Raw genomic sequence first — 57,671 nt, 5'->3', positions numbered from 1 at the left:
TGCGGCGGAGCAGGTCTCGCCCGTGTAGCGTGCGCGGAGGGCCGCGGCGCGGAGACCGCCGCGGCCCCCCGATCAGGACTGGGAGACGGCGGGCAACCGGCCCACCATGTCGGCCACGGCGCGGTAGGCCATGACCATGCCCGAGCCGAGCGGCGTGCCCGGACCCGGGTACACCGGCCCGGCCACCGAGGCCGCGGAGTTGCCCGCGGCGTAGAACCCGGGAATCACGGTTCCGTCCGGACGTTCGACGGCGCCGTCACGGTTGATCACCGCGCCGCCCTTGGTGCCCAGGTCGCCGAGGACCAGCCGCACCGCGTGGAAGCGGGACCCGGTCAGCGGCTGCAGGCACGCCTCCGGCGAGGTCGCCCCCACGAAGAAGCGGCCGAAGGGATCCTCGCCGCGGCCGAAGTCCTCGTCGCGGCCGCGCTCGGCGAAGCCGTTGAACCGCCGCACGCTCGCGGACAGCTCCGCGGCGTCGACGCCGATGGCGGCGGCCAGCGCGGCTACGTCGCCCGCCGTGTGCCACAGCCCGGCGGCCGACAGCTCGGCGCGGTCCGGCATCGGGACGCAGATGGCGGGCAGGTCGTCGCCGAACCGGTCGTCGAAGATGTACCAGAACGCAGCGCCGTGGCCGAGCCGCATCCGCTCCCGCATGGCCCGGCCCATCCGGTCGTAGGGCAGCATCTCGTTCGCGAAGCGCTGCCCGGTGCCGTCGACGACGATCCCCGCGCGCAGGCCGAGGGTGAACGCGGCGTGCCCGTTCGGGAACAGGGTGGCCGGGCACCACCACGACTGGTCGAGCAGGTCGGTGGCGGCCCCGGCCGATTCGGCCAGCGCGAGCGCGTCGCCGGAGCCGGTGTCGGGGTGCGAGGAGGTCCAGTCGGCGCTCGGCATGTCCTGCCACTTCGCGCGCAGCTCCGGCGAGCGCTCGAAGCCGCCGGCGGCGAGCAGCACCCCGGCCCTGGCCGCGATGCGGGTCTCGGTGCCGTCCGCATCGGTGGCGACGACCCCGGTGACCCGCCCCTCGGTGTCCTGCACCAGCCCGGTGACCCCGGTGCGCAGCCGCAGCGTGGCGTGGCCGGACGCGTCGAGCGCGAGCAGCATCCTGGCGATCCATGCCTGGCCACCGTCGAGCACCGAGCGGTCGACATCGATCCCGAACTGGTCGGCCGCCACCATCGGCCGGATGTCGTCCAGGCGGGAGCCGACCTCGTCGGCCGGGATCGCGCGGGCGAAGATGCTGCGGCCGTTCGCGCTGCGGCCGGGGGCGTCGAAGTAGTCCGGGAACGGCCGGTGCTCCAGCGGAATCCCGATCGTGTTCTCCAGGAAATCGGCCACGGCCGGGCCGGTCTCCAGGTAGGCGCGCTGCACCTCGGGCCGGGTGCGGTCGCCGACGAGCGCGGTGAAGTAGGTGAGTCCCCGCTGCACGGAGTCCTCGACGCCCTGTCGGGCCAGCACGTGGTTGCCGGGCAGCCACACGCTGCCCCCGGAGTAGGCGGAGGTCCCGCCGAATCGGCCGGTCTTCTCCAGCACGCAGACCGACAGCCCGCGGTGCACCGCGGCCAGCGCACCGGCCAGCGCGGCGCCCCCCGAGCCGATCACTACAACGTCACAGGTATTGCCCCAGGTCATCGTCGACTGCACCCATCTCTGTATCCGTGTGAACGGCGTCACGCTAAACCCCGCGCGACGCCGTCACGCCCGGCCGTCCCGCTCAGCGGTCGGGTTTACCGCGCGGGCGGGCCGACGAACTCGAGCAGATAGCCGTCCGGATCGCGGACCATGCCGAGGGTGCGCCCGCCGAACCGGTCCAGTATGGTCGCGGGCAGCTCCTCGGTGCCGCCGTGCGCGCAGCCGGAGGCCATGACCGCGGCCACCTCGGCGGTGTTGCACACCAGCTTGGTGAACATGGAGCCGTGTTCGATCGGGGCGGGCTCGCCGTGCGGCGCGATGAGCTCGACCCCGGCCGCTCCGGCGCGCAGGATCACCGCGTCGAAGGTGTCGGTGGAGAACGCGCTCTCCCGGACGAAGCCGCACGCGGCGTAGAACTCGGCGGAGCGGGCCAGGTCGGTGACCCGGATCGCGGTGAGCGAGAGCAGCACCGGCGCCGCGGACGGCTCGCTCATCGGGTCTGCGACCCGCCGTTGAAGTCGAGCGTCTGCCCGGTGAGCCCGCCCGCTTCGTTCGAGGCCAGGTACGCGCAGAACGCCCCGGCCTCGATCGGATCGCCGAGCCGCTTGATCGGAATCCCCGCGACCAGCCGTTCGATCTGCTCCGGCGGCATCTTGTGCACGAGATTGGCCTGCAGGCCGAGCGCGACGATGTTCGCGGTGACGCCGAACTTGCCGGTCTCGGCGGCGAGATGCCGGATGAACCCTTCGATCCCGCTCTTGCCCGTCGCGTACATCGAGACGTTGATGTCCTGCCCGGTGCGCGCGGAGCCCGACGAGATCTGCACGACGCGGCCCCAGCCGTTGTCGCACATCCCGTCGATGACCGCCTTGATGCAGTTCATCGCGCCGTAGATATTGAGGTCGATCGAGGGCGCCCACTGCTCGGGGGTCAGCTCCCGGAAGGGCTTGGTCACGCGGTCCTCGGCGACACCGGCATTGTTCACCAGGATGTCGACGTGGCCGCCGAGCTCGGCCTCGGCGGAGCGGACAGCGTCCACCGTGGCCGGGTAGTCGGTGACGTCGAAGGCCCGCGCGATGGCCCGGTTGCCCTCGGCGACGATCGCCTCGGCCACCCGCTCCGCGCGATCGGCGAACAGATCGTTCACCACGACCGCGGCGCCCTGGCGCGCGAGCACCAGTGCGATGCCCTCCCCCACGCTCTGGCCCGCGCCCGTGACCAGGGCAATTCGTCCATCCAGCTCGAACACGAGTTCACCTTCCGATTGATTCGCCACCGGATTGCGAGGGTGGCTGCCCGCCCCACCACCTTCCATCGCTTCCCGCCATATTGTCAATCACTATTGGATCCAATCTGCTACCGTGCCCTCATGACGCCAGAGAATCCGGCCGACACCCCGACCGATCCGCCGGTCCGCACCGACTTCGGCGAGGGTGTCGCGCGACTGACGCTGAACAATCCCCGCCGCAAGAACGCGATCAGCCTGGAGATGGCGGCGCTGATCGACGACTTCTGCGTCCGGGTGGAAACCGACCCCGGAATCGGCGCGGTCGTGGTGGCCGCGGCAGGCGCGTACTTCTGCAGCGGTGCCGACACCCGGGATCTGGCGAGCTCATCGGCCGATCCCGCCTCGCCGGAGGCGGTCCGCCGCACCTCCGCAGTGTACGGCGCCTTCGTCCGGGTCGGCATGCTGCCGGTTCCGACCATCTCGCGCGTGGTCGGCGGCGCGGTCGGCGCCGGACTCAATCTCGCCCTGGCCACCGACCTCATGGCGATCACCCCCGAGACCCGGCTGGAGAGCGGCTTCCTCGCCCGCGGGATCCACCCCGGCGGCGGGCACCTGTCCCTACTCGGGCGGGCGGTCGGCTGGTCGAACACCATCGCGATGGCCGCCTGCGGGCTGGCGCTGACCGGCACCGAGGCGGTCACCCGCGGGCTGGCCCACCTCGCCGTCCCGGAGTCCGAGCTGGACGCGAGAATCGCCGAGCTCACCGCCCCGGCCGCCGCCGACCCGGAGCTGACCCGCCGCGTCATGACCAGCGCCCGGCTCGAGCTCGGCCCGCCCGCGGTGAGCTGGTCGTCGGCGCTGGAGATCGAGCGCGGCGTGCAGATGTGGTCGATGTCGCGCAAGGGGGAGGGCTCGTGGTCGTCGCGGGGGCCGGGCCGGTGACCGCCGTCAACACCGCCCCCGCTACGGACGAGGCCGGCCTGGCACGGCTGCGCGCCGAGGTCCGTGCCTTCCTGCGCGCGGAGCTCGACGCCGGCTCCTTCACCCCCGCGCCGGACAACTGGATGAGCGGCTTCGACCCGGCCTTCAGCGCCCGGCTCGGCGCCAGCGGCTGGCTCGGCATGACGCTGCCCCGGCGCTACGGCGGGCACGAGCGTTCGCTGCCGGAGCGGTTCGTGGTCACCGAGGAGCTGCTCGCGCACGGCGCGCCGGTGGCGGCGCACTGGATCGCCGACCGGCAGATGGCCCCCGGCATCCTGGCCAACGGCACCGAGGAGCAGAAGCGGCGCTACCTTCCCGGCATCGCCGCCGGTGAGCTGTACTTCGCCATCGGGATGAGCGAGCCCGACGCGGGCTCCGACCTCGCCGCGGTGCGCACCAGGGCGGTCGAGCGCCCCGACGGGTCGTGGACGATCAGCGGCACCAAGGTCTGGACCACGGGTGCGCATGTGGCGCATGCCATGGTGCTGCTCGCCCGCACCGACGGCACCGCTGCGGACCGGCAGACCGGGCTCTCCCAATTCCTCGTCGACCTCGACAACCCCGCCATCGAGGTGCGCCCGCTGCGCAGCATCGACGGCGCCGCGCACTTCAACGAGGTCGTCTTCCACGACGCGCAGGTCGGCGCGGACGCCCTGCTCGGCGACCGCGGCGCCGGCTGGGCGCAGGTGATGAGCGAGCTCGCGTTCGAGCGCTCCGGGCCGGAGCGCTACCTCTCCACCATGCCGCTGCTGCGCGCCTGGGCGGCCGAGCTGCGCCGCACCGGCGCCACCGAGCAGCAGCGGACCACCCTCGGCGCGCTCACCGCCCGCGCCTGGGGGCTGCGCCGGATGTCGCTCGCGGTCACCATCGAGCTCGCCGCGGGCCGCAAGCCCGACGTGCTCGCGGCGATGGTCAAGGACCTCGGCTCCACCTTCGAGGGCGACGTGGTCGAGGCGATCCGCGCCTGCGCGGACAGCACCCCGTACCGCGCCGGCGGCGATCCGTTCGCCCGCATGCTGGCCACCGGCATCCTGCACACTCCGGCATTCACCCTGCGCGGCGGCACGAACGAGATCCTGCGCGGCATCGTCGCGCGCGGAATGGGGCTGCGATGACGACCTGGAACACCGACCTGCTCGAGGCGGTCGCCGCGATGGCCGAGCGCACCGGCATCGACACCACCACCCCGGCCGAGGGGCCCGACCGCGCGCTCTGGGCCGCGCTCACCGAGGCGGGCTTCACCGGCATCGGGATCCCCGAGGAGCGGGGCGGCAGCGGCGGCGACGAGACCGACGCCCTGTCGGTGGTGCACGCCGTCACCGCCCGCGCCGCGCTCACCATGCTGGTCGAGCACACCGCGCTGGCGAGCCGCCTGATCGCCGAGTGCACCGGCGGCCCCGCCGCCGGGCCCGCCACCCTCGCCGTCGCCGACCACTGCACCCTGCGCGAGACCGCGGACGGCATCGTACTCGACGGGACCGCGACCGGCGTGGTGCACGGCTCCGACGCCCAGCTGCTGGTGCTGGTGCTGCCCGCCGCCGAGCCGGGCGAGCGGCCGTCGGTCGCGATCGTCGCGGCGGGCGCGCCCGGCATCACCGTCGACCGCGGCACCGACCTGCTCGGCGCCGCGCTGGACGACTACCGATTCGCAGGCACCCCGGCCGAACTGCACGAATCGCCCATCAGCGGCGACGGACTGACCGAACGCGGCGCGCTCGCGTACGCGGTGGCGCTCACCGCCGCCGCGGGCACGGTGCGAGACCTGACCCTGCGCTACGCGGCCGAGCGGACCCAGTTCGGCCGCCCGCTCGCCAAGTTCCAGGCCGTCCAGCAGCGCCTCGCCGGGCTCGCCGCGCTCACCGCGCTCATGGAGACCGCGGTCGCCGCCGCCGCGGGCGACGCCATCTCCCGGCGCACCGCGGTCGCCGCCGCGAAGGTGATCACCTCCGGCGCCGCCCGCGAGATCGCCGCCGCCGGGCACCAGCTGCACGGCGCCATCGGCTTCACCGCCGAGCACAGCCTCGGCCGCTCCACCACCGCGCTGTGGAGCTGGCGGGACCGCTACGGCTCGGAGCGGTACTGGTCCGAGGTGCTGGCCGGGCAGATCCTCGACGGCGGGGCCGACCCGTGGGACCTGATCACCGGAAGCATTGCCGCAGAGGAGACACCGCGATGAGTATCACCACCGACGAGACCGGGGTCGACGGCGCCGCCGCCTGGCGTGCCGCCGCCACCGCGACCGGGAACGGTGTGCTGAGCGGAGTGCGCGTACTCGACCTGAGCCGGGTGCTCGCCGGCCCGTACACCGCGCAGATGCTGGCCGACCAGGGCGCCGAGGTGCTCAAGGTGGAGGGGCCCGGTGGCGACGAGACCCGCGGCTGGGGCCCGCCGTTCGTGGACGAGGGCGCAAGCAGCGCCTACTACGCCAGCCTGAACCACAGCAAGGACAACATCGGGCTCGACCTGCGCACCGACGAGGGCCGCGCGATCCTGGCGCAGCTGCTCGCCGGCGCCGACGTGGTGGTCGAGAACTTCAAGGCCGGCACCATGGCCCGCTGGGGCTTCGACTTCGAGACCGTGCTCGCCGAGCGGCACCCGCGGCTGATCTACTGCCGCATCACCGGTTTCGGCGTGGACGGGCCGCTGGGCGGGCTGCCCGGGTACGACGCGGTCCTGCAGTCCTTCGGCGGCCTGATGAGCATCAACGGCTACCCGGACGGCACCCCGCTGCGGGTCGGGGTGCCGATCGTCGACATCGTCACCGCCAACCTCGCGGTCAACGGCATCCTGCTGGCGCTGCTGGAGCGCGAGCGCAGCGGCCGCGGCCAGCTGGTCGACCTGGCGCTGCTGGACTCGGTGATCTCGATCCTGCATCCGCACGCCGCCAACTGGGTCGCCAGCGGACGGGTGCCGCAGCGCACCGGCGACTTCCACCCGACGGTCGTGCCCTACCAGGTGTTCCGCGCCGCCGACGGCGACTTCTTCGTCAGCGCGGCCAACAACCGCCAGTTCCGCTCGCTGGTCACCACGCTCGGCGTGCCCGAGCTCGCGGATGATCCGCGCTTCGTCGACAACGGACAGCGCTACATCCACCGCGAGGAACTCATCGCGATCCTGGCCGGGCGCATCGCGCCGTGGCCACGCGACGAGCTGTCGATCCGCCTCGAGCAGGCCGGGGTGGCCGCCTCATCGGTGCACACCGTCGACGAGGCACTGCGGGCCGAGCAGACCCGGCACCGCGGCCTGTTCCTGGAGACCGAGGAGTACCGGGGTGTCGGGGTTCCGCTGAAACTGAGCCGGTCGCCGCACCGCACCCCGCGCCCGGCGGTGCCCCGCGGCGCCGACACCGCGGACGTCCTGACCGCGATGGGCTACTCCGCCGAGCGGATCGAAGCGCTGCGAGCGGCTGGTATCTTCGGGGATTCGTGAGCAGACGAACCAGCGATGCAGCGGCGGACGACGGGCCCGAGGTCGGCCGGGCCGCGGGCCGGGTGGTCGACGAGATCGAGCGGTTGATCGTCAGCGGCGAGCTGCTGCCCGGCCAGCCGATCCGGCAGGTGCTGATGGCCGAGCGGCTCGGCGTCAGCAGGCTGCCGATCCGGGAGGCGCTGCGGCACCTCACCGCCGAGGGGCTGGTCGAGCACGAGCACAATGTCGGCTACACCGTGGCCAGGTTGCGGCAGAGCGATTTCGACCAGATCTACCTCATGCGGGCCGCGCTGGAGCCGGCGGTGCTGCGCTCGCTGCCGCCGTTCCCGCCCGCCGCCGTCGCCGCGGTCACCCGCCTCGGCGACCTGGTGACGGCGGCCGCCGAGCAGGGCGATGTGCTCGGCATGCGGCTGCACAACCACACCTTCCATTTCGCGATCTTCGAGCGGTCACCGCTGAACCTGGTGGTGGCCGAGGTGCGCAGGCTGTGGACGCTGGCCATGCCCTACCACGCCGCCTACCTCTACGACCCGGCCGCCCGCGCGCGCGTGGTGGCCGAGCACGACCAGATGATCGACGCGCTCACCCGCAACGACAATGAGCGGCTCGTCACCCTGATGGACGAGCACCGCCGCGGCGGAGAGCGCAGCGCCGGGATCATGCTGCGCACCGCCCGCGAGAGCGGCCCCGCCGATCCCCCCGTTCCCGAGGAGTAACACGATGACCGTTCCGACCGGCCGCGCGCCGTACCGCTTCGCCTGGGATCCCGATGTCGCCGCGCTCGTCGCCCGGATCGAGAGCAGCGGCGCGGGCTCGCTGCGGGCGGGCGGCGTCGAGGCCGCGCGCCGCGTGCTGGAAGCCATCCCGCGCCCGACCGGCCCCGCGATGGCGAGCGTGCGCGAGGCGGCCGCCGACGGGCCGCACGGCAGGATCCCGCTGCGCGTCTACCGCCCGCACGCCGCCCCGGCCGCAGGCGCGCCCGCGCTGGTGTGGTTCCACGGCGGCGGGATGATCATGGGCTCGCTGCAGTCCTTCGACCGGCTCGCCCGCGATGTCGCCGAGGCCACCGGCGCGGTCATCGTCAATGTCGAGTACCGGCTCGCGCCCGAGCACCGCTACCCCGTCGCCAACGACGAGGCGTACGCGGCGCTGTGCTGGACGCACGAGAACGCCGCGGAGCACGGTGTGGACAGCGCCAGGATCGGCGTCGGCGGCGACAGCGCGGGCGGCAGCCTCGCCGCCGCGACGACGCTGCGCGCCCGCGACACCGGCGGGCCGGGGATCGCCCAGCAGGTGCTGTTCTACCCGGGGATCGAACGCCGCAGCGACCGCCCGTCGATGCGCGAGTTCGGCGAGTCCCCGTTCCTCACGGCCGCCGACATCGACTGGATGAAAGGCCTCTACCTCGGCGGCGACCCGGGCACCGACGACTGTTACGGCGTCCCCGCGCTGGCGGATTCGTTCGCCGGGTTGCCCCCGGCGATCATTGCCGTCGGTTACGGCGACCCGCTGCGCGACGCGGTCGAGGCCTACAGCGACCGGTTGCGCGACGCCGGTGTGCCCACCGCGCAGCTGCGCTACCCCGGTGTCGGCCACGGCTTCGCCATGCAGACCGCGAACATCGCGCGGGCCCGCGCGGCGATGGCCGAGGTCGGCGCGCTGGTCGCGGCGCGGTTCGCCACGATGTGATCCGGTGCCGGTGCTCCCGGCGCAACGACCGACGGGCCCCGGAGCGATCGCTCCGGGGCCCGTCGTGACGGTGCGCTCAGCCGCGCGCGGGCGCCAGCAGCTTCTTGAGCGGGACGCGGGTGTCCGACAGCGCCTCCGGCCCCGGGCGCTGGCCGCGGCCCAGGGCCGAGCGCAGTGCGACGAAGTCGGCGGGCGAGTTCAGGCACTCGGCGGCGATCAGCGCGTCGTCGGCGAAGTACAGCGCGACCCGGCGCCGCGGCCGCTCCGGGTCCATCCGGACCAGCATCGAGGTGTGGCCCCCGATCAGCCCGGTGATCTGCAGCTTCTGGTCGCCCTGGTCGGACCAGAACCAGGGCGCGCCCCGGTCCGGGAGCGGGAGGCCGAGCAGCACCGCGGCGGCGGTGTTCGCCTGCTCGACCGCGTTGTCCACCGACTCCAGCCGGAAGCGGCCGCCGGAGCCGGAGACGTGTGTGGTGCAGTCGCCGACCGCGAGGGTCCAACCGTCCGAGGCCAGGCACCGCTCGTCGACGACGATGCCGCCGTCGCACTCCAGCCCGAGCTGCCCAGCGAGTTCGATCCGCGCCTGCGCCCCGATGCCGACCAGCACCGTCGCCGCCGGGATCTCCCGGCCGTCGGCGAGCCGGACGGCCAGAATCCCGCTGTCGCCGTGCACGATCTCGGCCGGCGCCACACCGAGCACGACCTCGGTCGCCATCGCCCGGTGCGCGGCGAGCAGGGTCTCGGCGGTGTCCGGGCCGACGGCACGGGCGAGCAGCCGCTCCCCCGCCTCGACCACGGTCACCTCGGCCCCGAGGGCGCGCGCGGTGGCGGCGACCTCGAGCCCGACGAATCCGCCACCCACCACGACCATCGGCCCCGCCTCGACCCGGCCGGCCAGCGACCTGGCGTGGTCGAGGTCGCGCAGGACCAGCACGTCGGGGTGGTCCGCGCCGGGCAGCGCCAGCCGCCTGGCCCTGGCCCCGGTCGCCAGCACCAGCCGGTCGAACCGGCGGGTCCGGACCGCACCCGCCAGGGTGAACCGGACCTCGACTCCGTCCGGCGTGCGCTCGAGTTCCTCGACCCTGGCGCCGGTCATCAGCTCGATCTTCTGGTCGGCGTAGTGCGCGGGCTCGCGCAGTAGTACCGACTCACCGGTTGCCTCGCCCTTCAACCACGCCTTGGACAGCGGGGGCCGCTGGTAGGGCAGGTGCGTTTCGTGCGAGATCAGGGTGATCTCGCCGGTGTACCCCGTGGCGCGGAGGCGGTCGGCGAGCTGCACCCCGGCGTGCGAGGCCCCGACGACCACCACGCTGTGCGGCACCCGCGCCTCCGCGCCGGGGATGTCCTGCGCTGCGGACATCGATCAGACCTGCTCGTCCGGGATCGTCACGTGCAGATCGATCCCCTCCCGCAGGGCGAGCTGGCAGGACAGGCGTGAGTTGTCCTCCCGGTCCGAGGCGGTGCAGTCGAGCATGTCGTCCTCGTCCTCACCGGGCTCCGGGAAGAGCGCCGCCTCGGCGCTGTCGAGGTAGACGTGGCAGGTGGCGCACGACAGCGTGCCGCCGCACTGGCCGACGATGCCGTGCACGCCGTTCTTCACAGCGGTCGACATGACCGAGTCGCCTGCGGCGCCGTCGACGACCTTCACCACGCCGTCGGGCTGGGTGTAGAACACTTTCGGCATCGTTGCTCCTACCAGCTGACCGGCAGCTCGACGATCGCCTGGGTCAGGTTGTCCATGTCCACGACGGCCTCGCCCTCCAGCTGCAGCCCGGGCAGCCGCTTGAACAGCTCGGCCAGCCCGACCTGCATCTCCATCCTCGCCAGCGGCGCGCCCAGGCAGTGGTGCAGGCCGTAGCTCAGTGTCAGGTGCGGATTGGTGGAGCGCTTGATGTCGAAGACCTCGTCGTGCTCGAACGCGACGCCGTCGTGGTTCACCGAACCCGGGTCGACCATCACGGCCTCGCCGCGGGCGACCAGCTGTCCGTCCAGCTCGATGTCCTCGGTGGCGACGAAGGGAACCAGCCCGCCGCCGCCGGCGATCTTGTCGCCCTGCGCCATCCGGCCGTGCCGCAGGATCTCCTCCACCGCCAGGGGCGCGGCCTCGTCCGGATCGCGCAGGAAGATCTCCAGCTGATCGGTATTGCGCAGCAGCGACAGCACCCCGGCGCACAGGAAGTTCGCGGTGTTGTCGAAGCCGCCGATGATCAGCACCATCGCGATCGGCAGGATCTCGGCGTCGGTGAGGCTGTCGTCCTTGTCCCTGGCATTGGCCAGGTCGCTGAGCAGGTCCTCGCGCGGGTTCTTCCTGCGCTCGTCGATCAGGGCCATCATGTACACGACCAGCTCGGTCATGTTCGCGACGACCTCGTCCTCCGGCATGTTCGCCACGGCGAGCGTGGAGGAGCTCCACTTCTGGAACTTCTCCCGGTCCTCCGGCGGCACGCCGAGCAGGTTGGCCAGCATCTGGATCGGCAGCGCCACCGCGTAGTCGTTCACCAGGTTGGTGGGCGAGCCCTTGGCGACCATCTCGTCGATCAGGTGGTTGGCGAACTCGACCGCCGAGTCGCGCATGGCCTTCACCCGCTTCGGCGAGATCGAGCGCTGCACCAGCTTGCGCAGCTTGGTGTGGTGCGGCGGGTCCTCGAACTGCAGGGTGGTGCGCAGGAATTCGGGGAACTCCACGAAGTACGGGGTGACGCGCTCGCCGGTGCGGAACGGCTCGCGCACGAAGCGCGGGTCGCTCAACATCTCGCGCGCGGCGGCATTGCGGTGGATGATCCACGCGTCGCCGCCGAACGGCATCGTCATCTTCGTCATCGGGCGGTCCGCCGCGATGGCGTGGTACCGGGCGGAGGCTTCCGCGGGGGTGACCGGGGCGAACGGGTATTCGGTGGTCGCCGTCTCTGTTGTGCTCATGTGGTGCTCTCCGGGGGACGTCGGGATCAGGAGACCGGCAGCTGGGCCGGGGCGACGACCTGCGGCACGGCCTGCGGCGTGATCGCCATGATCTGCTCGAACTGCTCGGCCACGGTCTCCACGGTCAGCGCGGGGTCGTGGATGCCGACGGTGTTGACCAGGGCGAGCCGGTTCACGATGCCGCCCGCCACGTTGAAGACCTCACCGGTGACCTCGCAGGCAGGGTGGACCAGGTAGGCCACGACCGGCGCGATGTGCTCAGGCAGCATCGCCGTGCGCATGTATTCCACGATCTCGGGGGTCAGCGTGTCGGCGGCGGCCTCGAACATCCTGGTGCTGGCGCCGGGGGCGATGGCGTTGACCTTGACTCCGGCCTCCAGGCCCTCCAGCGCGAGGTTGCGGGTCAGCCCGAACAGCGCGCCCTTCGAGCCGCCGTAGTGCGCCATCCCCGGGTTGCCGAGCATGGCCTGCGAGATGGTGTTCACCACACGGGGCGCGTCGGACTCCAGCAGGTGCGGCCAGGCCGCGCGGCACAGCCGCATGGCTCCGAAGTAGTGCACGTCCAGGTGGCGCTGGTACTCCTCGTCCGGCACCTCGCGGAACGGCGCGGCACGGACGATCCCGGCATTGTTGACGACGGCGTCGAGCTTGCCGAACGTGGAAATGGCGGCGTCGACGAGGGCGCTCGCACCCTCGTCGGTGGTGACGTCGGCGGTGCAGGCGACGGCCTTGCCGCCGGCCTCGGTGATCTCGGCGACCACGGCCGCGGCGGGGTTCTCCGCCTCGAGCCCGGAGCCGTCGGTGCGGGCGCCGAGGTCACCCACGACCACGGCGGCGCCGCGGGCGGCGAGCAGCAGCGCGTTGGCCCGGCCGATGCCGCGGCCCGCGCCCGTCACGATCACGACGCGATCGCTGAAATCCAGTGTTGCCATTGTCTTTCCTCGTATTCCTGGCTGATTCGGTCGGGTCAGGGACGGGTGTCTCCGCCACGGTGCGCGACATCGGCGACCCAGATGCCGCCGAGGGCCTCGCGCGCCGACTTCTCGAAGTCGAAGACCTCGTAGCCGGCCGTGATGTAGAGCGTGCTGCGGTCCGGGCCGCCCAGCAGGCAGGCCGAGCCGATGCCGTTCTCCAGGGGCAGCGGGACGGCGTCGGTGAGGCCCTCCTCGGTGAACCGCGCGACGTAGCCGCCGCCCGGCATGGCGGCCCACACGCCGCCCTCGGCGTCGAGCCCGATGCCGTCCGGCATGAACGGGCAGGAGGCGAACTCCCGCGGGTTGGCCAGGCTGCCGTCCGCGGCGCGGTCGATCACGGTGATTTTCATGGCCATGACCTCGGCGGTGTACACCTTGGTGCCGTCGGCGCTGACGGCGATCCCGTTGGCGCACAGCAGCGGGCCGACCTTCTCCGGGGTGCCGACGGTGCCGTCCGGCTCTACCACGATCAGCGGCGACGGCTTCGGCTCGTCGCCCTTGAAGATGTCGAAGCCGAGCTGGGTGATGTAGGCGCGGCCGTCGGCGTCGACCACCATGTCGTTGGCCGCGGCCGAACAGTACGCGGAGATGTCGGCGTACACCGACAGGTCCGCGGGGCCACCGCCACCGTGCACCAGCACCAGCTTCTCGTGCATGGACACCACGATCAGGCGGCCGTCGGGCAGCCAGCCGAACCCACCCAGCACGATCGGGACGTCGGTGTCCGCGCCGCGGCCGGTCGCATCGATCACCACGGCGGCGTTGCCGTCGGCGTCGAGCGTCTTGAGGGTTCCGGTGTACATGTCCGAGAACCAGAAGGTGTCCTCGTGCCACCGCGGGCACTCCGGCCAGGAGTAGCCGCTCGAGACCTTGCGGGCCTCGAAGGTCGTGGCGCCGGCGGCGGTGACGGCGGCAGCGACGGTGTCGACGGGATTGGTCATGGTCTGGACCTTCCGGGAACGGTGACCTGTGTCGCCGGTTCCGCGCCGGGGCGGGAACCGGTCTGCGCGAGCGGGATGCTCACACGTGAACTGGGTCACAAGGACTTGGCATGTCAGGACGATAGGGCCCACGTCATTCCCCAGACGGCGCGCTCCCATTCAGCGGGAGCACCCGTTCGGTCGCACGGACGCGGGCGGCCCCGCGCTCCGGCGCGGGACGTTCCGTCGCAGGTGAGCCGGGCGGACCAGGCGGACGAAGGGGCCTGCCCGGTCGGGAGCGGCAGCCCCTCGGGAGGGTCCGATCCGTGGGGTTGGTGTCGCCACTCTCATCGGTGGTACCGGAGCGGGCGGTACCCGTTGGCGGCTGCGAGAGTGCGGACGTGGCGGTTACTGCCGAGTGTGTCGTGCGCGGAACACCGATCCTGTTGGCGGCGGCCTACGTCCCACTGGCCGGAACAGCAGGGTCTCGGCCAGGGCACCGTCTGTTCCCCTGAGCTCGTACGGCGACGTGCGCCGTGGAGAAAGGATGTCGATGCCTTCCGTCGAGCAGATCACGGCCGCGGTCACCGAGTACGCCGCCCGGATCAGTACCGGCACAGCCGTCGAGGTCGCCGCCCTGTACGCCGAGGACGCCACCCTGGAGGATCCGGCCGGCTCGGAGGTGCGGGTGGGCCGCGAGGCCATCGCCGCCTTCTACAGCGGCCTCGATGGCGTCGAGACCACGATGGAACTGCTGACGCTGCGGGTCGCCGGTGACACGGCGGCTTTCCACTTCCGGGTCACCTCGACTCTGCCGACCGGTCCGATCGTCGTGGAGCCGATCGACGTCATGGTCTTCGACGAGCGAGGACTGATCACCAGCATGCGCGCCATCTGGAATCCCACCGACATGACCACCGGCTGACTCCGGGCGTTCGGCGGCGCGAGCGGTTCGTCCTCGTCATGGCGTCCGGCGGACCCGCGAAAGGCTCGATAGCGATCATCCCCGATGGGCGCTCAGCGTCGGCTGCGGGTCGGGTTCCCGACCCAGCCGATCAGTGCGCCGCCGAGTTCGCGCGGGTTGAAGTTCGCACAGGCGATCACTGCATCGATGACGCGCCATGACATCCGCCCACCGGAGAATTGAACCAACGCGCGCAGCGGCAACTCGTCGGTGGCGCGGACAACCATCGCCATCGCGATCGGATCCCGCTTTGTCGACTCATCCAGATCGGCCGCCATTCCCAACCCCCAGCGCAGCAACCGACCGACGACCGTGACACCGATATCGCCCACGGTGGAATCGCGGGTGAAGGGTCGCGCCGGCCGCTCCACCGGCACCGGTCGCCCCAGCCGGTACGCGAAGTCCGAGTCGCACGCCGCGATCGCGGGCACCGGCGCGCTGTCCACCGGATCGCTCACCTCACCCTCGACGTACACCTCCACAGCATCCACGATCCGCTCACTCGAGCGACCGACCTCGAGCGTGAAAAGGCCGGCGGGCACCCGCCAAGCGTTCGCACGGACATCCCAGAAGGCCAGATCGCGTACGTGTACCGGCACCTCGGCCACTCGCGTCTCCCCCTCGTCCAGCTCCACCCGCGCGAAAGCCACGAGTTCCCGCCGCGGCCGCAGCACGACCCCCGTCCGGTCGTGAGCGTAGATCTGAACCACCTCGCTGGTCGGCCGATTCCCGCGGTTGGCGACCGTGACCGAGACCCGAAGCATCGCTCCCGCGTCGACACGGTGCCGGTCCACACGCACATCGCTCCACTCGGTGCGCCCGTAGCCGAGACCATGACCGAACGGGAACAGCGGCGCGATCCCCGCGGTGACCGCGTGCCGATATCCGACGAAGACTCCCTCGCGATACTCCACCTGCCGGGCCCCACCCGGAAACCATCGGTCGGATCCGATGTCCTGGCGGCGGGCGGGGAAGGTCTCGGCGAGCCGCCCCGCCGGCTCGACCGCTCCGGTCACAGCATCGACCAGCGCCCCGCCCGCCGCCTGCCCACCCAGGTATCCCTCCAGCACCGCCGCCACCCGAGGAAGCCAGGGCATCGACACCGGCGCCCCATTGCTCAACACCACCACAGTCCGCGGGTTGGCCGCGGCGACCGCTGCGATCAGCGCGTCGTGCTGCGCCGGAAGCCCGAGGCCGGTGCGGTCGAACCCCTCGCTCTCGTAGATTCCGGGGAGCCCGGCCAGCACGATGGCGACATCAGCCTGCCCCGCCACCCGCGCCGCCTGCTCGATCTTCTGTTCGTCGCGGGCCGAGGTATGAGCGTCGTAGCCCGGCGCGTAGGTGACGTCCATGCCCGCCGCGGCGAAAGCCTGCAAGGCTGTTGTCAGCCGCGTGGGCGCCACCACGGAGCTCCCGCTGCCCTGGAAGCGAGGATGCTCGGCGAACGCACCGATCAGCGCGATCCGTTCGGTGCCGGTCAACGGAAGCACGCCATCGTTGCGCAGGACCACCGACGCAGCCGCGGCAGCGCGCCGGGCCAGCGCGTCGTGCTCGGCAACCATCTGTGGGGGGAGTCGGTCGGCGGGTTCGTCGAACGCCAGATCACCGAGCGCGACAACGCGTTGCGCTCCGGCGGCGACCGCGGCCTCGGTCAGGATGCCCGCGGCGATCGCGGCTTCGAGTTCCGGGCGGCGGTCGAGCCCGCCGGGCATGTCGAGATCCGTACCCGCCGCGACTGCGGCGCCGGCATCGGACACGGCGCCCCAGTCGCTGACCACCGCTCCAGCGAACCCCCACTCCGTGCGAAGGATGTCGGTGAGCAACATCGTGTGCTCGGTGGCATGCACACCGTTGACGAGGTTGTACGCCGCCATCACCATTCGGGGCGCTGCGGAGCGCACCGCGATCTCGAACCCACGCAGATACAGCTCACGGAGCGTGCGCTGGTCCACCACGGCGTCGATGACGAATCGCCGATGCTCCTGGTTGTTCACCGCGAAATGCTTGAGGCAGGCGCCCACCCCCTGCCCCTGCATGCCTCGGACCGCCGCTGCCGCGAGCTGTCCGGACAGCAAGGGATCCTCCGAGTAGTACTCGAAATTGCGGCCACACAGCGGGTGCCGCTTGATGTTCAGCCCCGGACCGAGGACCACACCGACACCGAGCACTCGGGCCTCGCGCCCCACCGCCGCCGCCACCTCGCCGACCAGCGCGGTATCCCAGCTCGAGGCCAGCGTCACCGCAGGCGGAAAGCAGGTCGCCGGGATGCTGGGCGCCAAGCCCAGATGGTCGTTCACCGGCCCCTGCACCCGCAGCCCGTGCGGACCGTCGGCCAGCCGCACCGAGCGGATTCCGAACGCCGGGACGTCCCGGGTCTGCCAGAAATTCTTGCCCGACAGCAGCGTCAGACGCTGCGCCTCCGACAGACCAGCTGCCCGAGCTGCGGGCTCGGGCTCGGGCTCGGGCTCGGGCTCGGGCTCGGAATAGGTCATCGATCGCCTCCAAACTGTCCGAACATCGAGCACATCGTAACTATCACGTGCAAGTGTTCTGCGGCCCACCCAGCGGGACGTACACCGAGCGAGTGCCGCGAACTACCGCAGAATCGGAAGGACGGAGTTCAACGACAGGAGCGGTCGGCCAACGATGCGAATCGGGATCAACACCCCCGTGGTCACCCGCCTTCCCGGCGCGTTCAGCGCGTGGGAGGCCGACGCCGGGATCGACGACATCGCCCGCATCGCCGCCACGGCCGACCGATTGGGCTTCCATCATCTGACCTGCAGCGAACACGTCGCGGTGCCCGCCGAGGTCGCCGCCGTGCGCGGCGGTACCTACTGGGACCCGCTGGCCACACTCGGCTACCTGGCGGCCCGGACCGCACACATCCGGCTCGCCACCCAGGTGCTGGTGCTCGGCTATCACCATCCCCTCGAGATCGCCAAGCGATACGGCACGCTCGACGTCGTCAGCGGTGGACGGCTGATCCTCGGCCTGGGCGTCGGCTCCCTGCGCGAAGAGTTCGACCTGCTCGGCGCGGCGTTCGAAAACCGCGGGGCACGCGCAGACGAGGCTCTGCGCGCACTTCGGGCAGCATTGTCGCAGCGACAGCCGCACCACCACAGCGCGCACTACCAGTTCTCGAACATGATCGTCGACCCGCACGCCGCCCAGGCGCACGTACCCTTTTGGATCGGCGGTCGGTCGGCCCGATCCCTCCGAAGGGCGATTGCCCTGGCCGAGGGGTGGGTTCCGTTCGGGCTGGATTTCGACAGTCTGCGCTCGATGCTCGCCGCGCAGCCGCTGCCGGCCGGTTTCGAGGTGGTGCTGTCCGCGGGACGCCTGGACCCGCTCAGCGATCCGGCGGGGACACGGAATGCGGTCACGGCGGTCTCCGAGGCCGGTGCCACCGTGGTCGGTGCCGCCATCCACGCCACTTCGGCGACGCACTACTGCGAACAGCTCGCCACGCTCGCAGATCTCAACGCGCGTCATTTCCCCGAGTAGACCCCGAACCACACCACCGACTTGTTCCTGGGCGAACACAGGAACAAGTCGACCGACTTACTTCCCTCGGAGAACGCCTTTCATCTGCTTTCCGATGAAGTCCGTGGTCTTACGCGGAGCGAGCCGCACCAGCCGGTCGAGCAGATTCGCATCCTGGCCGACGAGCACCCGGAACGAACCGTTCTCCATGCCTTCCACCATCAGTTCCGCGGTGCGCTCGGGCGTGGTGGCACGGACCTTCTTACCGCCCGGGTCGACCATCTCGACTCCGGAGTTTCCGGTCAGATTGGTGCTGATGTTTCCCGGGAACACCGTCGTCACGGTGACATTGGTGTCCGCGAGTTCCTGATAGAGACCTTCGCTGAACTGCTTGACCGCTCCCTTGGTGGCGCTGTAGACCGTCTGACCGGCGAACGGAAGCAAGCCGGACAGGCTGGCCACGTTCACCAGCCAGGCGTGTGGCCGCTGCCGCAGCTCCGGCAGAAAGGCCAGGCACATGTTCACCGTGCCCCAGAAGTTCACCTGTACGACGCGCTCGATCTCGCGGCGCTCGAGTTCGGCGACCGGTACGAATCGGTGGATGATTCCGGCGACGTTGACCAGCCCGTCGAGCTGCCCGTGCGCGGCGGTGATCGCCGCGGGCAGGGCGTCGACCGCGGCGACATCGGTGACATCGGCGATATGTGACGAGGTCCGATCGGCCGTCGAGCCGGCGAGGGTCCGGGTCTCGGCGAGTGCATCCTCCTTCAGGTCGATCAGCGCCACGCGCGCCCCTCGCTCGAGCAACCGCAACGCGGTCTGCCGCCCGATACCGTTGCCCGCGCCGGTGACGGCGACGACTTTGCCCTGCAATTGCATTTTTCCTCGTTTCTCCGACGTGGAGGTGCTCCACGCGGCCCTACTCACCTGTACCTGTTCGACGGCGTGCCGTGACCGAGCGCGACCGCTCAATGGGATGCGCGAGGAGCTCGCTTCGCTGCCACGGTCGCGATGACCGCAGTGGCCTGTGGATAGCTCGGTGACCGTGCGGTGACGCGCACAGTGCCGGCGGCGCCGATCGAACGGAGAACCGCCAGCGCCCGGCCCCGGTAGGTCCGAGCCGTCGCCCCTACGTAGCTGCCGATCGGGGCCGGGTCGGCGCTGCCGAAGCCCACCAACTCGGCCGGGCCCTCGATTTCGAGGGTCACCTCCGTATCGGCCAGCATTTCCACGACTCCGTCGGCGTCGGCGATCTGGATGCCGATGAATGCCAGGTCGGCGCCGTCGGCGGACATCTGCGGAGCCTCGGGCACCACCGTCAACTCGAGTTCCCCGGTGCTCGAACGCAGTGCGGAGCGGCCGGTTTCCCGACCGCCGCGATAGCCGACCGCGACGACGACACCGTATTCGTAGGGCAGCGCGAATCGTGCGAGGTGATGTCGTGGCTTCCGGCGGCCGACGGAGCGCCCGTTCACGATCAACTCGACCTCGTCGTCGGCGGAATAGACCTCGACCTGCGCGAGGCGGCCGACGCAGCCCTGCCAGGACCAGCTCTGTACCGCGTCGGTGCTGCGCCATGCGACCTTCGCGACGGTCACGCCGGCGAGGTCGAGGGGACGGACCGCGATCGCGGGGGCTGCGAGCCCGCCCCACGCGGCCTGGGCAAGGCGCAGCGAAGTGTCGGGACGACCGGTGATGTCGAACATGCCCGACCCGGCGACAAGGTACGGATAGGGCTTCGCGAGCGGCGCGAAGCGCCGTCCCGGCATCCATACGCCGATACCGGCCTCACCCAGATAGTCCCAGCCCGTCCAGACGAAGTCCCCGATGACCGAGGGCAGCTCACGGACCAGCTGCCACGCGCGGGCGACATCTCCGGGCAATGTCTCCGTTCCGAGGATGACCCGATCGGGTCGGCGGCGAGCATCGCGTCGATAGCGTCCGAGCGCGTAGTTGTAGCCCGCGACGTCGAGGTGGGCGAAAGAATCGCGCGTCACCCGATCTGCGCGTCGAGTCCGCGCGACCAGATCGAACATCCCGGCAAGCTTGTTCATCAGCATGTTCGCCATCGTCGAGCCGAGCGCGGCACCGGTGTCCCCTCGCTCACTCGCCGGAGACGGCCCCCGGGATGGACCCGCCTTGATCGAGGTGAGCACACTGAGGAACAGGTTGACTGCGGCGGTAACGTGACGATCGGGGTCGCGTTCGCGCACGAAGCGGGCGATCTCGGCGGTGAGCGCTGTTCCGCTTTCACTGCCGTGCTCGGGGATCTCGTTGCCGATCGAGAGCAGGATCACCGAGGGGCGATTACGGTTCTTGGCGATCGCTCGTTCCGCGTCCGTGCGCCAAGTCTCGGTGAACCGATCGGCACGGTCGTACGGCGTCTTGCTGACGCTCCAGTGGTCGCTCAACTCATCGAGGACGTACATGCCGAGCTCGTCACACGCGTCGAGCAACTCGCGAGACGCCGGATTGTGCGAGCTGCGCAACGCATTGAAGCCTGCCTCCTTGAGCAGGCGCACCCGCCGGAACTCCGCCGCACGGTGCCCGGCAGCGCCGAGAACACCGTGATCGTGGTGCACGCAAGCACCCCGAAGTAACACCACCCTGCCGTTGATCCGTAGCCCCTGGCGCGAATCGACACTGACCGTGCGCAGCCCGGTCCGCTCGACCCGGCGGTCCAGCAACTCACCGCCGCGACGAACCTCCACCTCGCAGTGGTACAGCATCGGGTCCTCGACCGACCATGGCCGAGCCGCCGGCACGGTGAGGTGGACGGTTCCCGCGGTGCTGGTCTCGATCCACCCCTCGGCGACAACCGCGTCTCCGTCGAGCAGCCGCACAGTGACAGTCAGGGCATCGGCGCCCGGATTGTGCAGCTCGACGCCGACCTCTACGGCTGCCACGCCATCGGCGAACGAACGGGTGCGCACCCGGACTCCGTCGGCGGTCACGTGTATCGGCGGAATCAGCAGCAGCCGGACCGGCCGGAAGAGACCGGAGCCGGGGTACCAGCGGCTGCGCGGATGCTGACGGTCGTCCACCTCGACCCGGATATCCAGGTCATCGCCCACGTGACCGAGTGCGGTGAGGTCGAAGTCGGAATCATGGTAGCCGCTACGGATCTCGCCGATTGGTCGGCCATCGACGAACAGTTCGCCTGCGCCCTGGACACCCTCGAATCGCAGAATTACCCACCGGTTCCCCACCGGCTCGCCGGAAGTCCAGGTCGTCCGATAGCTATAGGCGCCCCCTTCGAACCAACCACTGTCCGAGCCTCCGGCGGCGTCGGCCGATCGTGACGCTCCGATCATGGCGTCGTGCGGTAGCCGCACCGAGGTCTCGGTCATGCCACCGTCCCGGGAGAACTGCCAGTCGACCAGTTCGACGGCACTGGACGAGCAGGCAGTCACGTGTTCGGTCATCGCTTCCTACATCCGGGTCGGAGGTCACCGCCATCACGGCGGGCACCCAGGCGGCGCCACACTAAGCTAGCACGTGATAGTTCCGGTGCTCCGGACAGTTCTCGGCTCAGCTGAGCCGCTCGATGATGAGCGCCATGCCCTGGCCGCCGCCGACGCACATGGTCTCCAGACCGAACTGCTTGTCGTGGGTCTGCAGGTTGTTGATGAGCGTGGTGGTGATCCGGGCGCCGGTCGAGCCGAACGGGTGACCGAGGGCGATGGCGCCGCCGGAGACGTTGAGCTTGTCCTCGTCGATCTTCAGCTCACGGGCCGAGCCGAGGACCTGGACGGCGAAGGCCTCGTTGATCTCGACCAGGTCGATGTCGTCGATGGTCTTGCCCGCGATCGCGAGCGCGCGCTTGACGGCCTCGATCGGGCCCAGGCCCATGATCTCCGGGGACAGCCCGGACACGCCGGTGGAGACGATCCGGGCGAGGGGGGTGAGGCCGAGTTCCTTGGCCTTGGTGTCGCTCATGATGACCAGGGCGGCGGCGCCGTCGTTGAGCGGGCAGCAGTTGCCCGCGGTCACGGTCCCATCAGGGCGGAAAACCGGCTTGAGCCCGGAGACCGCCTCGTAGGTGACCCCCGCGCGCGGGCCGTCGTCCTTCGAAATCACGGTGCCGTCGGGCAGGGTGACCGGGGTGATCTCGCGTTCGAAGAACCCGGCGGCGATCGCTTGCTCGGCGCGGTTCTGCGAACGCACACCCCACCGGTCCTGCTCCTCGCGGGTGATCCCGGTGGAGGTGGCCACGTTCTCCGCGGTCTGGCCCATCGCGATGTAGACATCGGGCAGCAGCCCGTCCTCACGCGGGTCGTGCCAGATCCCCGCCCCGCCCTCGGCGGTCTTGGCGGTGCGGGCCTGGGCCTCGGCGAACAGCCCGTTCTGGGTGTTGGGCCAGGAATCGGCCGAGCCGTTGACATACCGGGACACGGTCTCCACACCGGCGGAGATGAACACGTCCCCTTCGCCTGCCTTGATGGCGTGGAAGGCCATGCGGGTCGACTGCAGCGAAGAGGCGCAGTAGCGGTGCACGGTGGTGCCGGGCAGGGTGTCGTAGCCCAGCTGGACCGCGACCACGCGGCCGATGTTGAAACCCTGCTCACCGCCCGGCGAGCCGCACCCGAGGATCAGGTCGTCGATGGTGGCGGGGTCCAGGGCGGGGACCTTCTCGAGTGCGGCGCGCACGACCTGGGTCGTGAGGTCGTCCGGGCGCAGCTCCGCCAGCGAGCCCTTGCGGGCCCGGCCGATCGGGGAGCGCGCGGTCGAAACGATGACGGCCTCTGGCATGGAAACTCCTTTGTCACAGTGGAAGACGATCGAGGTCGGTCCGGTGTCCCGGCGCTCGGGATGCCCGCGGCGGCCGGGCCTCGGGCCGATCCGGCACTTGTTCTCGGTCGGCGCACGGCCAGACGACGGCGACGATCAGCACCACGAGCGGCAGCCCGATCGCTATCCCAAAGCCCGCGGCGAGTTGCGCCTCGTTCAGCATGTCGTCTCCGTTCGGCCCGGGCCGGGGGAAGGGTGGACCGCGCCGGTCAGGATCTCGCCGCGGCGCGGCCCGCCCGGCGGCCGTAGAAGCTGCCGTCGCCGAGCGACGCTCCGCTGACGTAACCGCCCGCGCAGATCCCCGAGGTGCAACGACCCGCGGCGAAGAGCCCGGGTATGGGCTCGCCGGAGGTGTGGATGACCCGGGAATCCAGGTCCGTCCGCAGCCCGCCGAGGGTGAAGCCGCCGGTGCGGTTGCGCAGGTCGTACGCGGCGAGCGGCGTGCCGATCGGCTTGACCCACTGCGGCTTCTTGCCGAGCAGCGGGTCGGCGCCCACCGCGGCGTGCCGGTTGTACACCTCGACGGTGGCCTGCAGCACCCCCGCCGGGAACCCGATCTCCGACTCCAGCTCCTCGACCGATTCCGCGACCCAGGCCGGCGGCTGGGCGCGCATGGCCGCGCTGGAGGAGACAGTGCCGTTGGCCTCCTCCAGCGCGGCCTCGTCGATGATCAGGAACGCCTCGTTCTGCTGGCGGATCAGCGTCGACTGCCCGATGTGGCTGGGGTAGGAATCCTCGGGGATGTAGCGCTGCCCCCGGCCGTTGACCAGGATGCCGCGCGCCAGGACCTGCGGATCGGCGAAGATGGCGACCTCGATCGCGTCCATGTGCGCGAGCTGGGCGCCGAGGGCCTGCGCGACCCGGATGCCGATGCCGTCGTGCTCCTCGATCGCGGCCGCGGGCCGATCGATCAGCAGCGGCGTGAACGCCTCGACCATCTGCTGGTCGTAGGCGAAACTGCCGGTGGCCAGCACGACCCCGCGCCGGGCACGGACGGTGACCCGCTTGCCGTAGCGTTTGGCGACCACCCCGGCGACGCGGCCGGATTCGTCGACGACGAGGCGCTGCATCCGCAGGTCGTACTCGGCCCGCACACCGAGCGACTCCGCGACGTCGGTGAGCGGCTTCATCAGCATGTAGCCGCCGCCCTTCGCACCGGTGTGCTTGTCGGCCATCTGCGCCAGGTGCCCGCGCGGCGCCGGGGTGGCGATGGTGTTGTAGGGGGCGGCGTTCTCGCCTCCGGAGAACATCAGGCCCTGATCGGCGGGCGGCTCCCAGCCCGGCTCACCCCAGAACTCCTCCTTGAACGGCACTCCCTGGGCGACGAGCCAGTCGAAGTGCTCCACGCTGCCCTGGCAGTAATCGTGGATCTTGGCGGCGTCGACGCCGGGACCGAGGGCCGCGGTCAGGAACGTCTCCATGTTCTCGGGGCTGTCCTCGAATCCGAGAGCTTTCTGCAGCGCGGTGCCACCGCCGAGGTAGATGAAGCCGCCGGACAGCGTGGCGGCCCCGCCCCACCCGCCGGTGCGTTCGAGTACCAGGACATCCGCGCCCGCCTCGGCCGCCTCGATGGCGGCGGCCGCGCCCGCGGCACCGTAGCCGACGACTACCACATCGGCCTCGTGATCCCACTCGCTGATCGCGGCTACCCGCTCGGGCTGGACCGTGGCGGTATTCGACATGAAACTCTCCTGTCCGAGGCACCGCGGGCTGTCGTTGTCAGCGGGCGAAAAAGGGCGGCTCGATCGGCCCAGCATCGTCGCCGCGTACCCCCGATGTGCCGCAACATCCCACTGAGCGAGAGCCGAACCGCCCGGGCTCGCACGTCCCCGCTGCGTAGGACACCCCGCCGAGGTGCGGCCGCCGCCTTTCAGGCAACGGAGTGACGCTGCAACGTTCTCGGCGTCTCCGCCCAGCCGCAGGGCAGCCCGCACGCCAGGAACAGGATGCGTTCGACCGTGCCGGAGGAGAAGATCCTGGTGATCTCCGACGCCTGGACGTGATACCCGCACCGCGGACAGGCGTCGAAGTAGTTCAGCAGTTCCCGGTTGCTCCCGGCGATCACGTGATCGGCGCCCGGGTCGGCGGTCTCCTGCCGCACCCACACGGAGCGTGGCGCCCCCGCGCCCGGGCGGGCGCGGACATCGAGCCGGAACGGCGTGGGCACGGCGCGCCTCCTCCTCTGTCCCGCCGGCTCTCAGGGGGCGGGCTCGAGCACGAGCACCGGAATCTCGCGCGTCGTGGCAGCCTGGTAGTCCTGGTACGCGGGCCACACGCGGACCGCGCGATCCCACCACTGCGCCTTCTCCGCGCCGGTCACCTCACGGGCGACCATGGCGTGGACGACGTCCCGGTCCCGCAGCTCCACGTGCGGGTGCGCCAGGATGTTGAAGTACCAGACCGGATGCTTCGGCAAGCCTCCCTGCGAGGCCACCACCGCGTAGCGGCCCTCGTGCTCCACCCGCATGAGCGGGGTCTTGCGCAGCTTCCCGGTCTTGTTTCCCACGGTCGTCAGGATGACAACGGGCTTACCCTCCAGGTCGCCGAGTTCGGTGCCGCCACTCTCCTCGTAGCGCGCGACCTGGGTGCTCACCCATTCGCTGGCACTGGGGGCATACTCACCGGAAAGGGGCATAGCCGTCCTCCTCGATCTGCCGATACTCGTACCTGCCGGACGCTAGCGCCCCCGCGCCGCACCCGGTCCTCGCCTTCCCACTGTGCGGGAGCGGGAAGGACCCGCCGGCGGGTCCATCCTGTTGAACGGGATACGCGATGCCGGGACCGGATCCCTGCCCTACCGTCAACGGCCACCACCAGATCGAGGGAAGGTACTCCGATGCCGGCAACCAGCACGCGCGGGAACACCGGCACCGCACGTGCCCGGCGCTGCCGCCGATGACCCGCACCGGCTACCGGGCGGGCAGCGCACCCTACCGGCGCGCCACCTTCGCGCTGTTCACCGCCGGGATGGCGACGTTCATGACGCTGTGGTGCGTCCAAGGTCTGCTGCCCGTCTTCTCCGCGGAGTTCGGCGCGACGCCGGCTCGCGCGGCCCTGGCCGTCTCCGCCACCACCGCGCTCCTCGCGGTCGCGATCGTGCCCGTCAGTGTGGCGTCCGAGCGCTTCGGGCGGACTCCCGTCATGGCCTTCTCCGCGTTGTCGAGCACGCTGGTGGGATTGCTGCTCCCCTGGAGTCCGACGTTCGAGATCCTCGTCGCCGGCCGGGCCATGCAGGGGTTGCTGTGCGCGGGAATTCCCGCGGTCGCCATGACCTATCTCGTGGAGGAACTCGACGCCCGCGATCTCGGCGCGGCGATGGGCATCTATGTCGCGGGGACGTCGGTGGGCGGGCTCACCGGCCGCCTCGTGCCCGCCATCGGCCTCGACATCCTGCCGTGGCAGTGGGCTTTCCAAGCGGGCACGGTGCTGGCCGCGCTCTTCGCGGCGGTATTCGTCTGGCGGGTGCCTGCCTCCCGGAACTTCACACCGCGGCGAATCGCGGTGCGGCAGCAGGCCGGCGAACTCGTCGCACACCTGCGCGATCGGACGCTGTTCTGCCTCTTCGGTCTGGGATTCCTGCTGCTCGGCGCCTTCATGGCGCTGTACAACTTTCTCGCCTACCGCCTGTTGAGTCCGCCGTTCTCCCTGCCCGAGTCGGTCGTCGGGCTGGTCTTCGTCCTGTACCTGGTGGGAACGGCCTCCGCCGCGATCGCGGGCCGGCTCGGTACTCGATTCCACCGGGGCCGGGTCCTGCTCACCGCCATCGCGGTCATGGCCGCCGGGGTCGCGCTCACCCTGTCCGATGTCCTTGCCGTCCTGCTCGCCGGCGTGGCGGTCACGACCGCCGGATTCTTCGCCGCCCACTCCATCGCGAGCGGGTGGGTTCCGCTGCACGCGAGCGTGAACCGCTCCGGCGCGTCCTCGCTCTACCTGCTCTCCTACTACCTCGGCAGCGCCGTCCTCGGCGCGCTCGCCGGGGCGCCGTTCGCCCGATTCGGCTGGCCCGGCCTGGTCGTCTACCTGGCGGTGATCCTGGCCATCAGCGCGATCGCGGCGCTCTATCTGTCGGCGAAGCGATCCACTCCACGGGATGGCAAGCCGATCGGCCGCCGAGCGCGCGCCTCCCGCCCCACGCCGGCCGGAGCGCGCGGCACCGGTTGAGGTCCGGTCTCCCGCTCACCGGACGGCGGACACCTCAGCACCGCCGGGGCCGCCCTACGGTGCGGGAATTCGATCCCGGGTGCTCGGCCGGGACCGAGATTTTCCGCGCCAGGAGGACGTCACATGATCGATCCACCCGAAACCGTCCGATCCACGGGGGGACCGAAAACGGCTCGTTCCACCGCCGCGATCGTGACCGCGCTGATCCTGGCCGAGTGCGTCAGCGCGTTCGAAGCCGGAATGATCTTCATCGCGCTGCCGCGGTTCGGCGAGATCTTCGGTGCGCCCGCCGCCACCACCGGGTGGGCGGTGACCGCCTACATGCTCGTGGCGGCGACCGCGGCCCTGGTAGGCGGCCGCCTGGGGGATCTGCACGGCCGCAAGAGGGTCCTCATCGCGGTCATGTTGCTCTCCGCGGCCGGATCGCTGCTCAGCGTCGCCGGCGATTCGATGGGCGCGATCATCGCGGGCCGCGGTGTGCAGGGCGTGGCCGGGGCGATCCTGCCGCTGTGCTACGGCCTTGCCCGCGAGGCCCTGCCGCCGGGTGCCGTGTCGCTCGCGGTCGGTTTCATCAGCGGCGCCGCGCTGCTCGCCGGGGCCGGCGGCTCCCTGATCGCGGGCGTGCTGCTCGATGTCGCCGATTGGCACATGATCTTCGTTTTCGCGGCCGTGCTCGCGGTTGTCGCGTCGACCGGCGCCGCGGCCGCGCTGCCACCCTCCCCGCCGTCGGGGCGCCTACACCGCTTCGACTACCTGGGCGCGGCGCTGCTCACGCCGGGATCGACCGCGCTCCTCTACGGCATGACCCAGGGACCGCGATGGGGCTGGACCAGTCCCGGCGTGCTCGCGTTCATCGCCGCCGGTCTCGCGATCCTGACGGGATGGGCGGTATGGGAGCTGCGCTGCCCGGACCCGCTGGTCGATCTGCGTGTGCTGGCCGACCGGCGGATGGCGCTGAACCTGATCGCGCTGTCGGTGCTCGCCCTCGGACCGGTGGGTGCGGTGCAGATCGTGACGCCGATGATCCTGCAGAGCCCGGAATCGCTGCCGGTCGGACTCGGCATGTCGGCCACGGTCACCGGCCTGGTCGCCGGGTTCGGCGCGCTCGTCGGTTTCGCGGCCTCGCCGGTCGCCGGGCTGGTGGCCGGGCGGTGGGGCGGACGCACCGCGTTCCTGGCCGGGGCGGCGCTCTTCGCTCTCGCCAATCTGCTGATGCTGCTCGGGCACCGGTCCCTCCCGGTGATGATCGCGGTGTTCGCGGTGGGCGCGGTCGCCACCGCGTTCGCCTACACCGGCTACCCGAAGATCGTGATCGAGTCCGTGCCCGAGGAGGTCACCAGCGTCACCACCGGCGTGCTGTCCACGGCGCGGCAGGCGTTCTCGGCGGTCGGGGTGGCGATCGTGTCGGTGCTGCTGTCGCTGTCGACCGTCCCGGGAACGACCTCGCCCACGCTGCCGTCGTTCACCCTTGCCGTCGGTTGGTTCATCGGCTGCTCGCTGGTCGTGGCCGTGCTCTGCGTGTTCATCGGGCGCCCTCCGGCGACCGCGAGCGGAAGCGCCGCCGGCGCCCCGGCCGCCCTCGCATGAGCGCAGCGGCCCGCCGCGATCCGTCCGCTCAGTGGCATCCCACGAACCACACCACCACCGCGCAGCCGATGCTGTGACCATGATCGACGACCGCACCCCCTGCGCCGGCGGAGTTCGGTGACGACTGCGGCGAACCCCGCCCTCGACACCACGGCCCCGCGGCACGACCCCGGCTCGGGAACCCGGATCGTGGCGGTCCTCGCCGCCTGCGGAATTCTGATGGCGTTGCAGCAGACCATGATGCTGCCGCTGCTCCCCGCCCTCCCCGCCCTGCTGAACACCTCGGCGGCCACCGCATCCTGGTTGGTCACCGCGACTCTGGTGAGCGGCGCGGCGATCACTCCGCTGATCGGGCGGCTGGCCGACATGTACGGCAAGCGGCACCTGATCCTGGCAACACTGCTCGTCGTCGTGGCCGCGTCCGCGCTCGGCGCGGTGAGTGATTCGCTGCCGGCGCTCGTGGTGTCCCGCGCCGTGCAGGGCTGCGGGCTGTCGCTCATCCCGGTCGCCATGGCGACCATGCGCGATGTGCTGCCCGCGCATCGCGTCCCCGGCGCGGTCGCGACGATGAGCGCGTCGATGGCGATCGGGGCGGCGACCGGCCTGCCGCTGTCCGGGGTGGTCGTGACCTACCTGGACTGGCACTGGATCTTCTGGGTGATGGTGATCAGCGGCGGCATTCTGGCGGTGGCCGTGGCCGCGGTCGTTCCGGCGTCCCGGCCCGCGCGCGGCACCCGCGCCGGCTTCGACCATCTGGGCGCGCTACTGCTCGCCGTCGCTCTCACCGCGCTGCTGCTGCCGTTGTCCAAGGGCGCGCAGTGGGGATGGACGAGCTCTGCGACCCTCGCGTGCGCCGGGGCCGGCCTGCTCGTCCTGGCGATATGGGTGCCGCAGCAACTGCGCCGCGCTACGCCGCTGGTGAACCTGCGCGTCGCTGCCCGGCCCCCGGTGATCCTGGTCAACGGCTGCGCGCTGCTCGTCGGTTTCGCCCTGTTCAGCAATATCCTGATCACCACCCAGATGTTGCAGCTGCCCGCGGCGACCGGCTTCGGCGCGGGGATGAGCGTGCTGCAAGCGGGCTGGTGGCTCATGCCGATCGCGCTCGTCGGGATTCTGGTGGCGCCGCTGGCCGGGCGTGCCATCGCCCGCTTCGGCGCGCCGCTGGTCCTGCTCGCGGCCGCGACCGAACTCGCGATGGCGTTCGCGCTGCGGGTGCCGTTCAGCGGCGAACCCTGGCAGCTGCTCACCGGCGCCGTTGTGGTCGGCGCCGGCCTGTCGCTGACGATCGCCGCGATCCCGACGTCGATCATGGCGATGGTCCCGATCACCGAATCCGCCTCCGCCACCACCATCGGCGCGCTGCTGCAGTCGGTGGGCACCTCGTCCGCCAGCGCCACCATGGCCGCCGCCGCGACCACCTGGACCGTCACCATCGGCGCCGGCACCTACCCGGCTCTGACCGCGTTCACCGCGATGTTCTGGATCTCGGCGGCCACCACCGCGTCCGCTGCTGTCCTCGCCCTCACGCTCCTCGCCCGGGAACGCCGCGCGCGGGCCGCGACCGCCACGGCCCGGTGACCCGAGACCGGCCGGGCGACAGCCGTCCGCCGGCTACGCCGTGCCGGAGAGCTCGGCGGGGCCGTCCGCTCGGCGAGCAGCGATGTTTGGCCGCCAGCCCTTCTCGACGTCGAGCACCGGCAACAGCGCGATCATGATGATCCCGGTCACGACGCTGAGGCCGAGGAACAGGTAGGAGATCATGTGCTGCACCCTGGGCGACTGACCAGCGCGACGAAGATCCCGGTAACCATGATCGTCGACACCTGAACGAAGACCGACAGCCGGGCCACGCTGTTCCATATTCCGGGTGGACAACGGCACCATGAGCCCGTTGCGGGTCTTGCCCTGGGCGCTTCGGGTCCGGTCGATCAGGTAACCGAGCCCGAGATCGGTCAGCACACCGCACCCGGGTGTCGAGGACCGGATTGTGTAGCCTTCGCCTCCCGGCGTGCGTCACCGGTGCGGGAAGGGACGACATCGAGGCGCTCACCCTCGCCCGCCACGCAGCAGCGACCACAGCCCGTGCAATGTCCGGCCGTTCGCGCTGTCGACCAAGAACTGGGCGAGCTGCGGCGACATCACACCGTCGCTCATCCGGACCATCGCACGCATGGGCAATCCAGCCGCGGAGTACATGAGCATCTTGAACTGGACATCGGTGTAGTCGATGGGACGGCCGCACCGCTTGGCGACAGTGCGTTCGATGAACCTGTGCATGACGCGGCACGCCAGGCTGGAGTCCTTCATATCCGAAATCGAGCTGTCCAGGTCGAAAGCCCCCCGCCGAGCGGGCGACACCAGCGGGAACGGTTCGTGGACCGTACCGAAATCAGCCACGGTTGGTGTCCCCTGCGGTCGGTGATACCACTCGGCCACCTGCGATCTCCGCGGTTCGGCACCCTCGACGTGCACGACTTCGACCAGCCGCAGATCGCGGGAGCCGGCGGCGACCCGCAGCTCGTACCGGCCCGACTCGACAACCCAGTCCTGCGCCGCGGGATCGAAGTGCGCGAAAGCACGCCGATCGAGCTCGAGGGTGACCTTCCGTGTCCCACCGGTGGGAATACGCACCTTCGCGAAGGCGCGCAGCTCCTGCAACGGCCGGTGCACTCCGCCGGTCCGGGGCGCCACATACAGCTGAACCACCTCGGCGCCGTCGCGGTCTCCGGTGTTGGTGACCGCCACGGTCACCTCGAAGCCATCGCCGCTCGCGGCGACGACCAGGTCGGAGTAGCGGAAGCTGGTGTAGGACAGACCGAAGCCGAACGGATATCGGACCGCGCTCCCGGCGGAGTCGAAATACCGGTAGCCGCAGTACATGCTCTCGAGGTATGGCGTCTGCTCCGGGGCAGTGCCGAAGTACCCGCTGCTGACGACGTCCTCGTAGCGGTAGGGGTAGCTCTCGGAGAGTTTGCCCGAGGGGTTGGCCGCGCCGAAGAGCAGATCGGCCGCGGCCGGCCCGCCCGCCTGCCCGGCCAGGTGCATGTGCAGCACGGCTGCGCAGTTGTCCTCCCACGCCATCTCCACGGCACTGCCGCCGGCGAGCACGACCACAATTCGCTCGCGCAGGTGCCCGAGCGCGTCCAGCAGGGCGACCTGGTTGGCGGGCAGCCGCATGTGGTCGCGGTCGAAGCCTTCGCTTTCGTAGATCTCGGTGAGCCCGACGCAGACGATCGTGACCTCGGCGGCCTCGGCCACCCGGACCGCCTCGACCAGCAGGGCATCGTCACCCTCGTCGCTCTTGCGATAGCCGGGCGCGAAGCTCACCTCGGCGTACTCGGCCACACCCTCGCGCAGCCCGCGAACGCGCGTCGGGTTGACCCGAGACGAGCCGGCACCCTGGTAGCGGGGCTGATCGGCAAGCAAACCGACGAGGGCCACCTTTCCGCCGGGGGCGAGCGGCAGCCGCTGATCGTCGTTCTTCAGCAGGACCGCGCATTCGGCGGCGACCCGGCGGGCGAGCGCATCGTGACCTTCGTAGAGATCCGCCGGACTCGCGGGGCGAGCTCGCGGCACTCGGCGGGCCAGTTCTCGCATGCGCTCAACCGACTCGTCGATCACCCGCTCATCCAATCTGCCCGCGGTGACCGCGGCACGGACCTCGGCATCGGAGGCGCCGCCGTTGCCGGGCATCTCCAGGTCCACCCCTGCGTAGTAGGCTGCGGGCCGGTCGTTCATCGCCCCCCAGTCGGTGACGACGACTCCGCGGAACCCCCAGCGTTCGCGCAAGGTTTCGGTGATCAGCTGACGGTTCTCGCTGCAGTAGACACCCTCCACACGGTTGTAGGCGCTCATGACGGTAGTCGGGTCGCCCTCCTTGACCGCGATCTCGAACGCGGGCAGGTAGTACTCGTGCAAGGCACGGTCGTCGACCCGGACATCGGTGGTCATCCGGCGCAGTTCCTGATTGTTGAGCGCGAAGTGCTTGAGCGAGGAGCCGACCCCGGTTGCCTGGATCCCGCGGATCCAGGACGCCGCGAGCTTGCCCGACAGCAGCGGATCCTCACTGAAGTACTCGAAGTTTCTGCCGCACAGCGGGTTGCGCTTCATGTTGACACCGGGCCCGAGCACTACGTCGACGCCCTGATCGTTCGACTCGTGGCCGATGGCTTCGCCGACCGCGCGGACGAGCTCGACGTCCCAGGAGGATGCGAGCGCACTCGCGGTCGGGAAGCAGGTCGCGGGGCTGCTGCGCCCGATCCCGAGATGGTCGCCCGCCAACCCTTGGTCACGCAAGCCGTGCGGGCCGTCGGTGAGCACCAGGGATCGGATGCCGGGTACATCGTGTGTGGTCCAGAACGAGGCTCCGGTCCCGACGGCGATCTTCTGATCGAGCGTCAGCGATGTCGTCTCGGCCCGGTTCGCGCTGACGTCCACACCCAACTCCTTCGTTTCCATACTATCTCGTGCTAGTTCACGGTAGCAGCGCCCCGGCCTTCTGTTCGAAGGCCCATTGGTCGACGCCGGAGCGGCGGACGAGGTGGCGGCCCTGTGGGTCGAGGACGGCGTCTACGACGTCGACAGCGGATACCTGGCCGGGCACGGCGAACTTGCGGCCATGGTCGGCTCGGACCAGCACCAGGCATTCATCGCCCGAGGTTGCGGGCATTTCCTCACTCCCGCCCACATCACGGTCGAGCACGATCACGCGATCGCGGCGGGTCATTCGCTACTGGTCCTCCGCGAGCGCGACGCGTTTCTCATCCACCGCGTCACCGCGCACCACTGGCCGCTGACCCGCACCCCCGATGGATGGCGAGTACGACGCAGAACGAGCCGGATTCTCGACGGCGACGTCTTCGCGCATCGCCTGCTCGCGGCCGGCGTCCGCGGCGAGCAGCCGCACCGCCCGGCCGGTGCCGACGACCGGGCCGCTCGGACCGCCGCTGCGGGACGCCCCGGACGAGCGTCATGATCTCAGCCGACGCGCTGCCGCTCGACCAGGTCCCGCGGGGGCCCGTCACGATACCGGTGCGGGGCGCGGGATTCGTGGATCGACTTCAACGACCACATGAACGCCATGTACTACGGCATCGTCGTCTACCAGGGCCAGGAGCGCTTCAGCACGCTCATCGGCCTGGCGCGGACTACACCGCACGGACGGGACGAGGAAAGGTCATCATCCAGTCGACCCTCGGTTACGAGCACGAGGTGCTCCGGGGCTCCGAAATCGAGATCCGCTCGTGGCTGCTCGGCGTCGACGACAGACGCTTCCATGTCCTGCACGAGGTCTTCAGCGTGACCGACGGCCGACGGGCAGCCGTGGGTGAACAGCTGGACCTGCACTTCGACCTCGGCACGCGGCGGACCGTTCCGATGCCCGCGGTGCAGCGGGAGTACCTGACCCGATTCTCCCGCGCCCAGATCGCCGGCGGGCTTCCCCAGGGGATCGGCCGTCGGGTTCGCGGTCCCGAGACGCAGGTCTTCGACGAATGACTCGGCGCGCCGTGGCCACCCGCCCTGCCGGTGGCGCCTCCCGGCGCTGTGGAGTCGCGGTGCCAGGTTCGAAAGGGGGCGGGTGCACGAACAGAGACGGGGCGAGTACGGCTCGCGTCAGCTCGCACAGTCGTCGCGTGCGGGCAGGCCGGCGAAACGCTCGGCCAGGTACTGCACGGCACCGGCATGGTCCAGCTGGTAGCTCGAAATGTGCTCGGTTATCGAGCGATGTACCAGCACCTGCGCGCCGGTTGCGCACCACGCCTCGACCACGGCGTCGGCCTGTGCGAGCGGCACCACCTCGTCGAATGCGGCGTGGTAGTCATAGACCGGCATCGGGGGCGCGGTACGGCCGAGCACGTTCGCGGCCAGTACCGCGGCCGGGCCGGGCTCCGCGATCGGATCGGGAACCACCGAGTGCTCGGCGAGCCTGCGGAAGGCGTAGCCGGGGACGATGTCCGCGCAACCCGCCCGCATGGCGTCGAGGACTCGCCTGCCCTCGTCGTTCAGCAACTCGGCGATGCCCGCCTCCGGGTACTCCGCGGACATACCGGCCAGCGCGGCGAACATCAGCCCGCTGAAGGCGGTGCCGTCCAGCTGCCTGGCCACCGCGGCCGGATCAGCGGGTAGCCCGCCGAAGGCGGCGCCGGTGAACGTCAGTTCCGGCGCGTACGAGGACTGCGACTCGGCGGCCCAGGCCGACGGCTGGGCGCCGCCGGAGTAGCCGTCGAGCGCCAGCGGGCTGTCCGGTCCGATACCGGCCTCCGCGAAGGCACGGACCGCGCGAATCCCGTCGAGCACCAAGCGTCCGCCGGCGATGCCGGCCATGAAGGCGGCGCGGGGACCCTCGTGATCGGGCACCGCGACCGCCCAGTTGTGGCCGAGCAGCGGCCGCGGATCACCCGCGGACGCGGCCATGCCCACCGACGGCGCACACTGCGGCGCGGCGGAATCATAGGCGAGCTGCTGCGAGACCAGGGGGCGGGCGCCGGGGCCGGTCCACTCCGCATCCGGAACGAGCAGCGTGGTGACGCCCAGCACCGGACGATCGTGGGAGTCGCTACTGCGAAACGAGATCTGCCAGGCCCGGACACCGGACAACGCGACCCCGTCGAGCCGCGCGGTGACCGGCCGTGCCGCCACGATCCGCCCCGGGGGCAGCGCGCCCAGCTCCGGGGGCGGGCTCCGGAAAGCGTCCTGATCGAAGGCGGGGTAAACCGGATCGAGCGGCGCGGCCACAGCCGCGGGGGCACAGAGAGCGATCCCGCAGGCAGCGACGGCGGCTACGGCGAACCCGCGCAGCCGGGTGAGTTCGGCGGCGCTGTGCAGGTGTCGCATTCATCAATCCTTCGTCCGATCCGGCTATCACCCGAGAGAGTACTGGATCATACGATATAAACAAGCGATCCACTCAGTGCATGGCCGCCGCGTGCTCCAGCACTCGCCCCCGGCGGATGCCGAGCGCGAGCACGGCGCCGAGCAGCGAAATTCCGACCCCGACCCACATGGTGGTGCCCATTCCGTGAACGAAAGTGACCTCGGTGGCCGTGCGCAGCGCATCGTTCACCTGCTGTGGCGCGTCAGCCAGCACCGGGGCGACGCCCTGTGCGACCGCCGAAGCCGCCTGCCCGGAGACCGATTCCGCGGCCGGGCCGGGCACCTCGGCCTCGGACATGGCGGTGCCGAACCGCCCCGCCACCACCGCCGCCATCACGGCACCGAGCACCGAGGTGCCCAGAATGCCGCCGATCTGCAGCGCGGTCTGGTGGGTGCCCGCGGCGGCCCCGGCATCGGCGGACTCGGCATTGCCGAGTACCGCTTGCACCGACGCCGTCATGACCAGCCCGAGCCCGAGCCCGAGCGCGATGAAGGGCAGTGCCAGCGTCAGGTAGCCGCTGTGCACGGGCAGGTCGGTGAACAGCGCGAAACCCACCGCGCTGAGCAGCATTCCGGCCACCAGCGGCAGCCGCGGACCGCGGTGGCGCAGAATCCAGCCACTGGCGCTGGAAGCGGCTACGTTGGCGATGCTCAGCGGCAGCAGGTGCAGCCCGGCCCGCAGCGGGGAATCCCCGTTGATCTGCTGCAGATACAACAACACGAAGAACAGCGAGCCGACGAGTGCGAAGAAGGAGATGACGGTGAGAACGATGCCGATCGCAATCGACGGATCGGCGAACAGCCGGATCGGGATGACGGGATCGGCGGCCCGATTCTCGACCACCACGAACAGCACCGCGGCGGCGAGGCCGACGACGAACAGCGTCAGCACCAGCGTGTTCGTCCAGCCCACCTCGGGCGCCCGGATCACGCCGTAGGTGCTGGCGAGCAGCCCGATACCGAGCAGGGCCGCGCCCGCGAGATCGAACCGGGCCGGGACGGGGCGGCTGTGCCGGGGCAGCACCAGCACGCCGATGACGAGCGAGACCACCACGACCGGGACGTTGATCAGGAAGGCCGAGCGCCAGCTCGCCTGTTCGATCAGCAGGCCGCCGATCAGCGGACCCGCTGCCGAGGAGGCACCGATCAGCGAGGCGAACAGCGAGAGCGCCTTCGGCAGTGCCTCGCGGGTGAACAGTACGCGCAGCAACGCGAGTGCGTTGGTGACGATCAGCGCGCCGAAGATGCCCTGGCCGAGCCGGCCCGCGATGACCACGGCAACTACCGGGGCACAGGCGATCACCGCCGAGGAGACACCGAATCCGGCCACCCCGGTGAGAAATACGGTCCGGCGCCCGAATCGGTCGCCGAGTTTTCCTGCCAGCACCAGGGTGGCGGCCATCGCCAGCAGATAGATGGTGGTGATCCACTGCAGATCCGACAGGGTCGCGCCGAGTTCGCGGGCCAGCACCGGGTTGGCGACGGCGGTGATCGTGCCGTCGAGCGAGACGATCAGTACGCCGAGCGCGATCGCGGTCATAGCGCCCCAGGGGCTGGTGGCACGACCGGGTTCCGAGCCCGAGGGCGTGTCGCGATCCGTGCGGTCACGGGTGAAGATCACTGTCGATGCTCCTCGCTGTTGCCGACAACCGGACGGGGTGTGGCGAAGTGCCGGAGATTTCGGGGCGCTGCTGGGCGTAGCCCCGCAGTCGGGCCCGGGTGTAGAGCTGGCCGGCCCGATAGGAGGATCGCACCAGCGGGCCGGCCATGACTCCCGCGAACCCGAGGTCGGTTGCGAACGCCGCGTGTTCGGCGAACTCCTCGGGGGTGACCCAGCGCTCGACGGGGTGATGTCGAGACGAAGGTCGCAGGTATTGGGTGACGGTCAGGATGTCGCAGCCCGCGTCGTGCAGCTCCGACATCGTCGTGCGCACCTCGTCCTCGGTCTCACCGAGGCCGAGGATCAGATTCGACTTGGTGACCAGGCCGGCTTCCCGTGCGGCGGTGAGCACCCGCAGCGACCGCTCGTAGCGGAATCCGGGCCGGATCCGCCGGAACAGCCGGGGCACCGTCTCCAGGTTGTGCGCCAGCACCTCGGGGCGGGCGGCGAAGACCTCGGCCAGCAGTTCGGGCTCGGCGTGGAAGTCCGGGATCAGGTTCTCCACGCCGGTGCCCGGGTTGAGCCGGTGGATCTCGCGCACCGTCTCGGCGTAGAGCCAGGCGCCCTGGTCGGGCAGGTCGTCGCGGGCGACGCCGGTGATGGTGGCGTAGCGCAGCCCCATCGAGCGCACCGATTCCGCCACCCGCAGCGGCTCACCGGGGTCGAGGGGTTCCGGCTTGCCGGTGGCGATCTGGCAGAAGTCGCAGCGGCGCGTGCACTGCTCGCCGCCGACCAGGAAGGTGGCCTCGCGCGCCTCCCAGCACTCGAAGATGTTCGGGCAGCGCGCTTCCTGGCACACGGTGTGCAGATCCCGGCCGCGCACCAGGGCGGCGAGCTCGGAGTAGGCGGGGCCGTTCCTGGCGCGCGTCTTGATCCAGGCGGGCTTGGTCTCGATCGGGGTCGCGGCATTGCGGACCTCGAGCCGCAGCAGTTTGCGGCCCGCCGGCCTGGTCACTGCCCGGCTCCGAGCACCTCGGCGTGCCTGCGCAGCTCGTGGGTCGCCAGCACCATACGGTGCACCTCGTCGGCGCCGTCGATGAAGCGCATGGTCCGCGCCTGGGTCCAGAGCATGGCCAGTGGGTGGTCCTGGGTCATCCCGCCCGCGCCGTGCACCTGGATCGCCTTGTCGATCACCCAGCTCACCGCGTCCGGCGCGGCGACCTTGATGGCGGAGATCTCGGTGCGGGCCGCGCGGGCGCCGACGGTATCGATCAGCCAGGCGGTGCGCAGCACGAAGAGCCGCAGCTGGTCGATCTTGACCCTGGACTCGGCGATCCAGTGCTGGATGATGCCCTGCTCGGCCAGTGACTTGCCGAAGGCGGTGCGTTCGGCAGCACGGCGGCACATGAGTTCGACGGCGCGTTCGGCCATGCCGATCATGCGCATGCAATGGTGGATGCGGCCGGGCCCGAGCCTGGCCTGGGCCAGTGCCTGGCCACGGCCGCGCTCGCCGAGCAGGTTGGCCTTCGGCACCCGCACGCCGTCGAATCGGATCTCGGCGTGTCCGCCGTGCGAGCCGTGCGTGAAGCCGAAGATCGACAGGCCACGCTCGATGTGCACACCCGGGGTCTCGCGCGGCACCAGCACGATGCTGTGCCGCGACCGGGCCGGCTGATCCGGATCCGAGACACCGAGCACCACGAGCAGTTCGCAGGCACTGCTGAGCGCACCGGTGGACCACCACTTGCGGCCGTCGATGCGCCAGCTGTCGCCGTCATCGGTGATCGTGGTGGTCAGGTTAGCCGGGTCGGAGGAGGAGGTGCCCGGTTCGGTCATGCAGTACGCGGAGCGGATATCGCCCTCCAGCAGCGGCTCCAGCCACTGCCGCTGCTGCTCCTCGGTGCCGAAGAGACCGAGCAGCTCCATGTTCCCGGTGTCGGGCGGGTTGCAGTTGAAGGCCTCCGGCGCGATCTCCGGGCTCCACCCGGTGAGCTCGGCGATCGGCGCGTACTGCAGATTCGTCAACGCGGCCCCGCGCGGGTCGTGCGCGAGGAACAGGTTCCACAGCCCGCGCGCCTTGGCTTCGCGCCGCAGCTCGGCCATGATGGCGGGGCGCTCCCACTGCGTGGCGCCGGCGGTGGGGTCGTCGTGGAAGTACTTCTCGGCCGGGAAGACGTGCTCGCCCAGGAACTCCGACACCCGGTCGCAATATGTCCGGGTCGTGGAGTCGATCTCGAAATCCATATTCGGTCCTGTTCGATGTGGCGGTCAGGTGAGAGTGGTGCAGCCGCGCCGGGCCAGCGGCTCGACCATGCTGCCGATCGCGTCGAATCCGGCGCCGACCGTCTCGCCGCGCAGGTGCCTGACGTGAATGCCTTCGAGAATGACGGCCATCTTGTAGAAGGCGAACGCGGAGTACCAGCGCAGCTGGGCCGTCGAGGCCCCGGTGGCCGCGGCATAGCGGTCGACGAGTTCGTCCAGTTCCGGATAGCCGGGGTGCGTCGACGGGGTGCCCGCGATCGGGTTGTCGATGCCCTCCCAGCCGGACCAGAACAGCGCGACCAGGCCGAGGTCGGTCAGCGGATCGCCGAGCGTGGACATCTCCCAGTCCAGCACGCCCGCGATCGCGGGCCGCTGCTCGAGGGTGACGATCATGTTGTCGAAGCGGAAGTCACCGTGCACGATCGCGGCGCGGGAGTCCCCGGGCACCTGCGCGGCGAGGCGCAGCCCCAGATCCTCCAGCTCCGGCAGCTCGCGCGACTTCGATGCCGCCAGCTGCCTCGACCACCGGCGTACCTGCCGATCGAGAAATCCCGCTGGACGGCCGAATTCGCCGAGGCCGAGCGCGGCCGGGTCACAGTTGTGCAGGGCGGCGAGGCAGTCGATGTAGGCGTGTGCCAGCTCCCGGCGCTGTCCCGGATCGACCGAGGCGAAATCGGCATCGGTGCGCAGTACCGTGCCCTCGATCTTGTCCATCACGTAGTAGCTGCCGCCGGCGTGGTCGGCGTCGGCGTCGGCGAAGACGATGCGCGGCACCGGCACCGGGCCGGCCGCCAATCCGCGCTGCACCGCGACCTCGCGAGACATGTCGTGCGCGGTGTCGAGCCGGTGGCCGAGCGGGGGACGGCGCAGAATCCACCGCCGCACCGGGCTGCTGAGCTCGAAGGTCAGGTTCGAGCGCCCGCCCGCGAGCAGCCGGACCTCGAGTTCCTGGGTCGGCTCCAGCTCCCCCAGCTGTTCGAGAGCGGAACGAACAGCGGATATGTCGAGCGGCTGGGTGCCGGTTGTGGCCTTCAGCGATGTCATCGGGTCCTCGGGGGCGCTTGGCGGGCGGGGATGATGCCACCGCCATCGGGCAGGTCGTTGCGGATCAGGATCTTCACGTGCTCGATCGCGTTCCCGGCGCCGGGCCGCAGGGCGGCGAAGACATCGGCGGCGGCATCGAGACCGGCGTAGCCGGTCACCATCAGCGCCGGATCGAAGCGGCGTCGCACGAGATGCTCGAACACGCGCTCGAGCGCGGTGTAGCTGCTCTCGGTGCGTCCGGGGCCACCCACGAACTCCAGGGATGTGTTGCGCAGGATCCCGGCGACCGGACGAATGGTCTCCGGTCGCATGGCCGAGCCGACGACCATGACGCGCGTGTACTTCGGCGCGGTCGAGAGCAGGTCACCGAGGATGCCGGGGGCGCCGGAGGCCTCGTAGACGAAGGTCTCGGCTCCGCCGTGGTGGTACCGCAGCACCTCGACCGCACTGTCCGCCGTCGGATCGACGGCGACGTGCGCGCCGTAGGCCAGCGCGAGTTCACGGCGCACCGCCGACGGGTCGGAGGCGACGATGCTGCGGATCCCGCGCTGCTTCAGCTCGATGATCGCGCCGAGCCCGACCGGGCCGCAGCCGGTGACCAGCGCCGTCGCCGTATCCCGCGCCCCCGAGCGCAGCACCGCGTTGACGCCGGTGGCCAGCGGTTCGGTGACGGCGGCGGTGATCGGGTCGACCCCGGCCGGGATCTTCAGGTGACCCCCGGATTGGATCACCGTTCGCTCGGCCAGCGCGCCCGGTGAACTGTCGGTGTAGCCGACCGTGTGCGTGCTGCCATCCGCGGTCCGAATCCAGGGCAGGGCCACCAGCAGCTCACCGGGGCGATAGCCGGTGACTCCGGCGCCGAGCTCCACTACCCGGGCGGTGAATTCGTGGCCGAGCACCAGATCACGATCCGGGTCGAACACCTCCTCCGGCGCGTCGGCCTCGCGGTGCGCGACCAGGAAGTCGTCGGTGTGCTGCCACGCCGACAGATCGCTGCCGCACACCCCCGCCGCCAGCGGGGCCACCAGTAGCTGTCCCGGCCCCGCGACCGGCTCGGGCACCTCCGCGGCCACGATGTCGCCCCCGCGAAGCACCGCTGCTCTCATCGCATCAACCTTTCTGTCTCCCGCGCGCCGCGGTCAGTTCCCGGCGGGCCAGGTCTCGAGGGTCCGCTGCACGTCGGCCAGGGCACGCAGTGCCTGTGCGCCGTCGAAGGCGCGGTGATCGAAGGTCAGCCCGAGCCGGGCGACGGGGCGGATCGCCAGCAGCTCCGAGGAGCCGTCCGCGCTGCGCCGGGCCACCGGTGTGCGGACGATGGCGGGCAACCCGAGCGAGGCGACCTGTGGCCTGGTGAGGATCGGCGTCGAGATCACGCCGCCGACGCTGCCGGAGTTGCTGATGGTGATGGTGCCGCCGGCGAGATCTTCCGGCCGGGCCGTGCCGCTCGCGGTGGCGTCGCCGATCCGGGTGATCGCCTCGGCCAGTTCCTCCAGCTCCAGTGCGCCGGCGTCGTGCACGACCGGGACGACCAGGCCGTCCGGGGTGTCGACGGCGATCGCGAGGTTGATCGGCTGCCACTGCAGCAGGTGGGTGTCGGTGAAGGTCGCGTTCACCACCGGGTGCGCGGCCACCGTGCGGCAGAGGGCCACCGCCACGAAGGGCAGGAAGCTCAGCGTGCGCTGCCCCGCGGCCACCCGGCGCCGGTTGATCTTCGCCCGCGCCACCGAGACGGCGGTGAAGTCGACATCGAGCTGTGCGGTGAGCTGCGGTGCGTTATTCCAGGATTCGCTCAGATTCCTGGCGATCGCGCGGCGCAACCTGGTGTGCTCGATCGCCGCGCAGCCGACGTTCTCATAGCCGGCCGGCCGCACCGGCTCCCCGGCCCGCGGACGCGCCGTCACCTCCGCGCGGGATTCCGGCGCCGGCGACGCGCCCTGCGGCACCCGGCGGGCACCTGCCGGCGGGCGGTTCACGTGCGTGATCCAGGAGGCCGCCAGCACCAGCGAGTCGTTCGGCGGCCGCGACTCGATGCGGTCGGGCGGTTGCGGGACAGCGGCCCGCTGCACGACCGAGGGGACCGGCGAGCCGGCCGGCGCCTGCCCGGCGGCAAGCGTGCCCGGCGTGAACGCGGTGCCGCCGGGGGCGGCGGGCGCGCTGATCAGCGCTTCGGCCGCACCTGTCGCGGTACCGGAAGCGAGCTCCGGCTCCGGAGCACCGGAGATGGCGTGCGCGACCGCCTCCGGCGCGGTCCCTGCCGGGGCGAAGCGCGCGATGACCTCACCGACCGGCACTTCCTGGTCGACCTCCGCGACGTATTCGATCAGGATTCCGGCGGCCGGCGATTCCACCTCGGTGTCGACCTTGTCGGTCGAGACCTCGCACAGGGCATCGCCTTCGGCGACGGTCTCCCCCGGCTTGATCAGCCATTCGGTCAGGAGCGCGAATTCCACGGAGCCCATGTGCGGCATGCGGACATCGGTCAACTCGAGCATGAGGTTCCTCAGGGGTAGTGAAGGTCAGTCGCGGACCAGGTGGCGAGCGGTCTCTACGATGTCGGAGACGCTCGGGAAGCAGTGGTCCTCAAGGAAGCGGCTGGCGGGAATCGGGGCGTCGACCGACCCGAGCCGGGCGACCGGCGCCTGCAGCCAGTAGAAGCAGCGCTCCTGGATCAGGGCGGCGATCTCCGCGCCCGGCCCCGCGGTGCGCGGCGCCTCGTGCACGATCATCGCCCGCCCGGTCTTGGTCACCGAGGCGATGATGGCTTCGCGGTCCAGCGGCACCAGGGTCTGCAGGTCGACGATCTCCAGGTCGATACCCTCGGCGGCGAGCGTGGTCGCGGCCTCCAGCGCACGCGGGACCATGCAGCCGTAGCTGATCACGGTGAGCGTCGTCCCCTCCCGCGCGAGGGTGGCCGTGCCAAGGGGCAGCAGGTACTCGGGGTCGGTGGAGACCTCTCCGCGCTTGAAGTTCAGCTGCTTGCTCGGGTAGTAGAGCACCGGGTTGGGGTCGCGGATCGCGGCCTTGAGCAGCGCCTTGGCATTCGCCGGGCTGGACGGCACCACGGCCTTGAGGCCGGGGAAGTGCATGGGCAGCATCTCCATCGAGCCGGAGTGCTCCGGCCCGGCGCCGCCGCTGGGGCCGATCGGCATGATGATCACGGCGGGCAGCTCGAACTGGCCACCGTGCATGTGCCGCCACTTGCCCAGCTTCTGAAAGATCTCGTCGCCCGCGATCAGGCTGAAGTCGGCGAAGCCGAGTTGCACGATCGGCCGCATCCCGGTCATGGCCGCGCCCGCGGCGGCGCCGACCATGAACGCCTCGGTGATGCCGGTGTTGCGGATCCGGGACAGCCCGAACTCCTCGACCAGGCCGCGGGTGCCGCCGAAGAACCCGCCGGAGGCGATGTCCTGGCCCATCAGGAACACCGAGGGGTCGCGGCGCATCTCCTCCGCGATCGCCGCGCCCTGTGCGGCTTCGTAGCTCAGCACGGTGGTGCCGGACCGGATGGCTGTCGTCATGCGAACACGTCCTCGAGAATCACGGAGGGAGCGGGCAGCGGTGCGGCCTCGGCCTCCTGAAGAGCTTGCGCCACTTCAGCTTTCGCGGCATCGATGACGCGCCGCGCGATGCCGGGATCGATCCGCTCGCGGATGACCTCCAGCGGGTCGGTGTAGTCGGCGAGGAAGTCGGCCGGGCGGTACTTCTGCGCATCGCCCTCCCAGTGCCCGCCCACCCGGGTGACGACCGCTTCCACCAAAGACGGCCCCTGCCCGGCGCGGGCGCGGTCGATCGCGGTCTTGACCGCGTGGTAGACCTCGACGGCGTCGTGGCCGTCGACCCGGATGCCGGGGATGCCGTAGGCGGAGGCACGCTCGGCGATGGTCTTGGTCGGGCTCACCGATTCGAAGGTGGTGGAGACCGAGATTCCGTTGTTCTCGCAGAAGTACACCAGCGGCAGCCGCCAGCGCGCCGCTTCGAGCAGGCTCTCGTGGAAGGTGCCGCGTGCCGCGGTGCCGTCACCGAAATCGGCGAGCGCCACCTGTCCGCTGCCGCGCAGCTGCGCCGAGAGGGCGGCGCCCGCGGCCACCGGATACACCGAGCCGAGCGTGGCACCCTCACCCATGATGCCCAGTGCCGGATCGGCCCAGTGCGGCACCCCGGCGCCCTTGCCCCCGGTCGAGCCGGTGGCCTTGCCGAGCAGATCGCCGAGGATCGGCGCCAGCCCCATGCCCTTCGCCAGTGGCCAGGCGGCCCCGCGCCCCTGGTAGAAGAGGTAGTCGCCGTCGGCCATGGCCGCGACCGCGCCTGCCACCGCCCCCTCCTGGCCCTTGCCCGGGTGCCAGAATCCGGCGAATCCGTGGTCGCGAATGTGCACCGCGACCGCGTCCTCGATGGCGCGTGCCCGGGCGATCACAGTGAACATCCGCAGCAGCAGCTCGGGGCTCACCGCCGCGGTGGCGGTGGAGCCGCCGGCCTCATTTGCGCTGTGTGGTGATGCCATCGCGGCCTCCTTGCATCCTCGGGAGGGGGCCCGATCCGGCACTCCCTGTTGTGTCAGCAGTCACAACACACCTTAAGTGGATCGATCGATCCAATCAAGTGCTCCCATCAGATTGGTCGGTCACCAGCACTGCTTTCGCAGGTGGATCCACGCCATGAGCTGCTCGGCGCCGCGCGTGTGGATCACGCGATACGATCAGGGCCGACCATCGCGAAAGGGAGAGACGTGCCCCGAACCGGACCCCGCGACGGCGCGGCGACACGCCGGGCTCTTGTTGCGGCCGCCACCAAGCTCTTCGCCGCGGAAGGGGTCGAGAAGGTCTCGATCCGCGCGATCAATGCCGAAGCTGGCCTCGGTGCCGCGTCCGCGCACTACCACTTCGGCTCCAAGGACGCGATCCTCAATGCGGTCCTGGTCGACGCGGGCGCTGACGTTCTCGCCCACATCCATCGTCTGACCGTGGCAGCGGTCGCCTCCCCCGACGTCCCGGACGCCCGCCGGATCATCGACCTGCTGGCCGAGCCGTACCGCCGATTCCTGCGCGACGAGCCGGACAAGGCCGTGCGCTGGCTCAATATCTGCGGGCAGCTGAGCCTGGCCAACGACCCCCGCCTCTTTCCGATCGAGGACGGCACCGCCGCCCTGCTCTCCACACTGCTGGCCCGCGCCTACCCGGCCATCGACGCCGACAGCCTCGAGCTGAACTGGTCGCTCACGGTCAACACGCTGATCGTGATGGCCGCGCGCTGGTCGGACGCCAGCGGCGGACGCTCGCACGTGCTTTCCAACGAGAAGTTCGACAAGTTGACCGATTTCGTTGCCGGCGGGCTCGAAGCGCTGATGCGCGGTTCGCGCGCGCTCGCCTGACGCCGATCCATATCGGCCGAGCATCACTCGCCCCGGCAGCCCCGCCGCAGAGCGGCACCCCCGCGCGCCACCGATGCCGGCACCGACCGAATCGGCACAGGTCAGCGTTCACGTCACAGTGCTGACCTCGTGCGTTCCCCGGTAGAGACCCGCCGCCCGAAAAAGTGGATCACTTGACATCATCACTTGATCCACTTTACTGTGCTTCGCATCACACAGCGGGCCTTACGCCTGTCGCGTCCGTGTCCCCACGCCTCGCGCTCCTCGTTCCCCGAGAGATCCAGGAATCTTCATGACCACTACCCCGACCGACGGCACCGCTCCCCCGGAGCCGGGTGACCTCACCGACGGCACCACCGCGGTGAAGCCCCGGTCCACCGCAGGCTGGCTCGGCGTCCTGCTCATCCTGGTATTGCTCTCGGAAGAGGTCGCCTACGCGTTCAACCTGGTCACCCCGGCGCTGCCGAGCATGGCGGCACGGTTCCAGACCCCTGACGTCGCCTGGGTCTCCACGCTGTTCATGCTCACCGGTGCGATCAGCGCGCCGCTGGTCGGCAAGCTCGCCGATCGCGACGGCAAGAAGAAGTGGCTGCTGATCACGACCGGCTGCATGGCGCTCGGCTCACTGATCGTGGCGCTGGCCCCCACCTTCCCCATCGTGCTGGCCGGACGCGCGATCGAGGGCCTCGGGCTCGCCATCGTGCCGATCGTCTACTCGCTGATGCGCGACATCTTCCCGGCCAAGCTGCTCGCACTCGCGGTGAGCCTGTCCACCGCCGGCATCGGGGTCACCACCATCACCGGCCCGATCTTCGCCGGAATCCTGATCGACAATTTCGGCTACCGCGGGGTGTTCTTCGCACTGGCGATCTTCCCCGTGCTCGTCGGGGCGCTGGTCGTGCTCGGAGTGCCGGAGTCGCCGGTGCGGGTGCGCACCCCGATCGACTGGACCGGCGGCGCGCTGCTCGGCGCCACCATCGCGATCCTGCTCTTCGGCATCGGCGAGGGCGGCAACTGGGGCTGGACCTCGTGGCCGACCCTGCTGTGCGCGGCCGCCGCGCTGACGGTCTTCGCACTCTGGCTGGAGCACACCCGGCGCGCGAACCACCCGCTCATCGATGTTTCGGTGCTCCGCGGCCGCCCGGTGCTGACCACGATGGTGGCGCAGTTCTCGGCGCAGGCGGTGATCGCGCTGCAATTCGTGCTGCTGTCGTTCATCGTGCAGACCCCGGTCGCGCTGGGGCTGACCTACGGCCTCGGCGAGACCGCCGGGTTCATGGCCCGGATCACCACACCCGCCGGGATCGCGTCGGTGCTCATGGGCTTCCTCGTGGGCTACCTCGCCGAGCGGCGCGGGGCCCGGCTGCCCGGCATCGCCGGATTCGTGCTGGCGATCGCCGGTTCGCTGCTGCTGGCCTTCTCGCACGCCGAGTTCGGCCCGATCCTGATCGGCTACCTCGTCTACGCCTTCGGCGGCGGGCTGATCAGCGCCGCCATCCCGAACCTCGTCATCGCGGCGACCCCGGTCCGGCTGCAGGCCGTCACCGCGAGCACCGTCAATGTGGTCGGCTCGCTCGGCAGCGCGATCGCCGTGCAGGCCGGCTTCGCGATCCTCGGACTGCACATCGCGGCCGTTGTCGACGGCGCGCCGATCTACGGCGACATCGGTTTCACCACCGTCTACCTCGCCACCGCCGCGCTGGGCGCCGCCGGCTTCGCCGCCGCACTGCTCATGCCACACGGTCGCGCCCCGCAGTCCAGCGCCGCCCTGAATCCCTGACCCGAACCAATTGCCTTCCCAGCAACACTATCGAGAACGGAACGAGCCGTGAGAATTCGCCAGTACCTCGGAGCCGCCGCCATGAGCATCGCCGCGGTCACCATCGCCACCGGCAGCGCGCACGCCGCACCCCCCGCCGCCACCGACGACACCACCATCACCGCCGAGGTGCTGCCCGGCGTCGGCTACACCGCCGACATCGTCGACAACTCGGTGGTCCTCTCGACCGACGCGGGCTCGCTGACCATCGTCGACGGGCGGTTCCAGATCCTGGACCAGCAGGGGAACCTGCTCGCCGGGCTGCCGCTGACCTACCGCAGGGACAACGCCGACTACCCGATCGTGGCCGAGGTGGCGGGCCGCACGATCACGCTGACCCCGGTCACCGACCCCGCGGCGGCGACACCGGCGATTGATGTCGACCACAGCGCGGCGGTTCCGCAGGCCGACGCGGTGGCCCGGATCGTCGCAGGCTACAGCACCCCGCAGGAACGCGAATCCGCGGCGCTGGGCAGGCTGGTCCAGCAGGTATCGGTGGCATCGATCGTCGGGGCGATGCTCGGCACCATCATCGGCGGCGGCATCGGCTGCGTCGGCGGCATCATCGTCGGGGGCGCGGCCACCGCGCCGGTGGCATGGCTACTGGGTGCGGGCCCGATCGCGGGCTGCATCGGCGGAGCGTTCCTGCTGGCGCCGATCGGCGCACTCGCGGGCACCATCGCGGTGGGCGGCCCCATCCTCGGCGTCGCCGTGTTCCAGTACTTCGAAGCGGTCGGCACGCCGCTCGCCCCCGCGCCCGGCGCGTAACCCCTTCCGGCGTCCGGCTCACCGCCGGACGCCGGAAGACTCGGGACCGGCCCTGGAAACGGCGCCCGCGGCGATCTGCGACGCGCGCGCTATCGATCCGGTGGCGTGTCGCAGCGCCGCCTCGATGGTGCCGCGGCGGAGCGGCACGAACGTTCATCTCCCGGTCGTCGGCTGATCGCCGGCCTCTTCGCGCTTTGCGGGCAGGGCCGTGACAGGACCGACGAGTACCACCGAGGGTATGAGGACGATCGCCCGGACGCCGCCGTGATCCGATTCGACGAGCTTCACCGAGATTCCGTGCCGTGCCGCAAGCCGGGAGATCACGTAGAGGCCGAGGCGAGAGTCCGACACGAGAGCGGCGACGTCGAATGCCTCCGGCGAGGCCAACACCGAGTTCGCCTGCGCCAGTTGCTTCGGCGTCATCCCCAGTCCGCGATCGTCGACTTCCACGACGACGCCGCGCCCCACCTCGTTGGCTTTGATCTCCACCGAGGACTGTGGTGGCGAGAAGGAGGTCGCGTTGTCGACGAGTTCAGCGAGCAGGTGCATCACGTCGGCGACGGCGGCACCGACCACGTTGATCGCCGGCAGGCGCGAAACCTGGACGCGGTCGTAGTCCTGGGTTTCGGCGACTGCCGAGCGTACGACATCGAGCAGTGAGATGGGACTTCGCCAGCGCCGACCGACCTCCCCGCCGCCGAGAATGACGAGATTCTCGGCATTGCGTCGCTCCCGGGTGACCAGGTGGTCGAGCCGGAACAGGGTAGCGAGGAAGTCCGCGTTCTCCTCCCGTCTCTCGGCGTTGTCGAGTATTTCGAGCTGGCGATGAACCACGACCTGACTGCGGCGCGCGATGTTGAGAAACACCGCCTCGACTCCTTCACGGGCGTGCACTTCGGAGACCGCGGCACCGATCGCTGTCCTGGCAGCATGATCGAAGGCCGTTGCCACGCCCCCGATTTCGTCGGTTCCGAAATCGAGCGGAGGGATCGCCGAGGCAACATCGACGCGATTGCCCGCGGCGAGATCGCTCATGAGCTCGGGGAGATGGCGGTCGGCCAGGTCCATGCTCTGCCGGCGCAGCCGCCGCAAACGACTGATGGTCTGATTGGCGAGGAGCAACGATACGACGATGGCGAACACCGATATCCCCGCGACTGCCGCCGCGAGGAGCTGAGAGTTACGCATAGCGGCTGTCGAGTTCACTTCTGCCAGGTGCTGTGCGCGGTAATTTTCGTCGATCCAGAGCTCGAGCAACCGATTGCTCACCTCTTCGGCCGCCTGTTGGTGCTCTGCCACCGACCATTGCGGCGCCGGGCGCGGGTCACGGGTAGATCCTGCGATCACTTCCGATTGCCGGGCCGCCTGGAAGCCGATCTGCTCCTCCATCTGCCCCAGCCGCACCCACGCCGCGCTTCCCACCAGCTCCTCGATACGCCGCCGCTGGTCGTCGTTCGCATTCAGGCGCAGACTCTCCACTTCGGTGCGGTAGAACCCTTCCTGATAAGCGAACTCCCGCAGCGAGATCTCGGTCTTCCCGTCGCCGGTCTGCAGGGCGAAGGCCAGCGCATTGCTGCGCGACAATCCCTCGATCGCGAAAAGCAGACGCACACAGCCCGCGATCTGGATGCCGGCCTTGGGATCGGGACTCGACGTCTGTGCGGTCCGCCCGGTATCGGCGATGGTCTCCATCAGCCCGCTGTAGAAGTCGTAGGCTTCGCCGACACCTACTCCGCGCGTATCGGTTCCGGCACGCATCAGTGGCAACTTGGTTGCGAGATTGTCGAATCCCACCATGCCCTGTCCCATCTGAGCATCCATCGTCCGCAGCTCCGATGTCTCCGCGACCAGGGCGAGCAGCGCCGCGTCCACCGAGGATCTCGCCGCGGTCAGCGAATCCGACACATCGCTGTTGCCCGCGAGGAAAGCGACCGAGAACAGCCGCTCCTCCTGCAGGGCCGGAACGAGGACCTTCGTCTGCGGAAGCGCTCTGAGCACCTCCCCGGACCATTGCTGCGCCCGGCGACTGTCCGCGATCGAGCTCGCCGCGGCGGACCCACCCACCCCGATCACCGCCAGGCTGGGCACCAGCGCGATCGCCAGCAAACTCGCTCGGACGCCGAGCCTCTTAGTCCACACGCGCGTCAAGGTAGGGATGAATACGTGCTCGGTGGAGGCGGCGTTCCGCTGAGCGGACAGCGAGTTGATCCCATTTTCTCTTCGCTTCGCTGACCACACACAGCAAGGCCGAGTGCGTAGTCGAGCCGGGCGTGGGTATCGACCCGACGGACGGGCGCTCCACTCGCGGTGTCGAGCCTCGCCACCCTTCGGTGAACTCCGGGGACCGATAGCCGACTTCACTACCACGAGCAAGCTAGGCTACGGGGCGAAGGAGGCCACCGTGACCGACACTCGAATCATCTGCAATCCGCTCGACCTCGGATACCGCTATCAGGACCTGAGGTTCTTGGGCATCTCCCGCTCCGTGGGCCGGGAGGCCGCCGACCCCTCGGTCGTCGCCTACCAGAATCGCTTTTTCATGTTCGCGTCGATGTCGGCCGGATTCTGGCATTCCGCTGACCTGGTGCAGTGGTCGTTCTGTGCGTCATCCACCCTGCCCGCCTACGAGTACGCGCCCGACGCACGAGTAGTTGATGGAGCGATCGTTGTCTGCGCCTCGCGGCGTACCGGCCGCAGCGCCTTCTATCGCAGCACGGACCCGCTCGGCGCGGGATTCGCCAAGGCCGCACCCGGCACCTTTCCGTTCTGGGATCCCAACCTGTTCCAAGATCACGACGATCGGCTCTATCTGTACTGGGGTTGCTCGAATCGAACGCCGATCCACGGCGTCGAACTGGACCGCGACAGCTTCGCCCCGGTGGGGTCCCGCCAGGCGGTGGTCGCCGCGGCCGCCGACGAGCGTGGCTGGGAGCGCACCGGCGAAGATCACGACCCTACCCGGAAGACGTCGACGGTGCTCTCCCGAATTCTCGGTGACGCACCGTTCATCGAGGGCGCCTGGATGACAGAACACGCGGGCACCTATTACCTGCAGTACTCGGCACCTGCGACCGAATCGAACACCTACGGCGACGGCTACTTCGTGTCCGACCACCCCCTCGGACCCTTCACCTATGCCCTGGACAGCCCCTACTCGCACAAACCGGGCGGTTTCATCACCGGAGCCGGACACGGCAGCCTGTTCCGCGACAGGTACGGCAACTGGTGGCATGCGGCCACGATGCGGGTGTCGGTCAACTTCACCTTCGAACGACGTCTCGGGATCTTCCCGGCCGGCTTCGACGAGGACGGCGTGCTGTTCTGCAATCAGCGCTTCGGCGACTACCCCATGACGGTTCCCGCCCAGCGGGCCGATCCTTGGACCGACACCTTTCCCGGCTGGATGTTGCTGTCCTATCGCAAGCCGGTGACGGCGTCGTCCTCGGCCGCCGGCCACGGCCCCGACTCGGCACTGAACGAGGACATCCGCACCTGGTGGGCCGCGGCGGGTTGTGCGGCCGGAGAGTGGATCGAGGTCGACCTCGGAGGGGTCGCCGACGTCCACGCCGTCCAAGTCAATCTCGCGGATCACGAGGTAGCGGCGTACAAGTCGCCGCCGCGGCTCAGCGAGCTCGCAGTGGCGGCCGGCGCGGTGCGCGCGATCGAAACACGACGCCTCGTCACCGAGTACATCGTCGAAGCCTCCGCTACCGGCGAGGACTGGACGGTCGTTCTGGACACCCGAGATGCCGGGGCGGATCGTCCCCACGGATTCACCGCACTCGACAGGCCCGGCCGCTATCGCTATATCCGTTTCACCAGCTCCGCGACGCCCTATGGCGCACCGGTGGCGGTGAGCGGGCTGCGGGTGTTCGGACGCGGCCGCGGTGACATCCCGGCAGTGGCGCTGGCCGAAGCGAAGCGAACCGGCCCTCTCAACGCGAGAATCACCTGGTCGAAGTCGGACACCGCCGATGGCTACCTCGTCAAGTACGGGCGGCACCCCGACAAGCTCTATCACAGCTGGACCGTGCACGACCGATGCGATCTCGATCTGTCCACCCTGAACGCCGGAGCCGACTACTGGGTCGCGGTGGACGCTTTCAACGCCTGCGGCATCGCCGAGGGCGAGACGATCGCCGTCCGCTGACGCCCGGGCGTCACGCAGGATCGATCTTCGCTTGCCAGGGCGCTGAGCTGCGTACGCCTGCGGAAGTGCTCATTCGAAGAATCAGCACTTCCGCACGATGGAATCCTGTTCCGCGGGAGCATGACCGCGGAGGCGGTCCCGCCGCCACATCCCGGTGCAGCCCGACCGCGTCGGACTGTCATCAGCGGTTCGTAGCGATCACAGCGTCAGCACGGCTCAGCGCACGGCGGCGACGCGGGAGACCGTCAAGCCGGCGCCCAGCGCCGTCACCGCGGCAACGAGGAACAGCACCGTGTAGTTGCCACCACCACCGATCCGGAGCAGCAACGGCGCGACCAGCGGCGCGATCGCGCCGGGAATCACGGCCGCGAGGTTGTAGATACCCATGAATTTTCCGGCCTGCGCACCTTCGCCCGGCATCACGTCGCTGACGAGCGCCAAATCCACCGACCCGAACATCCCCGCACCCGCCAGAAGCAGAAGCGCGCCGCTCGCGTAACCCCACAGATCATGCGACAGCGCCATCGCGCTCAAGCCGAGAGCGATGAGCGCCGCAGCAGTATAGATGAATGGCTTCCGCCTGCTGATACGATCGGAAATCACTCCGGAGACAATGGCGGACAGTGTCGTCACCACTACTCCGATACCTCCGACGAGGGCCAACTTCTGACCTGCCGATTCCGGCGTCATTCCGAGACGGTCGAGCAGAAAGTACAGCTGGTAGGTCGAGAAGAAGCTCATCCCCATCTGCATGAGAAATTTTCCCAGGAGCACGAAGGTGTAGTCGCGCTCGCGGCGCAGATCCGACAATATCGATCGGCTCACCTTCCCCGCCCCGTCGGCACGACCTTCCGGCACGGCGGGGTGATCGGGAATCGCGACCAGGAAGGGTATGGCGACTACCGTCAGCACCAGGACCGGGATACCGAACAGCAGCAGGTCACTGTGGGTGAGGAAGCTGCCGAAGAGACCGGATGCCACTCCTGCCAGCTGGGTCGCCACGCCTACGAATGCCCCGAGCACGCCACGTTGCGCGGCCGGCACCCCCTCCGCGATCGTCGGCAGGATCGCGGCTGAGACACTGCCCTGCGCGACGATCGAAATCAACCAGCCCGCGAGGACGCCCGCGATCGACGACGAGACCGCGATGGTCAGGGCGCCGGCGAGGTTGAGGCCGATACCGGCGACGAGAAAAGGCCGCCTGCGCCCCCAGCGAACCGTCGTCCGGTCACTCCACGCTCCCAGCAGTGGCCCGGTCAGTAAACCGACGAGTGCGCCAATTCCGATGACCAGACCCAGATTTCCCTGTTTCGACTCCGGCGCAAGAGTCTGGATCTTGTAAGCGAGGCTGAACAGAGTCGGCATCAACACCGTCAGGTACATACCGAAACTGGCGAGCGTGAATATCGCGATGAAGCGCTTTCCCACCCGTTGCAGATGTTCCGGTGAACGCCCTGGAGTGTCACCGAACTCGGTCGTCCCGGATACCGAGAGCGGGCCGAGCAACTCGTGCTGGATTGGTTCGTCGTTCATAGTGGCAAGATCTCCATGGAGCCTGGGCAGGGTCTTCGGTGGTCAGTGACGCGTGGGCACTCGCAGTCTGTGCTCGGTTGTCGAGCCATCGGAGCCTCGATCGATATCGGAGCGCGCCCGCTCCCAGGAGTTGAGGATTTCCCGCACCGCAACCGTCAATTCGATGGGGCCGGCGAGACGTTCGATCGCGACATCACCCGGGAGGGCGGGCAGGACCGCGAGCCGTTGGGTTCGTCGGTTCCGAACGGCGCGACGTAGGGCGATATCTGCCACGAGCACCATCCCGGCCCGATCGGTGGCGCCCGGCGAACCGTCTGCGGCCGCCTGTCCTTCGAGTCGCTCACCGAACCTCCACACTGGGGAAACCCGACACTATCACGTGCTACCTCACGGGCGATGCCCCTCGGCGGCCAGCTACGCGGACACCTCTCGGACGCAGAGGCGATCCCACCCCGACGTCGGCCCCGCCCGGCCGTAACGCGCACTGCCACCCGCCGGACGTCGAGACGGGCGTCAACGCACAGCGACCGCCCGCCGGGGCGGTCGTTCTCTTCGCCCGCTCACCGAATCTCGCCACATTCGCCGGATCACGCTCTACTATTTCGTGCTAGTCGCTCGATGGCCGAGCCAGACAACGGAAATCCACAGGAGAACTCGTGCTTCCATCCGCCCGTCTCGCCGTCGCTGCTGCCGCATTCGGCGCGCTCGGCGCCGTTCCCATCGTTCCGTCCGCCGTGGCCGGTCCCGACTCCGCAGTGCCGTCGTTCGATCGATATGTGGCGCTGGGTGATTCGTACGCCTCGGGCCCCGGTCTCGCGCCTCCGGCCGACCAGCTGTGCGAAAGATCGCAGCGCAACTACGGTCACCTCGTCGCTGCCGCGCTGAGTGTCAGGGAGTACGTGGACGCCACCTGCGGTGGCGCTGTCACCGCCAACCTCTCGACCTCGCAGAAGCCCGGCGTGCCACCCCAGCAGAGCGTGCTCACCGCAGACACCGACCTGGTAACCATCACCATCGGCGGCAACGACGCCGGTTTCGTCGAGGTCATGTCCACCTGCGGGGTGCTCGGTGTCGCGCCTGTGGTACCCGACCCCTGCCGCGCCCACTACACCCGGACCGGCACCGACGAGCTGGCCCGCCGGCTCGACGAAGTCGTTGCGCCCGGCTTGCGCGCCGCCTTCGCCGAGATCCGTGCCCGCGCCCCCCACGCGACGATTGTTGCCACCACCTACCCACGCCTGGTGCCGGATTCCGGCCAGTGCTGGCCCGCGGTCCCCTTCGCCGCCGGCGACCTCCCCTACCTGGACGCGTTGCACCGCGGACTCAACGACACCATCGCCGCGGAGGCGGCGAAGGCCGGCGTCGCGGTGGCCGACGTGTTCGGTCCCAGCGCGGGGCACGACGCCTGCCAGCCTGCGGACATCCGGTGGACCGAACCACTGATCGGCGCCACCGACGCCGCCGCCCACCCGAACCGCACCGGCATGGAGCAGACGGCGCAGGCGGTGCTGGCGGCTATCGACGGTGCGTGAAAATTCACGTTCCGAGCTCGCATCGGCGCGCGAATGAAGGGGCTGCTCGCGGCGCACGCCGTCCGGCATGAGCGGATCCGTCGGCGCGGGTCCTGCCCACTGCACGGCGGGCGCCAGGACCACGCCGGGTTTCGCGCAGAACTGCTCGTTGCCGAGCGTCAAGGCGGCAAGACCGGCCGCCATCTCGCCGGGTCGCTCGGCCGCAGAGCTTGCCCACCACGGGGGGATCGTGCCGAGCTCACCGCGGAAGGGAACCGGCCGGCGCATCGACGTCTTCGCTCCCCCACACTGTTCCCTCCGGTCGCCGTCGGCCCCCGCACCGGGATATACCGGATGGGCTGACCGCCGAAGCCGCCGGTGCGGTCTGGGTCGCCATCTTCGACGGCGCCGCGGTGCACCGCTACTCCACCGACGGTGAACTCGACCGGGTCATCGCCCTGCCCGCCGCGTCCGACCACCGCCTGCACTTTCGGGGGCGCGGCGCTCACCGACCTCTGCATAAACACCGCGCGGCGGCCTGCCCTGTTCGCGCCAGCCGACACCGGCGCTCGAATGCTCGCATCACACCGACGCTCCCCGTCGGCCAGGACGCAGTTCCGGCATCGGCGTCGCGCCAGAGCCAGGCGACGATTCGCTCCGACGCCCTGCACAGCGCGGACCCGTTCACACCATGGCACCCGGTCCCCACATCGCGAATCAGCGGCCGATGCTGGAGACATGACCGGTAATCGAAACTCCTGCGCCGGTGGGACGGGGTGGTAGCGGTCGCGACGCCGGGTGTCGAGGACGATGCGTGCCGACGGGGGGCAATTTCGGGAACCGGAATCGTGGTGGTGCTGGCCGCGTGCGGAATCCTGATGGCAGCAGACCACGGTGCTTCCCCTGCTGCCCGCCCTTCCCACGTTGCTCGAGAAATCGGCGGCCAACGCCTCCTGACTGGTGACCGCGACCGTGGTCAGCGGTGCCGTGGTCACGCCCCTGATCGGGCGCTTGGCCGTATGTACACGGCAAGAAGCGCCTGATCCTGATCACCCTCGTCATCGTGGTGGCCGCGTCGGCTCTCGTCGCCCTCAGCGACTCCCTGGTCCTGCTCGTCATCTCGCGAGCCGTGCAGGGATGCGGGCTGTCGCTGATCCCAGTCGCGATGGCGACCATGCGCGATGTGCTGCCCGCTCCCCGGATCCCGGCCGGGGTGGCGATGATGAGTGCCTCGCTGGCGACGGCGCCGCGGCCGGTTTCCCGCTGTCCGGGGTAATCGTCACCTACTCGAACTGGCATTGGGTCTTCAGAGTAATGGTGATCAGCGGCGTGCTGCTGGCGGCCGTGGTCGCGCGGGTGGTTCCCGCCTCCGCGCCAGCACACCGGGGCCGCTCACGGTTCGATCGCCTCGGTGCGGTGCTGCTCGCTACCGCCCTCATCACGCTGTTGCTGCCGCTGTCCAAAGGGGGGCAATGGGGCTGGACCAGCGCCGCTACCCTGATGTGTGCCGGCACCGGCGTGGTTGTGCTCGGGCTGTGGGTGCCGCTGCAGCTGCGCGGGCATGCTCCGTTGGTCAATGTGCGCGTGACCGCGTGACCGCGTGACCGCGCGGCCGCCGGTGCTGCTGGTCAACGCTTGCGCGCTGCTGGTCGGGTTCGCCCTGTTCAGCAACATCTTGATCACCACCCAGATGCTGCAACTGCCTGCTGGGACCGGGTTCGGAACGGGGATGAGCGCGCTGCAGGCCGGATGGGCACTGATGCCGATCGCGCTCGTCGGCATCGTCGTCGCGCCGCTGGCAGGGCGCGCCATCGCGCGGTTCGGCGCCGCCCGGGTTCTCCTCGTCGCGGCCACCGAACCGGCGGCGACATTCGCCGTGCGAGTACCGCTGAGTCACGAACTCTGGCAGCTGCTCACCGGTGAGGTCCTGGTGGGCGTCGGGGTCTCGCTCACCATCGCCGCGATCCCGACACTTCTCATGA

51 protein-coding genes (1 of these 51 running past the window's edge) are annotated in these 57,671 nt (G+C 70.2%); 22 read left to right on the top strand and 29 right to left on the bottom strand.

Annotated elements, in window-relative coordinates:
* Positions 1–72 precede the first annotated feature (72 nt).
* The 3 genes from AB0H71_RS02270 to AB0H71_RS02260 form a co-directional block, all read right to left on the bottom strand.
* Entirely contained in the window at positions 73–1,644 is a 1,572-nt protein-coding gene (locus AB0H71_RS02270; RefSeq protein ID WP_357014029.1) for an FAD-dependent oxidoreductase, read from the bottom strand.
* Positions 1,645–1,727: 83 nt separating this feature from the next.
* Complete coding sequence (locus AB0H71_RS02265; RefSeq protein ID WP_357014027.1) at positions 1,728–2,126, bottom strand: VOC family protein; 399 nt, start codon at positions 2,124–2,126, stop codon at positions 1,728–1,730.
* A complete protein-coding gene (locus AB0H71_RS02260; RefSeq protein WP_357014024.1) occupies positions 2,123–2,881 on the bottom strand; it encodes an SDR family oxidoreductase in 759 nt (252 codons plus the stop codon). Before AB0H71_RS02260 ends, AB0H71_RS02265 begins: the two co-directional genes overlap by 4 nt.
* Positions 2,882–3,001: 120 nt before the next feature.
* On the opposite strand from AB0H71_RS02260, the gene AB0H71_RS02255 reads away from it, so the two are divergent.
* From AB0H71_RS02255 to AB0H71_RS02230, 6 genes are read left to right on the top strand one after another with little or no spacing between them, the layout of a single operon-like run.
* Entirely contained in the window at positions 3,002–3,802 is an 801-nt protein-coding gene (locus tag AB0H71_RS02255) for an enoyl-CoA hydratase-related protein (RefSeq protein ID WP_357014021.1), read from the top strand.
* Entirely contained in the window at positions 3,799–4,956 is a 1,158-nt protein-coding gene (locus AB0H71_RS02250) for an acyl-CoA dehydrogenase family protein (RefSeq protein WP_357016105.1), read from the top strand. The genes AB0H71_RS02255 and AB0H71_RS02250 overlap by 4 nt, the downstream gene beginning before the upstream one ends.
* Positions 4,953–6,017, top strand: coding sequence for an acyl-CoA dehydrogenase family protein (locus AB0H71_RS02245; RefSeq protein WP_357014019.1), 1,065 nt, complete (start codon positions 4,953–4,955; stop codon positions 6,015–6,017). Before AB0H71_RS02250 ends, AB0H71_RS02245 begins: the two co-directional genes overlap by 4 nt.
* The gene (locus tag AB0H71_RS02240; protein WP_357014016.1) at positions 6,014–7,270 is read left to right on the top strand and encodes a CoA transferase; all 1,257 of its coding nucleotides are present in this window, start codon (positions 6,014–6,016) and stop codon (positions 7,268–7,270) included. The genes AB0H71_RS02245 and AB0H71_RS02240 overlap by 4 nt, the downstream gene beginning before the upstream one ends.
* Entirely contained in the window at positions 7,267–7,986 is a 720-nt protein-coding gene (locus AB0H71_RS02235; protein WP_357014014.1) for a GntR family transcriptional regulator, read from the top strand. Before AB0H71_RS02240 ends, AB0H71_RS02235 begins: the two co-directional genes overlap by 4 nt.
* Before the next feature lie 4 nt (positions 7,987–7,990).
* Positions 7,991–8,959 carry an alpha/beta hydrolase gene (locus AB0H71_RS02230; protein WP_357014010.1) on the top strand — a complete coding sequence of 323 codons (969 nt, stop codon included), beginning with the start codon at positions 7,991–7,993 and terminating at the stop codon, positions 8,957–8,959.
* Positions 8,960–9,035: 76 nt separating this feature from the next.
* On the opposite strand, the gene AB0H71_RS02225 is transcribed toward AB0H71_RS02230, so the two are convergent.
* From AB0H71_RS02225 to AB0H71_RS02205, 5 genes are read right to left on the bottom strand one after another with little or no spacing between them, the layout of a single operon-like run.
* Positions 9,036–10,319, bottom strand: coding sequence for an FAD-dependent oxidoreductase (locus AB0H71_RS02225; protein WP_357014007.1), 1,284 nt, complete (start codon positions 10,317–10,319; stop codon positions 9,036–9,038).
* Positions 10,320–10,322: 3 nt separating this feature from the next.
* Positions 10,323–10,643 (bottom strand): 2Fe-2S iron-sulfur cluster-binding protein, encoded by a 321-nt coding sequence (locus tag AB0H71_RS02220; RefSeq protein WP_357014004.1) that lies wholly within the window; start codon positions 10,641–10,643, stop codon positions 10,323–10,325.
* 8 nt (positions 10,644–10,651) lie between these two features.
* Positions 10,652–11,878: a cytochrome P450 gene (locus AB0H71_RS02215; RefSeq protein WP_357014002.1), complete on the bottom strand. Its 1,227-nt coding sequence runs from the start codon at positions 11,876–11,878 to the stop codon at positions 10,652–10,654.
* A gap of 26 nt (positions 11,879–11,904) precedes the next feature.
* A complete protein-coding gene (locus tag AB0H71_RS02210; RefSeq protein WP_357014000.1) occupies positions 11,905–12,810 on the bottom strand; it encodes an SDR family NAD(P)-dependent oxidoreductase in 906 nt (301 codons plus the stop codon).
* Between the two features lie 35 nt (positions 12,811–12,845).
* Positions 12,846–13,793, bottom strand: a complete 948-nt coding sequence (locus tag AB0H71_RS02205) for an SMP-30/gluconolactonase/LRE family protein (protein ID WP_357013997.1) — start codon at positions 13,791–13,793, stop codon at positions 12,846–12,848.
* Between the two features lie 532 nt (positions 13,794–14,325).
* On the opposite strand from AB0H71_RS02205, the gene AB0H71_RS02200 reads away from it, so the two are divergent.
* A complete protein-coding gene (locus AB0H71_RS02200) occupies positions 14,326–14,697 on the top strand; it encodes a nuclear transport factor 2 family protein (protein WP_357013994.1) in 372 nt (123 codons plus the stop codon).
* 92 nt (positions 14,698–14,789) lie between these two features.
* On the opposite strand, the gene AB0H71_RS02195 is transcribed toward AB0H71_RS02200, so the two are convergent.
* Positions 14,790–17,228 carry a glycoside hydrolase family 3 C-terminal domain-containing protein gene (locus AB0H71_RS02195; protein ID WP_357013992.1) on the bottom strand — a complete coding sequence of 813 codons (2,439 nt, stop codon included), beginning with the start codon at positions 17,226–17,228 and terminating at the stop codon, positions 14,790–14,792.
* A gap of 154 nt (positions 17,229–17,382) precedes the next feature.
* On the opposite strand from AB0H71_RS02195, the gene AB0H71_RS02190 reads away from it, so the two are divergent.
* Positions 17,383–18,243, top strand: coding sequence for an LLM class F420-dependent oxidoreductase (locus AB0H71_RS02190; protein WP_357013989.1), 861 nt, complete (start codon positions 17,383–17,385; stop codon positions 18,241–18,243).
* A gap of 57 nt (positions 18,244–18,300) precedes the next feature.
* Here AB0H71_RS02190 and AB0H71_RS02185 read toward each other — a convergent pair whose 3' ends face one another.
* From AB0H71_RS02185 to AB0H71_RS02155, 7 genes are all read right to left on the bottom strand, one after another.
* Entirely contained in the window at positions 18,301–19,101 is an 801-nt protein-coding gene (locus AB0H71_RS02185; protein WP_357013986.1) for an SDR family oxidoreductase, read from the bottom strand.
* 89 nt (positions 19,102–19,190) lie between these two features.
* Complete coding sequence (locus AB0H71_RS02180; RefSeq protein ID WP_357013983.1) at positions 19,191–21,647, bottom strand: glycoside hydrolase family 2 TIM barrel-domain containing protein; 2,457 nt, start codon at positions 21,645–21,647, stop codon at positions 19,191–19,193.
* Between the two features lie 106 nt (positions 21,648–21,753).
* Positions 21,754–22,974 (bottom strand): acetyl-CoA C-acetyltransferase, encoded by a 1,221-nt coding sequence (locus AB0H71_RS02175; RefSeq protein ID WP_357013980.1) that lies wholly within the window; start codon positions 22,972–22,974, stop codon positions 21,754–21,756.
* A gap of 13 nt (positions 22,975–22,987) precedes the next feature.
* On the bottom strand, positions 22,988–23,176 hold the full coding sequence (locus tag AB0H71_RS02170; protein WP_357013978.1) for a hypothetical protein: 189 nt from the start codon (positions 23,174–23,176) through the stop codon (positions 22,988–22,990).
* Between the two features lie 46 nt (positions 23,177–23,222).
* The gene (locus tag AB0H71_RS02165; protein WP_357013975.1) at positions 23,223–24,695 is read right to left on the bottom strand and encodes an FAD-dependent oxidoreductase; all 1,473 of its coding nucleotides are present in this window, start codon (positions 24,693–24,695) and stop codon (positions 23,223–23,225) included.
* 188 nt (positions 24,696–24,883) lie between these two features.
* Positions 24,884–25,180 (bottom strand): hypothetical protein, encoded by a 297-nt coding sequence (locus AB0H71_RS02160; protein WP_357013972.1) that lies wholly within the window; start codon positions 25,178–25,180, stop codon positions 24,884–24,886.
* Positions 25,181–25,210: 30 nt separating this feature from the next.
* Positions 25,211–25,648 (bottom strand): nitroreductase family deazaflavin-dependent oxidoreductase, encoded by a 438-nt coding sequence (locus AB0H71_RS02155; protein ID WP_357013969.1) that lies wholly within the window; start codon positions 25,646–25,648, stop codon positions 25,211–25,213.
* A gap of 260 nt (positions 25,649–25,908) precedes the next feature.
* Here AB0H71_RS02155 and AB0H71_RS02150 point away from each other — a divergent pair, with 260 nt between their 5' ends.
* From AB0H71_RS02150 to AB0H71_RS02140, 3 genes are all read left to right on the top strand, one after another.
* Positions 25,909–27,174: an MFS transporter gene (locus tag AB0H71_RS02150; RefSeq protein WP_357013966.1), complete on the top strand. Its 1,266-nt coding sequence runs from the start codon at positions 25,909–25,911 to the stop codon at positions 27,172–27,174.
* Positions 27,175–27,297: 123 nt separating this feature from the next.
* Entirely contained in the window at positions 27,298–28,761 is a 1,464-nt protein-coding gene (locus AB0H71_RS02145) for an MFS transporter (RefSeq protein ID WP_357013964.1), read from the top strand.
* Positions 28,762–28,878: 117 nt separating this feature from the next.
* Positions 28,879–30,339 carry an MFS transporter gene (locus tag AB0H71_RS02140; RefSeq protein ID WP_357013961.1) on the top strand — a complete coding sequence of 487 codons (1,461 nt, stop codon included), beginning with the start codon at positions 28,879–28,881 and terminating at the stop codon, positions 30,337–30,339.
* Positions 30,340–30,372: 33 nt separating this feature from the next.
* On the opposite strand, the gene AB0H71_RS02135 is transcribed toward AB0H71_RS02140, so the two are convergent.
* Both AB0H71_RS02135 and AB0H71_RS02130 read right to left on the bottom strand, forming a co-directional pair.
* Positions 30,373–30,720 (bottom strand): hypothetical protein, encoded by a 348-nt coding sequence (locus AB0H71_RS02135; protein WP_357013958.1) that lies wholly within the window; start codon positions 30,718–30,720, stop codon positions 30,373–30,375.
* An 87-nt stretch (positions 30,721–30,807) separates the two neighbouring features.
* The gene (locus AB0H71_RS02130) at positions 30,808–33,198 is read right to left on the bottom strand and encodes a glycoside hydrolase family 3 C-terminal domain-containing protein (protein WP_357013955.1); all 2,391 of its coding nucleotides are present in this window, start codon (positions 33,196–33,198) and stop codon (positions 30,808–30,810) included.
* Between the two features lie 103 nt (positions 33,199–33,301).
* Here AB0H71_RS02130 and AB0H71_RS02125 point away from each other — a divergent pair, with 103 nt between their 5' ends.
* Both AB0H71_RS02125 and AB0H71_RS02120 read left to right on the top strand, forming a co-directional pair.
* Positions 33,302–33,736 carry a nuclear transport factor 2 family protein gene (locus AB0H71_RS02125; RefSeq protein WP_357013952.1) on the top strand — a complete coding sequence of 145 codons (435 nt, stop codon included), beginning with the start codon at positions 33,302–33,304 and terminating at the stop codon, positions 33,734–33,736.
* Positions 33,733–34,257 (top strand): thioesterase family protein, encoded by a 525-nt coding sequence (locus AB0H71_RS02120; protein WP_357013950.1) that lies wholly within the window; start codon positions 33,733–33,735, stop codon positions 34,255–34,257. The genes AB0H71_RS02125 and AB0H71_RS02120 overlap by 4 nt, the downstream gene beginning before the upstream one ends.
* Positions 34,258–34,374: 117 nt before the next feature.
* Here the strand turns inward: AB0H71_RS02120 and AB0H71_RS02115 are convergent, their stop codons facing one another.
* The 9 genes from AB0H71_RS02115 to AB0H71_RS02075 all read right to left on the bottom strand — a co-directional run bounded on the left by AB0H71_RS02115 (position 34,375) and on the right by AB0H71_RS02075 (position 45,041).
* Positions 34,375–35,595, bottom strand: a complete 1,221-nt coding sequence (locus AB0H71_RS02115; protein WP_357013947.1) for a lipase family protein — start codon at positions 35,593–35,595, stop codon at positions 34,375–34,377.
* Positions 35,596–35,668: 73 nt separating this feature from the next.
* Positions 35,669–37,174, bottom strand: coding sequence for a DHA2 family efflux MFS transporter permease subunit (locus AB0H71_RS02110; protein ID WP_357013944.1), 1,506 nt, complete (start codon positions 37,172–37,174; stop codon positions 35,669–35,671).
* Positions 37,175–37,238: 64 nt separating this feature from the next.
* Positions 37,239–38,249 (bottom strand): lipoyl synthase, encoded by a 1,011-nt coding sequence (gene lipA / locus AB0H71_RS02105; RefSeq protein WP_357013941.1) that lies wholly within the window; start codon positions 38,247–38,249, stop codon positions 37,239–37,241.
* Positions 38,246–39,478 carry an acyl-CoA dehydrogenase family protein gene (locus AB0H71_RS02100; protein ID WP_357013938.1) on the bottom strand — a complete coding sequence of 411 codons (1,233 nt, stop codon included), beginning with the start codon at positions 39,476–39,478 and terminating at the stop codon, positions 38,246–38,248. Before AB0H71_RS02100 ends, lipA begins: the two co-directional genes overlap by 4 nt.
* 24 nt (positions 39,479–39,502) lie before the next feature.
* Positions 39,503–40,540, bottom strand: coding sequence for a phosphotransferase family protein (locus AB0H71_RS02095; protein WP_357013935.1), 1,038 nt, complete (start codon positions 40,538–40,540; stop codon positions 39,503–39,505).
* Positions 40,537–41,646, bottom strand: coding sequence for a zinc-binding dehydrogenase (locus tag AB0H71_RS02090; protein WP_357013933.1), 1,110 nt, complete (start codon positions 41,644–41,646; stop codon positions 40,537–40,539). Before AB0H71_RS02090 ends, AB0H71_RS02095 begins: the two co-directional genes overlap by 4 nt.
* A gap of 33 nt (positions 41,647–41,679) precedes the next feature.
* Positions 41,680–43,032 (bottom strand): dihydrolipoamide acetyltransferase family protein, encoded by a 1,353-nt coding sequence (locus AB0H71_RS02085; RefSeq protein WP_357013930.1) that lies wholly within the window; start codon positions 43,030–43,032, stop codon positions 41,680–41,682.
* A gap of 24 nt (positions 43,033–43,056) precedes the next feature.
* The gene (locus AB0H71_RS02080) at positions 43,057–44,058 is read right to left on the bottom strand and encodes a transketolase C-terminal domain-containing protein (RefSeq protein WP_357013927.1); all 1,002 of its coding nucleotides are present in this window, start codon (positions 44,056–44,058) and stop codon (positions 43,057–43,059) included.
* Positions 44,055–45,041 carry a thiamine pyrophosphate-dependent dehydrogenase E1 component subunit alpha gene (locus AB0H71_RS02075; protein WP_357013926.1) on the bottom strand — a complete coding sequence of 329 codons (987 nt, stop codon included), beginning with the start codon at positions 45,039–45,041 and terminating at the stop codon, positions 44,055–44,057. The genes AB0H71_RS02080 and AB0H71_RS02075 overlap by 4 nt, the downstream gene beginning before the upstream one ends.
* 225 nt (positions 45,042–45,266) lie before the next feature.
* Here AB0H71_RS02075 and AB0H71_RS02070 point away from each other — a divergent pair, with 225 nt between their 5' ends.
* From AB0H71_RS02070 to AB0H71_RS02060, 3 genes are all read left to right on the top strand, one after another.
* Entirely contained in the window at positions 45,267–45,908 is a 642-nt protein-coding gene (locus AB0H71_RS02070; protein ID WP_357013923.1) for a TetR/AcrR family transcriptional regulator, read from the top strand.
* A gap of 292 nt (positions 45,909–46,200) precedes the next feature.
* Entirely contained in the window at positions 46,201–47,688 is a 1,488-nt protein-coding gene (locus tag AB0H71_RS02065) for an MFS transporter (protein WP_357013920.1), read from the top strand.
* Between the two features lie 48 nt (positions 47,689–47,736).
* The gene (locus AB0H71_RS02060; protein ID WP_357013917.1) at positions 47,737–48,495 is read left to right on the top strand and encodes a hypothetical protein; all 759 of its coding nucleotides are present in this window, start codon (positions 47,737–47,739) and stop codon (positions 48,493–48,495) included.
* A 153-nt stretch (positions 48,496–48,648) separates the two neighbouring features.
* On the opposite strand, the gene AB0H71_RS02055 is transcribed toward AB0H71_RS02060, so the two are convergent.
* A complete protein-coding gene (locus AB0H71_RS02055; RefSeq protein WP_357013914.1) occupies positions 48,649–50,601 on the bottom strand; it encodes a nitrate- and nitrite sensing domain-containing protein in 1,953 nt (650 codons plus the stop codon).
* A gap of 295 nt (positions 50,602–50,896) precedes the next feature.
* Between AB0H71_RS02055 and AB0H71_RS02050 the strand changes: the two genes are divergently transcribed.
* Complete coding sequence (locus tag AB0H71_RS02050; RefSeq protein ID WP_357013911.1) at positions 50,897–52,645, top strand: family 43 glycosylhydrolase; 1,749 nt, start codon at positions 50,897–50,899, stop codon at positions 52,643–52,645.
* 216 nt (positions 52,646–52,861) lie between these two features.
* Here the strand turns inward: AB0H71_RS02050 and AB0H71_RS02045 are convergent, their stop codons facing one another.
* Entirely contained in the window at positions 52,862–54,178 is a 1,317-nt protein-coding gene (locus AB0H71_RS02045) for an MFS transporter (RefSeq protein WP_357013909.1), read from the bottom strand.
* Positions 54,179–54,834: 656 nt separating this feature from the next.
* Here AB0H71_RS02045 and AB0H71_RS02040 point away from each other — a divergent pair.
* The 5 genes from AB0H71_RS02040 to AB0H71_RS02020 all read left to right on the top strand — a co-directional run.
* On the top strand, positions 54,835–55,710 hold the full coding sequence (locus AB0H71_RS02040; RefSeq protein ID WP_357013907.1) for an SGNH/GDSL hydrolase family protein: 876 nt from the start codon (positions 54,835–54,837) through the stop codon (positions 55,708–55,710).
* A gap of 209 nt (positions 55,711–55,919) precedes the next feature.
* The gene (locus AB0H71_RS02035) at positions 55,920–56,438 is read left to right on the top strand and encodes an SMP-30/gluconolactonase/LRE family protein (RefSeq protein WP_357013904.1); all 519 of its coding nucleotides are present in this window, start codon (positions 55,920–55,922) and stop codon (positions 56,436–56,438) included.
* 314 nt (positions 56,439–56,752) lie between these two features.
* Entirely contained in the window at positions 56,753–56,965 is a 213-nt protein-coding gene (locus AB0H71_RS02030; protein ID WP_357013902.1) for a hypothetical protein, read from the top strand.
* 38 nt (positions 56,966–57,003) lie between these two features.
* Positions 57,004–57,285, top strand: coding sequence for a hypothetical protein (locus AB0H71_RS02025; RefSeq protein ID WP_357013899.1), 282 nt, complete (start codon positions 57,004–57,006; stop codon positions 57,283–57,285).
* Between the two features lie 4 nt (positions 57,286–57,289).
* Positions 57,290–57,671 carry the 5' portion of an MFS transporter gene (locus tag AB0H71_RS02020; RefSeq protein WP_357013897.1) on the top strand. The gene runs 308 nt beyond the window's last position, so 382 of the gene's 690 nt are visible here — the first part of the coding sequence; the start codon lies at positions 57,290–57,292; the stop codon falls past the right edge of the window.

The organism is Nocardia sp. NPDC050697, assembly GCF_040654395.1.
In the GTDB taxonomy this organism is placed as follows: Bacteria; Actinomycetota; Actinomycetes; order Mycobacteriales; family Mycobacteriaceae; genus Nocardia.
Note: the sequence above shows the minus strand (reverse complement) of the source record. Positions and strands in the feature narration are given on the sequence as shown.

Excerpts from the sequence above, each read along its gene's own strand:
- AB0H71_RS02265 (WP_357014027.1), bottom strand. The coding sequence starts at position 2,126 with ATGAGCGAGCCGTCCGCGGCGCCGGTGCTGCTCTCGCTCACCGCGATC.
- AB0H71_RS02255 (WP_357014021.1), top strand. The coding sequence starts at position 3,002 with ATGACGCCAGAGAATCCGGCCGACACCCCGACCGATCCGCCGGTCCGC.
- AB0H71_RS02245 (WP_357014019.1), top strand. The coding sequence starts at position 4,953 with ATGACGACCTGGAACACCGACCTGCTCGAGGCGGTCGCCGCGATGGCC.
- AB0H71_RS02240 (WP_357014016.1), top strand. The coding sequence starts at position 6,014 with ATGAGTATCACCACCGACGAGACCGGGGTCGACGGCGCCGCCGCCTGG.
- AB0H71_RS02230 (WP_357014010.1), top strand. The coding sequence starts at position 7,991 with ATGACCGTTCCGACCGGCCGCGCGCCGTACCGCTTCGCCTGGGATCCC.
- AB0H71_RS02225 (WP_357014007.1), bottom strand. The coding sequence starts at position 10,319 with ATGTCCGCAGCGCAGGACATCCCCGGCGCGGAGGCGCGGGTGCCGCAC.
- AB0H71_RS02220 (WP_357014004.1), bottom strand. The coding sequence starts at position 10,643 with ATGCCGAAAGTGTTCTACACCCAGCCCGACGGCGTGGTGAAGGTCGTC.
- AB0H71_RS02215 (WP_357014002.1), bottom strand. The coding sequence starts at position 11,878 with ATGAGCACAACAGAGACGGCGACCACCGAATACCCGTTCGCCCCGGTC.
- AB0H71_RS02210 (WP_357014000.1), bottom strand. The coding sequence starts at position 12,810 with ATGGCAACACTGGATTTCAGCGATCGCGTCGTGATCGTGACGGGCGCG.
- AB0H71_RS02205 (WP_357013997.1), bottom strand. The coding sequence starts at position 13,793 with ATGACCAATCCCGTCGACACCGTCGCTGCCGCCGTCACCGCCGCCGGC.
- AB0H71_RS02200 (WP_357013994.1), top strand. The coding sequence starts at position 14,326 with ATGCCTTCCGTCGAGCAGATCACGGCCGCGGTCACCGAGTACGCCGCC.
- AB0H71_RS02195 (WP_357013992.1), bottom strand. The coding sequence starts at position 17,228 with ATGACCTATTCCGAGCCCGAGCCCGAGCCCGAGCCCGAGCCCGAGCCC.
- AB0H71_RS02190 (WP_357013989.1), top strand. The coding sequence starts at position 17,383 with ATGCGAATCGGGATCAACACCCCCGTGGTCACCCGCCTTCCCGGCGCG.
- AB0H71_RS02185 (WP_357013986.1), bottom strand. The coding sequence starts at position 19,101 with ATGCAATTGCAGGGCAAAGTCGTCGCCGTCACCGGCGCGGGCAACGGT.
- AB0H71_RS02180 (WP_357013983.1), bottom strand. The coding sequence starts at position 21,647 with ATGACCGAACACGTGACTGCCTGCTCGTCCAGTGCCGTCGAACTGGTC.
- AB0H71_RS02175 (WP_357013980.1), bottom strand. The coding sequence starts at position 22,974 with ATGCCAGAGGCCGTCATCGTTTCGACCGCGCGCTCCCCGATCGGCCGG.
- AB0H71_RS02170 (WP_357013978.1), bottom strand. The coding sequence starts at position 23,176 with ATGCTGAACGAGGCGCAACTCGCCGCGGGCTTTGGGATAGCGATCGGG.
- AB0H71_RS02165 (WP_357013975.1), bottom strand. The coding sequence starts at position 24,695 with ATGTCGAATACCGCCACGGTCCAGCCCGAGCGGGTAGCCGCGATCAGC.
- AB0H71_RS02155 (WP_357013969.1), bottom strand. The coding sequence starts at position 25,648 with ATGCCCCTTTCCGGTGAGTATGCCCCCAGTGCCAGCGAATGGGTGAGC.
- AB0H71_RS02150 (WP_357013966.1), top strand. The coding sequence starts at position 25,909 with ATGACCCGCACCGGCTACCGGGCGGGCAGCGCACCCTACCGGCGCGCC.
- AB0H71_RS02145 (WP_357013964.1), top strand. The coding sequence starts at position 27,298 with ATGATCGATCCACCCGAAACCGTCCGATCCACGGGGGGACCGAAAACG.
- AB0H71_RS02120 (WP_357013950.1), top strand. The coding sequence starts at position 33,733 with ATGATCTCAGCCGACGCGCTGCCGCTCGACCAGGTCCCGCGGGGGCCC.
- AB0H71_RS02115 (WP_357013947.1), bottom strand. The coding sequence starts at position 35,595 with ATGCGACACCTGCACAGCGCCGCCGAACTCACCCGGCTGCGCGGGTTC.
- AB0H71_RS02110 (WP_357013944.1), bottom strand. The coding sequence starts at position 37,174 with ATGACCGCGATCGCGCTCGGCGTACTGATCGTCTCGCTCGACGGCACG.
- AB0H71_RS02100 (WP_357013938.1), bottom strand. The coding sequence starts at position 39,478 with ATGGATTTCGAGATCGACTCCACGACCCGGACATATTGCGACCGGGTG.
- AB0H71_RS02095 (WP_357013935.1), bottom strand. The coding sequence starts at position 40,540 with ATGACATCGCTGAAGGCCACAACCGGCACCCAGCCGCTCGACATATCC.
- AB0H71_RS02090 (WP_357013933.1), bottom strand. The coding sequence starts at position 41,646 with ATGAGAGCAGCGGTGCTTCGCGGGGGCGACATCGTGGCCGCGGAGGTG.
- AB0H71_RS02085 (WP_357013930.1), bottom strand. The coding sequence starts at position 43,032 with ATGCTCGAGTTGACCGATGTCCGCATGCCGCACATGGGCTCCGTGGAA.
- AB0H71_RS02080 (WP_357013927.1), bottom strand. The coding sequence starts at position 44,058 with ATGACGACAGCCATCCGGTCCGGCACCACCGTGCTGAGCTACGAAGCC.
- AB0H71_RS02075 (WP_357013926.1), bottom strand. The coding sequence starts at position 45,041 with ATGGCATCACCACACAGCGCAAATGAGGCCGGCGGCTCCACCGCCACC.
- AB0H71_RS02065 (WP_357013920.1), top strand. The coding sequence starts at position 46,201 with ATGACCACTACCCCGACCGACGGCACCGCTCCCCCGGAGCCGGGTGAC.
- AB0H71_RS02045 (WP_357013909.1), bottom strand. The coding sequence starts at position 54,178 with ATGAACGACGAACCAATCCAGCACGAGTTGCTCGGCCCGCTCTCGGTA.
- AB0H71_RS02025 (WP_357013899.1), top strand. The coding sequence starts at position 57,004 with ATGGTGATCAGCGGCGTGCTGCTGGCGGCCGTGGTCGCGCGGGTGGTT.